Below are 57,671 nucleotides of genomic sequence, written 5' to 3' on the forward strand. Positions count from 1 at the left end.
AGCCGTCTGGGGCTGCCGGTACCGGCGGGCTTCACCATTACGACGGAGTGTTGCAACGCGTATTTTGCGCTGGGCGGGCAGTTCCCGGAGGGGCTGAAGAAGCAGGTCATGACCGCGTTGGCGGAGGTTGAACGGCTGATGGGCCGCAAGTACGGCGATGCTGAGAATCCGCTGCTGGTGAGTTGCCGTTCCGGCGCGCGGCAGTCCATGCCCGGCATGATGGACACTGTGCTGAACATCGGCTTGTCGACCACCACGATCCCCGGTCTGATCGCCAAGACCAACAACGAGCGTTTTGTCTGGGATTCCTACCGCCGGCTGATCATGATGTACGCCGACGTGGTCATGGAGAAGGCCGAGGGCATTGAGCCTTATGACGGCAAGGGCATTCGCCGCATTCTTGACGAAATGCTCGACCAGTACAAGTACATCAAGGACTGCAAGGCTGATACCGATCTGACTGCCGAGGACCTCAAGACCCTCGCCCACGCTTTCAAACGCCGCATCAAGGAAGTGCTCGGCACCGAGTTTCCGGACGACCCGATGCAGCAGTTGTGGGGTGGCATTGGCGCCGTCTTCAAGAGCTGGGTTGGCAAGAAGGCCGTGTCGTACCGCCGCATTGAGGGCATTCCGGAAAACTGGGGCACGGCCGTGAACGTGCAGACCATGGTTTTTGGCAATATGGGCGACAGCTCGGCGACGGGCGTGGCTTTCACGCGTAACCCGGCGACCGGTCAGAACCTGTTCTTTGGCGAGTGGCTGCTCAATGCCCAGGGCGAAGACGTCGTTGCCGGCATTCGCACGCCCAGCCCGTTGAACAACGCGACCAAGACCGACCAGAATCGCGATATGAAGTCGATGGAAGATATGATGCCCGCGACCTACAAGGAGCTGGACGCAATCCGCCTCCGGCTCGAAAAGCACTACCGGGACATGCAGGACATCGAATTCACGGTTGAAGAGGGCAAGTTGTACATGCTGCAGTGCCGTACCGGCAAGCGCGGCGGCAAAGCCGCCGTGACCATGGCGCTGGACATGCTGGACGACGGTCTGATCAATGAAACCGACGCCGTGTTGCGCGTCAACCCCAACCAGGTGATGGAATTTCTGTTGCCGATCATCGAGCCCAAGCTGGAAGCGAAGTCGCAGTGGCTGCTCAAGGGCCTGCCGGCTGGCCCTGGTTCGGCTTGCGGCGAGATTGTTTTCACTTCGGCTGACGTGGTTCGCGCGACGCGCATGGGCAAGAAGGTCATTCTGGTCCGTGAAGAGACGAATCCCGAGGACGTCGAGGGCATGCGCGACGCCGTTGGCGTGCTGACGGCCCGCGGCGGCATGACCAGCCACGCCGCGCTGGTTGCTCGCGGCTGGGGCAAGTCCTGCATCGTCGGTGCCTCCGAAATGCAGGTCGATGCGCCGAACAAGACCCTGAAAGTCGGCGACAAGACTTTGCGCGAAGGCGCGCTGATTACCATGAACGGCTCCGCTGGGACGGTCTACGAGGGCGCCCTGCGCCTCGTCGAGCCGACGGCTGGTGAAGACTACGCCGAATTCCTGCGCTTCATGAGCATTGTGGACAAGTTGCGGACGATGGGCGTCCGGGCCAACGCCGACACGGCGGTTGACGCGCGCAAAGCCCGCAGCTTTGGTGCCGAGGGCATCGGCCTGTTCCGCATGGAACACATGTTCTATGGTGAAGGTTCTGCGAAGCCGCTGTTCCTGCTGCGCAAGATGATTCTCTGCATTACCGTTGCTGACCGCGTTGCAGTGCTCAAAGAGCTCTTCCCCTACATGAAGAACGACATCAAGGGCACGATGGAAGCCATGGATGAATTCCCGGTAACCATCCGCCTGCTGGACCCGCCGCTGCACGAGTTCCTGCCCCATTCGCAGCTCGGCCGCCTGGAGCTCTCCAAGGCCCTGGGTATTGCCGAGGACGAAGTGCGCAAGCGCGTGGATGCCTTGCAGGAGAACAACCCGATGATGGGCCATCGCGGTGTGCGTCTGAGCGTGACCTATCCCGAGATGACCGAGTATCAGGCCCGGGCCATTTTCGAGTCCGCGGCGGAATTGATTCGTGACGGCAAGAAGGTCATTCCGGAGATCATGGTGCCGATTACCTGCGACGTGCGCGAACTGCGACACACCAAGGAAATCGTTGAGCGGGTTTACGCCGAAGTCGTGCGGCGCTTTGATCTGAAGAAGCTCAAATACAAGCTTGGCACGATGATTGAGATTCCGCGCGCCGCGCTGCTGGCCGATCAGATGGCCGCCGACGCCGAGTTCTTCTCCTTCGGCACCAACGACCTGACCCAGCTGACCTTTGGCTTCAGCCGCGATGACATCGGCAGCTTCATGTCGGCCTACTTGGATCAGCGCATTCTGGCGGCGGATCCCTTCCAGACCATCGACCAGAGCGGCGTTGGCGCGCTCATCGAGATGGCCACGCTGAAGGGCCGCGCGGTCCGTCCGGACCTGAAGGTGGGCATCTGCGGCGAGCAGGGCGGTGACCCGGCCTCCGTGGAATTCTGCTACAAGACCGGCCTGACCTACGTGAGCTGCTCGGCCTTCCGCGTGCCTGTGGCGCGCGTCGCCGCCGCGCAGGCTGCCATCAAGGCCGCCAAGCAATAGCCATCGCAACCGCGCGGTGTGCAGGCCTGCCTGCAAGCCGTGCGCAATGCGCATAAGCGGCGGCGCCATCCGCGTCGCGCCATGACGCTGCAAAAACACGGCCCCCGCATCGCCTCAATGGTGATGCGGGGGCCGTGTTCATTTTATGCCGGCAGGTGCAGTTCGGGTTACGCCAGGTCGTCGGCGATGCAGCTGGCGTCGTCGTCGGGATCGAGCAGGGCGAGGACATCATGGGCGCTAGTGCAGGCGAGGAGTTGCTGACGGATGGCTGGGTCAATGAGCTTGCGGGAGATTTTGGCGAGGACATCGAGGTACTCGTTGTAGCAGTCCTGCGGTGTGAGCAGCATGAAGACGAAGCGGGTGTGGTGGCCGTTTTCGCCGCCGAAATCAACGCCGTCGGGGAAGATGCCCATGCAACCGGTGAGGCCGCCGTGGATGGGCATGGTGATATGGGGGAAGGCGGTGTCGCTGCCGACGGCGGTGGAGACGATTTCTTCGCGTACCAGTGCCTGTTCGATGAGGCGGTCGCGCCAGAATGAGGGCACCTGGTTGTGGGACACCAGGATTTCGACCAGTTGGGCAATCACCTGATTGCGGTTGGCGCTGGGTTGCTGCAAGGCGATCATCTGCGGCCAGAAGACATCGCGGAGGCGGATGCGCGTCGGTTTGCGGCCGAGGAGCATCATCAGGGGGTTGCTGAAGGCCTTGGCCACCTGCGCGGGCAGAGTGCTGTCAAATTGTTCCGTTAGGCGCCAGGGATTGGGCGCGCCCAGGACGATGAGGTCGTCGGGCTGCACCGTGCTGGCCAGGCCCGAGAGGACGTCTGGCGCTTGCAGGACGACGATCGGGGTGGTGATGCCCAGGCCGCGGGCGAGTAGCGTCGTGGTGGCGCTGTCCGGCGCGTCCTGATCGTCGCTGCGGACGATATGGACGACCTGCGCGGGGCACTGGTGCTGCTTGGCGATGGCATGCGCGATCCATAGCTGGCGAATGACTTGGCTGCCGCCGCTGGTGGGGATGATTACCCGCTTGATGGCGCGGGCGTTTGGCCAGCGCAGAAACACGCCGCTGAGCTCGTGATCCAGGGCGAATTGCAGCCAGGGCTGGCCGGTTTTGTGGTCAGGCCAGTCGGTGAGAATCATGCCCGGGGCTCTTTCGGTGGCTTTCTGTCGCGCGCTTGCCAGCACGGCGTTTATGCCTTGGTTGTGGTCGCCGACGGTTTCGAGGGGGACGTTACGCGTCGCCGCGAGGGTATTGCCGCAGTTTTCTATGGCTTCTTTATTGGTGTTCGTGGTGGGGACAGCCCAGATGGACTGGCTTTCAAGGTTGCCCATGGCGGTGTATCTCCTGAGGGGGGAATAAGGATGGCTGAAATAGGGACGCCGGCGCAAGAAATGCCGGGATAAACATGCGCGGGGCGGACGGCCCTTGGGGCAGTCGTCAGCCTTGACTGTAAGGCCGAAGGCGCCGTTGTCAAACCGGTGGGGGGCTGGTGGTGGACCCGGTGGACCCGGTGGACCCGGTGGACCCGGTGGACCCGGTGGACCCGGTGGACCCGGTGGACCCGGTGGACCCGGTGGACCTGGTGGACCAGGTGGACCCGCCAGAGTAGCAGCGGCTTCCAGCCGCTGTGCGCACGGCTCGTGCGGCGGGGGAGACGGGCCGGGTACGGTCGGCGTGGATGACGAGGACGGTTTAATGAGCCGTCTTGTCGGAGTGGGCGAGACGCCCACTCCACGGCCGCGAGACGTCATCGGTCAGTAACCATCCCGGTGGGGAAAACACCGGGGATAATTTGCAGGAAACTCACGGCCAGTCGCCGCCCAGCCATTCGACCTTGATTGCCGCCGACCTTTGCGGCAGCGGAGTCATAGCGGGCCCAGAGTAGCAGCGGCTTCCAGCCGCTGTGCGCACGGCTCGTGCGGCGGGGGAGACGGGCCGGGTACGGTCGGCGTGGATGACGAGGACGGTTTAATGAGCCGTCTTGTCGGAGTGGGCGAGACGCCCACTCCACGGCCGCGAGACGTCATCGGTCAGTAACCATCCCGGTGGGGAAAACACCGGGGATAATTTGCAGGAAACTCACGGCCAGTCGCCGCCCAGCCATTCGACCTTGATTGCCGCCGACCTTTGCGGCAGCCAGAGTAGCAGCGGCTGGAGTCCGCTGTAACTCTGATGCTGCGGGCGTTGGCTTTACGGTTCGGGGGTGACAGCGAAGATGCAGCTGCTGTCCTGGGTGAAGGGCCAGGTGAAGCGGCTGACGGGTTTATCGCTGACGACGGTGTTGCTGTAGAGTTCGCGGACGCGGCCGGGGGTTGGCAGGGCGATGCTGCGTTCGCCGGCGTCGTGGACGGTGATAGCGACGAGGTTCTTGCTGGCCCAGACGACGTCCTCGCTGGCGATGTAGCTGTGAGCGCCGGCCAGATCGCCGAGTGTGCGCCAGAAGGCGGCTGGGAGCTGTGGCTGGGCGCAATAGACGGCGGTCCAGGTCGGGAAGCGTTTGCTGACTACGGCGGGGCGGCCGTCGGCGTAAGTGGCCAGGACGACGGCGTCGGGATCGTCGGGGAGCAGCGCGGGATTCTGGACGTAGGATTCGGCGCCGAAGGACTGGCCGGCGAGGCCGTCCGTGAGGCCTTGGGCGCTACGGAACGTGACGGCGCCCTTGGCGGGCTGTTCGTGTCTGCGGATGCGGATACCGGTGAAGTCCTGCATGCGTTCGGGGTTGAAGACGCCGTCGCTGTAGAGGCCAGCGCCGTTGAGGAAGACGATGACGCGGCCGTCGCTCTTGAGTTGATCCAGGTCGGCGCGTTGTTTGGCGGAGGGTGCGAAACTGCAGGCCATGATCAGCAGGCGCTGCCTTTGCAGGGCGGCGAGGTCGCTGGCCAGGAAATGCGCCACGGGGCGGCCGCCGCGATGGAGCGTCGGCAGGCGCCGGATGAGCTGTTCGGCGCCGAGGGGATCGGCCACTTTCAGGTAGCAGAGACTGTCGGGGTCGACGACCAGCGCGACTTGCTCGGCGGGGCTGCGGTCCAGGCGCTGGACATCGCGGGCAACGCCGCCCTGGCGGTGCAGGGCCGCGAGGAGGTCCGGGTGGTCATAGCGATTGGCGCCGACATCGAACCACCACTGGGCGACGCCGTTGCCGATGACGCAGGCGAGTTCCTTGTCCTGCTGGATGATGTCGCCGGGTACATCATTGGCGCGGCCCCAGGTGCCGGGTTTGCCGGGTGAGAGGGAGGTGCGCACATCGTTTTCATTGAACCAGAGTTTGCCGTGGAGTTTTACGCTGTCGACCAGTGACATGAAATGGCAGGTGCCCAGGCCGCCATGCTGGCGGAAGGCGTAGCTGGTCGGGCTGCAGACGAAATCGATATTGGGGTCGTTGAGGACTTTTTCCAGGCCGAGATGGCCGGCGTTCTGCTGGCGTTGCTCGCCGCAGAGCTGGAGGAGATAGCCGTAGAAGACGCCGACGGTCTTCTGGTTGCGGGTGATCTTCTTGACGGCGCTGGCGAAGTAGCTGAGGGTATCGGCCACGAGCCAGGAGTTATAGGTGTAGAAATCGACGACCTGCTGTTCCTGGCGCGGGTCGCGGAAGGAACCAATCGCGGTCGTGTTGCGTTGGGCGTAGGTGGGCAGATCGGCGTTGGTGAGGGTGACGGCCGGGTTGTCCCAGGCCTTTTGCAGGGCTTGGTCGCTGCCGTATTTGTTGGTCAGCCATTGGCGGAAATAGGCGAGATTGGCGGGTGAGTAATCGACCCACTGATTTTCGTTGGCGCCCCACATCATCCATTCCTCGGTGGTGCCGGAGGCGAGGTGGTAGCCGATGAAATTGTCGGCGTAAGGTGATGACTCGATGTACTCGATGAGCTTGGCGAGGCCTTTCACCGTGTCTTCCCGCCAGATGCGTGACGACCAGCTTGGCGTGGGCTTTTCGCCGCGGTGGATAAGCGGTTCGCGGGTGCCGTCGGGTTTCTCGTAGACCACCAGTTCGTCGGGGTGTTTCTCGCTCCACCAAGCGGGTGCGTGGAGGTAGAGGCGGGGGAAGATATGGGCGTCGGGATTGGCGTCGAGGACCATCTGCACGCGCTGATCAAGCTGGCTGAAGTCGTAGACGTCTTCGCCGAGCCAGGACAGTTTGGACAGATTGTAGCCGCTGTCGGTGGGGGTGCCGCAGATGGTAAAGAGGTCCACGCCGGCACTGGTGAAGGCGGCGAATTTTTCCGGTTCGGGCCGGTATGCGGCGCAGGCCATGCCGTTGTGGGGCTGGTCGTTGATGAAAAGGGTTGGCACGCCGTTGTGAGGGGCAACATGCGCGCGGCTGCGCTGGGCTTTGCCGGGGCGCTGCTGGATGGCGATGCGCTGCAGGTTGTGACTGGCGAAGGCGCGCTGATCGTCGCCGGCATCGCCTTCAATGAAGACAGTTAGATCGTAGGTGTTGCTGCGGATGTATTTGGGGATGACCATGGCTTCGGGCATGCTGACCAGGTAGGACAGCGGGTCGTCGGCATTTGGCTGCAGGGCCAGATTGACGCGGGCAAAGGTGGCGTTGCCGCTGCTGAGCCGGAGTGAGCCCAGGGGCTTGCGCAGGGGGGTGCTCAAGCGCACGGTGAAGGGGGCCGTGCTGATGCTGTCGTCCGCGCGGCCCTGCGCCGGCAGTTCGTGGGTGCCGACGCTGCTGACGGCCACGTTGAAATCTTCCAGGGCAATTTCGCCGATTTCGAGCTGGTAGTCCTTGCCGCCTTCAATGCTGTAGGCGATGACGCAGACAAATTGAGCCGGGAAGGTGATGGCTTCGGCCTTGGCGCTGGTCCAGGACGCGACTTGCCATTGGTGCCAGGGGAAGGCGATGTCTTGCCAAGCGCCGGCTTCGCGTTCGACGGCGCTGATGGTTGGCAGGTCCTGTGCGGGTACAGTCCATTCCACGCCCATGCCGTCGGAAAACTTAGCGGCGATGGCAAAGGGCTGGCCGTGATTGCGCAGGCGGAAACGCAAGACGCTGAAGGGGCCATTGATGGGCTGGTAGTAGAAGAGATCGTTGAATTTGGTCTGCTCGCGGGGTGTGAACTGCCAGGTGAGCGAGTTGTCGCCAAGACTGTGTTCGGCCTGGCTGAATTCGCGAGTGAGGCGCGGTGCGTCGCGGTTTGTGCGCCAGCGGCCGGCCGGGCCCGTGCCGTCAAACAACGCCGTGTGGCGGATGGATCCGGCGCCGCCGGCGCCGTTCTGGGCCCAGGACGGCGACACGCTGGCGGTTGCGCCGGCCAGCAGGCACAATGCGGCCAGGCCGCAACGGCAGGACAGGTGCAGGCTGAAATGGGCATTGGACATTGAAACGCGATGACTTGCGGTCATGACGACTTCTCCTCTGCACGGTGTGTTTACGGCGTGGCGGTGGTGGCGGCGGCCGGGATGAACAATTCGAGTTCGGCGATCTGGAAGCTCTTGTCGCCGGAATTGGCTTCGATCAGGAGGCGGAAGAAGGGTCCGGCGGCGGGCTTTTTGAGCACGAACAGGGCTTTTTCGTGGCGGCCGAACCAGGCGACGTCCTTTTGGCTGTCGATGGTGGTCCACTCCTCGCCGTCGCTTGAGGCGAGCAGCTGCCATTGGCGGGGATCGCGGCTGGGCGAGTCATTGGCGCTGGTGATGGCGTAGGCGGCGACGGGCGCCGGCGGGGCCTGGGTAAATTGCAGTTGCAGCCACGGCGTGGGGGAGGGCGTGCAGTACTTGGTTTTGGCGTCCTGATCGAAGGCCTTGGCGACGCTCTCGCGATCATTGAAGCCGGGTGATGACGCCATGGCGACGGCATTGTCGCCGGTGATGGCATTGCGGTACATGGACGTGTCGACGAGCTTGGGTTTGGGCCAGTGGCCGGGTGTTTGGGTGTCCAGCCGTGCCCAGGTGTCAGCGATGTTCGTGGTCATGATCGGCGCGCGCAGGGCGGCGATTTTGTCTGCGGGGGTTTTCAGGCAGAGATTGGCGAAGAGCACGGACTGGCGGATGGCGCTATAGTCCGGCTGGTCGTGGGTGATGCTGAGCAGGCCGGACCAGTTCTGCAGGCGCATGATCTGGAAGAGTCGTTGGACGCTGCTGTCGTCGGTGCTGGCCAATGGCAGGCCTTTGCCGCTGGCGAGGTCGGCGTCATTAAGGCGGATGACGACGACGCGGCGGCCCAGCGTGGCAAGTACGATAGCCGGGTCCAGTCCGGCCTGGCGGCAGGCGACGAGGTCCAGGCAAATGCCCACGCCGGTGGGCAGGGCGGCGACAGCGGCAGCTAGCGGGTCGAGGCCGGTTGCGGCGGCCGGCAGGGTCGTACAGGGCAGGACCAGAGTGATTTTACGGGCGGCGCAGGCCGCTGCGGCGGTAGCGATAGCGGTGGCAGTGGGCGTGCTGATGATGCGGAGTATGCCGAGATCGCCGGCGAATTGGGCGAGGTCCGCCCAGCCTTGCGCGTCGGCGGGCGCGGGGAATTGCCCGGCAGCAATGGTTACGCCGGCGGTCTTGAGGGCGGCTTTGACGGCCTGGCGTTGGGCGCTGTCCAGCGCCGGAGTGAGGAGCGCGGCTTGATCATCCGGACTGACGCGGAGCTGGTCGTGGGCGACCATGGCAGAGAGGCCGAGGTCGCGGGTGGTTTGCAGAACCTGCTGCAGGCTGTGCGTAGTGAAGGGCGCGGCGTCGAGGCTGACTGTTGGTTTGGCGGCATGGACGGCGAACATGGCGACGAGCAGGGCGGTGATAAGTGTCGTTTTCATGGTGGCTGATGTCATCTTTCGGTGCTGGCGGCGTGAAGGGCTTGGCGTGGCGGCTCAGAAGACGCGGTAGGGATGGCTGATGTAGGCGTCTGCGGCGGGGTTGTCTACGCAGCGCATTGACTTGGCGTCCCAGGTGATGCGTTTGCCGGCGCGGATGGCGAGATTGCCGAGCAGGACCGTTTCAGTGAGCGCGCCAGCGTAGTCCACCAGATTTGAGCCGGCGGCTGGGCCGCCCTTGCAGGCGCGGATCCACTCCTGGAAATTTCCGCCTTTGATGGTCGGCGGCATTTGTTTCGGGCGGCCAACTTCGCGCATGCGTGTTTCGGGGAAGATCCGTGGCGAGTTGCCGTAGCAGCCGGCCATGATGCAGCCGTTGCTGCCGTAGAAGATTTGACCGCCGTCTTTGGGTGGCATGGAGCGGCCCTCTTCGAGCTGTGGCGGCCGTGGCGGCATTTTGCCGCCGTCGTGCCAGACGAGTTTGAGTGGTGGCCGGTTGCCGCGAGCGCCGAACTGGTAGGTGACGATGGACCAGCTTGGGGTCATGTCGGGGCTGGCTGCGTCGGATACGGCTTCGACCCAGAGTGGGTTGCGCAGATCGAGGGCCCAGAAGGCCGCGTCCATGATGTGGCAGCCCATATCGCCCAGCGCGCCGCAGCCGTAGTCCCACCAGCCGCGCCAACGGAAATGCGGTCCGTCGGCGGGGTAGGGGCGGTAGGGCGCCGTGCCCAGCCAGAGATTCCAGTCCATGGAAGCCGGCGGTGTCGCCGCCTCGGGCATGGGGCCGTTCTGGGGCCAGATGGGCCGGTCGGTGTAGAGATGGACTTCGCGGACCTCGCCGATGGCGCCTTCGCGGATCCACGCGACGATGCGCCGGGTGTCGTCGGTCGCATGGCCTTGGTTGCCCATCTGGGTGACGACGCCATAGGCTTTGGCGGCACGCGCGAGTTTGCGGGCTTCGGCGATGGTGTGGGCGCAGGGCTTCTGCACGTAGACGTGCTTGCCCATGTGCATGGCCATCATGGCAATGGGAAAATGCATGTGGTCGGGCGTGGAGATGGTCACCGCGTCAATGTCGTCGCCGAGGTCCTGCAGCATACTGCGGTAATCGCGGTAGGTCCGCGCGTCGGGATACTTGCTGAAGGTGTCGCGGGCACGCCCAAAATCGACATCGCAGAGACCGACGATATTTTCCGAGGATACGCCGGCGATATCGGACGCGCCTTTGCCGCCGCAGCCGACGCAGGCGATGTTGAGTTTGCGGTCGGGATCGACCAGGCTGGGCTTGCGGCCGAACCAGCGGAAGGCCATGAGATCAGGGGTAAGACCGATGGCTGCGCCCGTGGCGACGGCGCCTTTGAGGAAATTCCGTCTGCTGCATGTCGTCATCAGCTGTACTCTCTTCTGCTGCGAGTGGTGATGCCTGTCTGGTGGTGCACGAAAGGGGCTAATGTACAACGGCGCGGGGCCGCTGCAATCACTGCAGCAGTTAACGCACCGGCGCCGACGCGGCTTGGTCGGCCGGGGATAATTTCCCAGCATGCGAATCGAAGGTTCCGTGGCCTCGCGGCTTGCCGTGATGCTTGTTTTCTCACGCGAAGGCGCGAAGGCGCGAAGAAGACAAATACAAGGGAAGAATGGCGGCATGTCTTGCCGCTGCGCGGCAATTCACGCCGCCGGGGTAAGATTGGGAAGATTTTTTCTCACGCGAAGGCGCGAAGGCGCGAAGAAGACAAATACAAGGGAAGTGGCGGCATGTCTTGCCGCTGCGCGGCAATTCACGCCGCCGGGGTAAGATTGGGAAGATTTTTTCTCACGCGAAGGCGCGAAGGCGCGAAGAAGACCAATACAAGGGAGGATGGCGGCATGTCTTGCCGCTGCGCGGCAATTCACGCCGCCGGGGAAAGATTGGGAAGATTGTTTCTCACGCGAAGGCGCGAAGGCGCGAAGAAGACAAATACAAGGGAAGTGGCGGCATGTCTTGCCGCTGCGCGTGTTTTTCGTGTGGCGGTGCGGCCTGATGGCTCTGCCGGCGTATATTAAGCCGGCAATCGCCCCGCTGTTCCAGGCCGGCCGGAGGCGTGTATTGGGCAGCTTGGCGAGCATTGTGAAAGAATGGATCATGGACATTGTCAACAGCTACCAGGAAGACTACCGCATTCGTTTGAATGAAGCCGGCCCGGGTGGGCGTTTGCGCCTGCACGCGCTTTTCGATTATCTGCAGGACATCGCGTCGCAGCACGCCACTGCGCTGGGCATTGGCCTGCCCGTGCTGATGGAGCGGCAGTTGACCTGGGTGCTCTCGCGTGTTGCCTTCCGTATGGACGAGTATCCACTCTATGGCGACACCGTGCGGGTCAGCACCTACACCAGGGGCTTTGAACGGCTTTTTGCCCTCCGTCAGTTTGAGCTGCATTCGTTGCAGACCGGGCGTCGCCTGGGCGTCGCTTCCAGCAACTGGCTGCTGCTGCGCAGTGACAAGCTTCGCCCCGTGGCGCCGGCCACGGCATTCCCGGCCCTGGCCGACATCGACGAGCAACGGCCGGTGTTTTTCCCCAAGCTGGACAAATTGCCCGACTGCGCGACCGCTGGCCACGAGCAGGAGCATCGCATCGGCCAATTCCAGATCGACTGGAATATGCATGTGAACAACTCGTACTACGCCGTCTATGCGCGCGATTGGCTGGCCGCGCGGTTGGGCCGGCCCGTTCGCCTGGTCGATATGCAGATCAATTTCAATGCGGCGTTGGTGTTTGGTGACACGATGCGCTGTCTGGGCGAGGCTGACGAGCAGCAGTTTCGAGTGGATGGCGTCGCCGCCGATGGCCGGAATGTTTTCCAGGCCGCAGGACATTTCGTAGTGGCTGAAGACGCGGCGGCGGGCTGAATAACCCGCGAGGGGCATGGTGCCGCCAGGCAGTAACCAAGGAAAGGAACGATCGCTATGACATTTCTTCTCAAGACCTGCATGTGCTGTGCAGTGCTGGCGACTGCGACGATGGCCCAGCCGTTGCCGATCTATGTGTCCCGGCAGGGCAATGACGCCTGGAATGGCCGCGCGGCGGTGCCGGGAGGCAACGGCGACGGACCACTGGTAACGCTCCCCGCGGCCCTTGCCGCGGCTCGCCGGCTGCGCGCAGCTGGCGAGGCGCCGGCAGGCGTCGCCATCCGCATCGCGCCCGGCGTGTACGTCCTCGATGACGCCTTACTGCTGAGCTACGAGGACAGCGGTTCGGCGGCCGCGCCGCTGATTATCGAGGGCACGGGCAGTGGCGAAGATCGCCCCGTGCTCAGCGCGGGCAAACGCATCAGTGACTGGGAGGTTGGGGCCGACGGCGTGTGGACGGCGCAGGTGCCGGAGATCGCCGCCGGCGAGTGGCTGCCGCGGCAGCTCTTTGCCAACGGCGTGCGTCGCCAACGTGCGCGCTTGCCGCGCGAGGGCTTTTTGCGCTCGGCGGGGCCGCTGTGGCTAGACAATGACAAAGGCGAGCGGGAAATGTCCAAATTTGGTTTTAGCTACGCGCCGGGTGATATCAAGCGATGGAGCCACTTGTGGCAGGCGGAGATATTGGTTCATCACGCGTGGGAGTCGTCCTGGCATTTTGTGAAAGAGCTTGACGAAGAACGGCACGAGGTCCATTTCACGGGTCCGAGCCGCTACCCGGTGGGCAAGTGGGACGGCGGCCGCATGCGCTATGTGATTGAGAACATCCCCGAGGGTTGCGACGAGCCCGGCGAGTGGTGGGTGAGCCGTGCCAGCGGGGTGGTCACCTACCGGTCCTTGCCGGGCGAAACGCCTGAGAATACCGAGATGATCGGTGCCTGCCGCAAGGAGCTGCTGCGTGTGCAGGGCGATGCCGATGCCGGCTTGCTGGTCGAGCACGTCCAGTTCCGCAATCTGTCCTTCCGGCATACAGATTGGTTCCTAGGGCCGACGGGCTACACCGGGCCGCAGGCGGCGCCGGGCATTGGCCAGGCGATCACGGTGGGCAACGGCACCCGCAATGTGACCTTCAGCGACTGCGAGATCACCCAGTGCGGCAGCTACGGCATCGCGTTCCGCGATGGCGCCGCGCAGTGCGTGGTCGAGCGCTGCCATTTTCACGATCTCGGCGGCGGTGGCGTCCTCATCGGCGAAGACCGTCGGCGAGTGGCGGGCACGGACGAAAATGCCACGCAGTACATCACTGTGCACAACAACCTTATGCACGCGCTGGGGCGGACCTATCCGGCGGCGATTGGCGTCTGGGTGGCGCAAGCCCATCACAACCGCATCACCCACAATGAGATCTGTGATTTGTACTACAGCGCGGTGTCGGTGGGCTGGACTTGGGGCTACGGACCCAATTTCACCCATGACAATCTGGTCGAGAACAACCACTTTCACGATATTGGCCAGGGCCTGCTCAGCGACATGGGCGCGGTCTACACACTTGGGGTGTCGCCGGGGACGGTGGTGCGCGGCAATCACATCCACCACGTCTGGGCCTACAGCTATGGCGGCTGGGGGCTCTATACCGACGAAGGCAGCACCGGCATTCTTTTCGAGAACAACCTGGTTCACCACACCAAAAGTGCGGGCTTTCACCAGCATTACGGCCGCGACAACATCCTGCGCAACAACATCCTGGCCTTCTCGCCCTATGGGCAGGTCCAGCGTTCACGGCAGGAAGAGCACAACTCGTTTACCATCGAACGTTGCGTCATCCTGCAGCAGCCCGGCTGGCCTTTCTTGATCGCTAACTGGTCCAATGGCAATTTTGTGCTGCAGAACAATCTTTACTGGGATGGCACGGAAGACCCGCAGACCTTTGACGACCTCAGTTTCGACGACTGGCAGGCGAAAGGGCACGATGACGGCTCGCTGTTGGCCGACCCGCTTTTCGTTGACGCCGCCAAGGGCGATTTCCGTCTGCGGCCGGATTCGCCGGCGCTGCGCCTAGGCTTTCAGCCCTTCGCTGTCAGCCAGGCCGGTCTGATCGGTGATGCCTGGCGCGCCAAGGCCGTCGTCGTCAGTGCGGCTATTCCGCAGCTTGATGAATGGAAGGACGCCCGTCCACCGGAAAGCGCGACCATCAAGGGCGATTTCCGCTGCGATTTCGAGGGGTTGGCGCCAGGGATGCTGCCACGGCAGATTCGGGTGGCGGGCGCCACACCGCCGGCGCAGGTCGTGGTCACTGACGAGGAGGCCGCCAGCGGTAGCCGCAGTCTGAAAATTAGCGACGCGGCAGGTCTGGCGAAGCCGTTTTACCCCTATGTACATATGGCGTTGAAGGTCCGTCCAGCAAAAATTCGTGTGGCTTTCAGTCTGCGTATTGACGTCAAGGCGAATCTGTGGATTGAGGGCCGCACGGCGGGCTCGCAATACCAGGCGGGGCCGTCGCTGCGTTTTCATGGCGATGGCCGCGTCATCGCGGGTCCGACGCCGCTGGCCGTGACAATGCCGGCTGATAGCTGGATTCGGGTGGAAATGCTCATGGACCTGCGGCCGGGCAGCCCCACGACCTACGATTTGTCACTGACTCCGGCCGGCGCGGCCACCAGCCAGTTTACGTCTCTGCCTTTCAGCGCCAAGGGCTTCAACAGCCTGAACTGGCTGGGCTTCATCAGCGATGCCAAGCACGAGACGACCTCGTACTTGGACGATATAGAACTGCAGTTGCTGCCTTGAAGGACACGCCGGTGGTGGTGGCGTATCGTGGGTGCCGGCGTTGCGTGAGTGCCACGGAGTTGCGGGTATGGCGCTGAAAATGAAGATGCTGTGGCTGGTGCTGTTCTGCGCGGTGATGGCTTTGGCGCTTTGGGTGTCGCTGGCGGCTCGCACTGGGCCGGAGTACGATTATCCGGCGCTGTCGGTTCCTCCCTTTGGGCAAGTGCTGGTCACCATCGTCGAAGCGCGGGGCTTGCGTCCGCCTGCTGACGACAGTCTGCGCATGCAAGAAACAGACATCGACTGGGCCTGGGGCGGTTCTTGGCGCTGCCGCGGCATTTGCTGGCGCGGGTTGTGCTGGCAACGCCGACTGCTGCTGTGGTCGGTGCGGCCGGATGACGCCGCCATGGCCAGTGCGGCACCGCAGTGGCGCAAGGCAGCGACGTCGACATCGGAAGTGCCTTCGTGGTCGGATGACGCCGCTGAACCGCGCTGCCTGACGCCGCTGCTGTTGGCGCTGGCCTCCATTTTGGCGTTGCTGCGCTGGCGCCGATCGGCCATGCAACCGGCGGTGCGGGCGCTGCGGCGGCTCCGGCGCGATAGTGCGGCGGATATTCCTGCTGATGAGCTCGCGCAGATTATCCGCGCGGGTCTCGGCGGCGCGTGGGATGTGCCAGTGCCCGCCGGCGCCAATGTGTCGCCGGCGTTGACGGCGGCGCTACCGGGATTGCTGGCCGAGCTGGTTACGCAGCTTGATCGCGAACGCTATGCCGGCGCGATGCCGACGTCGCGCCAGCGGCGCAGCCGCCTGGACCTCGCCCGGCATTGTTTGGAGCTCGCCCGTGCCCTGCCGGCAGCGGACGTTGCGGGTAAGACTCGCCGGAAGGGCAACGGACTGCGGCCTGGTCGCGATATCCGTGCGCGCGCATCGGGGGGTGGGCGGTCATGACGCTGTCTTTTTCAGAACCGCTGTGGCTGTTGTTGGTTTTGCCGGCGGCGCTGCTTGTGTTGTGGCGGCGGCATCAGCCGCCGGCGGCGTTTCCGGTGCCATCGCTGGAGCTGCTGCCGCCGCTGCCGGCGCGATTGCGGCGTTGGCGCGTGGTCGTCGCGCTGCTCTATGGTCTCAGCGTTCTGTTGCTGATTGGTGCTCTGGCGGGTCCGCAGCTGTCGCTGCTGCGCGTGGTGGCTGACGACGCGCCCTTGGATTTGGTGTTGTTGCTGGACCTCTCGGGGAGCATGGCTGCCGGCGACTGGCCGGCGGCAGGCCCGCCGCCGCAACCGGACGACGTCCGCCTCGAGACGGCGCCGCCCAGTCGCATTGCCGTGGCGCAGGAAGCCATCACGGCGTTGCTGGCGGCCTTGCCGACGGCGCGGGTTGGCCTGGTGGCGTTTGCGGGGCGGCCGTACGTGGTTTGTCCGCTGACGCGTCATCATGGCGTGTTGCTGGAGCGGCTGGCGCAGCTGAGTCCGACGCAGCTCGCAGACGGGACGGCCATTGGCGAGGCCATTCACTGCGGGCTGGACGCACTCGCTGGGGATGAGTACGCAGCACCCGCGCCCACCGCTGGTCGGGCGCGGGTGCTGCTGCTATTTTCGGATGGCGCGGATCATTCGCCGGCTGCGGGCAGCCCCGAGCGCGCGGCGGCGACAGCTGCCGCGCAGGGCGTCGTCGTGCACTGCGTTGGCATTGGTGGTGCGCGTGGACTGCATCCCGTCGTCACGGCGCAAGGTCGGCGTTGGGAGTCCGTCGGTGAAGAGCTTGATGCCGAGCAGCTGCGGCGCATTGCTGCGGCCACTGGCGGGCAGTTCTACCTCGCGGCCGACGCGGCGCAGCTCAAGGCCGTCCAGCGCGAACTCGTCGCCTTGATGGACCGACCGGCGTTGGCACGTCGCGAACGCCGTGCCGTGCCGGTTGCTGGGGAGTGTTTAGCGGCGGCATTGCTGGCGTTGACTGGTGCGCTCGTTGGCGCCGTGGTCCTGCGCATTGATCTGGCCTGAGCGTGTCCGGTGATGGGGCAAGCGTTACCGCCGCGGCCGCGGTTTTGCGGCGAAGTACAGGCAGAGCGCGGCCAGGGGATCGTCAGACGGCGAGAGTAGCAGATAGCCGGCGCCGGCGGCTTTTGCCGCTGCCGCGCTGTTAGCAAGCAAGGCAATGTGGGTGGCCGCAGCGGACTCGCGCCAAACGCGATCTCCAGTGGGCACGGACAGGGTCTGCCCGGTTTTGGCGTCACTGAGGTTCATGCTCGTGCCTTTTGCCGGGAGGGCGGGGGCCCGCTCCAGGATCTGGCAAAGCAGCACGTCGTGGCGTTGGGCTAGGGCGCGCAGGGGCGTGGCGTAGCTCGTATTGCCGATCAGATCGCCGATGACGACCACGCGCGTGCGCTGTTTGCGGCGAGCAAGCAGCTGTTCCATGGCCTCGCCAAGCGATAGCGCGCCGGCGTCTTTGTCGCCGTTTTCGGTATTCATCATCTCCTTGAGCAGTCGTGACAGCTGGCGGCGGCCACGCGCCGGCGGGATGTCCCGCCTGGCGTTTTGAGTAAGGACCATGGCGCCGACTGCGTCCTGGCAGCCGATCGCGCAGGCCGCAAGCAAGGCGGCGTTGCGCAGAGCGCATTGCCAGGTGGCGGCGAAAAGGCGCATGGACGGCGAAGCGTCAAACAGCAGCAGCAGGTCCGTCGAGCGCTCCTCCTGAAAGACTTTGCTGAGTAGCTTACCCTTGCGCAGGGACAGCGGCCAGTGCACCGCCCGTTCGTCATCGCCGGGCTGATATTCCCGCAGCTCGGCAAAATCCAAGCCGCTGCCGTGGTAATGGCTGTGATAGAGCCCGGCGAGCGCGTCCTGGGCGTCGCGCCAGGCATGCAACGCGTAGAGCCGCGCCAATTCGTGGCTGTCCTGGGTGAGAGGAGGCGAAGGTGATTCCGTTGTAGTGCTGTGCGTTGGCGACATGCTGTGACTTGCTGTGGGGGGAGAAAACGGCTGGCGACGGCGCGTTACTATAGGCACGCGACTAACAAAAGCCGAATATTCAGTGTAAGTACCTACCCAGGCGATGGCGCTGGTTGGGACAATGGACAGCGTGGACAGCGTGGACAGCGTGGACAGCGTGGACAGCGTGGACAGCGTGGACAGCGTGGACAGCGTGGACAGCGTGGACAGCGTGGACAGCGTGGACAGCGTGGACAGCGTGGACAGCGTGGACAGCGTGGACAGCGTGGACAGCGTGGACAGCGTGGACAGCGTGGACAGCGTGGACAGCGTGGACAGAGATTGGGGCGGTAGCAGGTGCGCCATGCTCGGGTGCTAGGCTTGGGTCCACCAAGTCCACCAAGTCCACCGAGTCCACCGAGTCCACTGAGTCCACCAAGTCCACCGAGTCCACCGAGTCCACCGAGTCCACCGAGAAGACGCGTCGGGCTTTGGGGTGGGTGTGGTGCTCCGCAAGGGCGTGGGGTGGCGTGGTGTTTTGGAAATAGGGGTTTTACTGCTTGAAAGGGCCTGTGTTGCCAGTATGTTTTCCATCTTCATTGCCGTGGTTGAATTGGCGTTCCCGCCGGTGTTTTTTTAGATCAGACAGAGAGGCTACCATGAAAAATCAGACATTGCAGCTGGCTGTGCTGACCACGTCCCTGGCGGTGTTCAGTGTTATGGCGGCGAGTTATTATGTCGGGCCTGGCGGTCGTGATGACCAGGTCGGCAGCATTGAAGCGCCATTTGCGACGCTTGAGCGGGCGCGAGATGCGGTGCGGGCGGCGAAGACAGATGGCGTGGCGGGGCCGCACGACGTGGTGTTGTTGCCGGGCAGGTACTCGCTGAGTGCGAGCTTCAAGCTGGGTGCGGCGGATGCGGGTACGGCGTCGGCGCCGGTAGTGTATCGCGCGGCGGAAGCTGGCACGGCGCGGCTGTTGGGATCGACGGCGATACCGGCGGCGGCATTTCAGCCGGTGACGGACGCGGCAGTGCTGGCCTTATTGGAGCCTGCGGCGGCGGCGAAGGTGCTGGTGGCCGACCTGGCGGCGCTGGGTTTCCCGGCGCAGAAAGAGATTATTGCGCGTGCCGGTGGCGGCACGACGGAGTTGCCGGAGCTGTTCTGCAATGAGGAACGCATGCAGTTGGCGCGCTGGCCTGACACGGATTGGGCCGAGGTCGAGACAATCATTGATGGTGGCGCTGTGCCGCGAACGGGCAAGGCCACGGCGAGCGAGCATCCCGGCGGCATCTTCCAATACAAAGAGGACCGGCCGGCGCGCTGGAGTGTGGAACGCGGCATCTGGCTGCGTGGTTACTGGTGTTTTGACTGGTCCGAGAGCGTCATTAAGGCGTCCATGCTCGACAGCGCGCAGAAGCGCATTGGCCTAAGTGCGCCGCATACCTACGGACTACGGCAGGGCAATCCATCGCCCCGGCGCTGGTACGCATTGAATCTGTTGGAAGAGTTGACGCGGCCGGGCGAATTTTATGTCGATGCGGCGGCGAACAAGCTTTATTTCTGGCCGCCGGCGGATTTAGCGACTGCGCGGGTGTCTTTGACGACGAACAAGGGTGCGCTGATTGAGCTTGACGGCGCGGACGACGTGTGGCTGCAGGGCCTGCTGCTGGAGGAAGCCGGCAGCGGCATCAGCGTGCAGAACAGTTCGCGGGTGCGCATTGAGGGTTGCACGGTGCGCAATATGCATCATCTGGGCATTGAGTTGCGGGGCGGCCGCGAGCACGAAGTGCGGTCTTGCGACGTGCATGACACGGGCACGGGCGGCATCTCTCTTTTTGCTGGCGACTACAAGACGCTGACGCGGGGCGACAGCCTGATCGAGAATTGCCACATCTGGCGTTTCGCCGTGCACAAACTGACCTATTCCAACGGCATCACGCTGGCGGGCGTGGGCAATACTGCGCGGCACAACCTGCTGCATGACGCGCCGCACATGGCCGTCGGCGGTGGCGGCAATGACAATATCTTCGAGTACAACATTGTGCGCCACGTCTGTCTGGCGGCGGACGATTCTGGCGCGTACTACAAGGGGCGCAATCCGGCGCGGCGGGGCAACATCGTCCGCTACAACTTCTGGCATAGCATCGGCAAGCCCATGGGCCACGGCGTGGCGGCAGTGTATTTTGACGATGGCGACGGCGGCGACGCGGTGATCGGCAATCTGTTCTTCCGCTGTGGCGATCCGGGCAAGGGCTCTTTCGGCACGGTATTTTCGCATGGCGGGCACGATCTTTTGGCCGATAACAACATCTTCATAGAGTGCAAACGGCCGTTGGGGTCGTCGCCGTGGAATGACAAGCGTTGGCGGGACGCCATGAACAGCAAGCTCTACCAGGACCGCCTGACCAAGGAGGTCGATATTCGGGTACCGCCTTACACCACGCATTATCCCGCGCTGGTCGGGTATTTTGACGAGAAGCTCAAGGAGCCGCGCGTGAGCCCCGCTCGCCGGAATTTGCTCGTGATGTGCGCGGAGCCCAAGAGCGGCAATTGGCAGCTCGATGACAGCAACTGGATTACCGAGGAAGACCCGGGCTTCGTCGATATCAATGGCGGCGATTTCAATTTCAAGGCCGACGCGGCGGTGTTCAAGCACATACCGGGCTTTGAGCCGCTGCCCCTGGCGAAGATGGGTTTGTACGTGGACAGATGGCGCAGGCAGGTGGAGCGCGAGGAATGGACCCTGCCGCCGCCGCGTCCGCTGCCGCCGCTGAAGCAGCTGCGGGCCGCTGCGCGTGGGCCGGTGGCACCGAAGGGCAACGCGCCGGTATTTGGTGCCACGCGCATTGCTGCCGCGCCGCGCATTGACGGCGTGGTCGATGAGGCCGAGTGGGGCGGGCTGCCGGCCGCTGGTGCGATGGTATTGGCCCATCATTACGACGGTACGGCGGTTCCGGCGAATCGCCAGAGTCGCGCGTGGTTGCGTTATGACGACCAGGCCTTGTACGTGCTGGTGCGTAGCAGCATCGATCCCGCGACGAGCCTGAGTGGCAATACCTGGGGCAGCGACGACGCGGTGGAGCTGGCTGTGCGGCCCCTGCCGGCGGCGGGCGCCGCGCTAGCGCCGGCGGCACAGCGGCCGCTGATCAGCGTTGTGCGTGCTTATGGCAATGGCTTCCTGTGGTTTGGGATGACACCGGATGCCGCGGACGACCCCTTGAATCAGGAGCCCGCTCCCTGCGCGTTTGCGGCGTCGCGGCCCGCGCCTGGCGAATGGGTGGCGGAGCTGGCCATCCCCTTCAGCAAAATAGATCTGGCGGCGGGACAACCCGGCCGCTGTGCCTTTAATATCACGGTGCGCAAAGCCAAGGACGACCTGTGGGTGATGTGGGAAAGCACGCGCGGGCATTCGTTCAACGCGGACGCGGCGGGCATCCTCGAGTGGAAATGACCATGGGCGCCGGCGGCGGCCGCGCGGCGCCCACAACAGCATTGGAAAGCGAAGGATCATGCGGGACAAACTGAAGATACTGACCATCGGCAATAGTTTTACGGACAGTCTGGCGCTGTATTTTCCGGCCGTGGTGGCGTCGGTGCCGGGTTGCGAGTTGCATTTTGAGCGTGCCAATCATGGCGGTTGCGAGTTGCATCGGCATTGGAGCTACATTGAGAACGAAGAGCGCGACCGGGTGTACAGCATGTACCAGGATCGCCGCTGGAAGATGCGCGAGATACTTGCCCGCGAGCCGTGGGACATGGTTAGCATCCAGCAGGCCAGCCATGCGAGTTGGCGGCCAGAGACCTTCCAGCCCTTCGCGACGAACATCCACAACTACGTCAAGACTCACGCGCCGCAGGCCGAAGTAGTCATCCAGCAGACGTGGTCGTATCGGCTGGACGATCCGCGCATCATGCCCGGTGGTGACTGGGCGATCGACCAGACCGAGATGTACGAACGCCTGACCAGCAACTACCGCGCGTTGGCCAAGGAGCTGTCGTTGCGGGTGATACCGACTGGCTATGCCGTGCAGTTGGCGCGCGCTGCGCAGAAAGCGCCCTTCGTCAATTACGACCCGGCGCTGATGACGACCCTGCGTTGGCCAGACCTGCCGGCGCAGGCCGGATCGCTGGTCGGTCGCATCTGGTGGACGAAGGACGCCGCCAGCGGCGAGATGAAACTGGGGCGGGACACCATTCACCTCAATCAGCGCGGAGAGTACCTCCAGGCCTGCGTGTGGTTCGCTTTTCTCTACGAGCGGCCTGCCACCGACATTACGTTCGTGCCGGATGTCATCGGCGCCGAAGACGCGGCGTTTTTGCGCAAGATCGCCCAGCAGGCCGTCGCCAAATTCCCGCAGGTCAAGCGGCCGGGCCGGCGCGTGCAAGCCAAGTGAGCTGAAGGCCCCATGTCTGAATTCAGCATCCCATACTGCTACGAAACGCATTATACCGAAGACGTTTTTGCGCCGGCGAATGACGTGCTCTGGCGCGCGTTACAGGGCGTTGGCGCGGCGCCGGTGCGGGTCTTCTTCGTAGTCGAAGAAGAGCTCCTGCAGTTTTATCCCGGACTGCCGGCGGCGATAGCCGGCTATTGTCGGGCGCATGCTGACGTCGTGCGCCTGGCGGCGGCGCCCTTGCTGCAAGCCGGCGGCGAGCACTGTAAGGACATCGCGGTGAGCCTGCGGCTGTGCGAGGCCTTCCTGGCGGCGCGGCTGTGCCGTCAGAGCTGCGTGGTGATTGTCGGCGGCGGCGCGTTGCTGGATGTGGCGGGCTTTGCGGCGGCGATCTTTCATCGCGGTCTGCGGCAGCTGCGCATACCGACTACGGCGCTGTCGCAATGCGACTCCGGCGTCGGCGTGAAGAACGGCGTGAATTTTCTCGGCAAGAAGAATTTGCTGGGTTGTTTTGCGCCGCCGTTGGCGGTGATTAACGACGCGGCGTTTTTGCGGACCTTGCCGGTGGCGATGGTTTCGGCGGCGGCGGCCGAGGCGGTGAAAGTAGCGATGATCAAGGACCGCGAGTTTTTTGCGTGGCTGACGGCGCAGGCGCCGGCGATCATGGCTGGCGACCTCGCGGCGTTGTCGGCGCTGGTGCGGCGTTCGGCGGAGATCCACGAGCGGCACATTGCGACCAATGGCGATCCCTTCGAGTACGGCAGTGCCCGGCCTCTGGATTTCGGGCATTGGTCGGCGCATAAGTTGGAGATGCTTTCGGAACAGCGCCTAAGTCACGGCGTTGCCGTGGGCATGGGCATGCTCATAGACTGTCGTTATGCGGTACTGAAGGGCATTTTGGCCATTGACGCGTACGCGTCGCTGCGGACGTTGTTGCGTTCCTTCGCGCTGCCCTTTGCCGGGGCGGTGCTGGAGCTGCGTGACGACGCTGGCCGGCGGCTGGTCATGGCGGGCTTGGAGGAATTCCGCGAGCATCTCGGCGGGCAGCTGCACATTACGCTGCCGACAGCCATCGGTGCCAAAGTTGAAGTGACGGCGATTGATGACGCGCGCATGAACGAGGCGATGGACCTGGTTCTTAGAGACGAATGAGGCGTGATGGACCGGGGCGTGGCAGAGCGCGTTTGACAAGCAAAGAGAGCGGGTAAGACAATGAAACGAATGGCGCTACTGGTGTTATGCGGATTACTGCTGCCCGTCTGGGGCGGCGAAGTCCGGATCAGCGAGGACGGCCGGACCATCATCAGCGTGACCTGCTGGACTTTGCCGGATCCGACCCGGACTGACACCAACAACCGCGCCAACGCGGCGGTGGTCAAGGAATTCATCCGCCGCTACCCGGAGATTTTTGCCGAGCGTTACCGCACGAAGTACGAAGCCGATCCGGCGACCTATGGGCAGAATGACTGGCGGCAGGTCGAGATTGAGCTCAAGCGTTTTTCGGGCATCCAGGTCGAGGGCATGGGCATGGACTCGGGGCCGCTGATGGCTATTGCCGGCGGCGTCGCGCCTGACGTCATGTACGTGAATTTTCGGCAGTCGGACACCTACATCCAGGAGGGTTTCCTGCGACCGCTGGACTTGCCGGAGGACAACTACGCGGCGTCGATGACGACGGACGAGCTGTCTTTCATGATCCACGACAAGGTGTGGCCGGTGCTCAAGCGCCGCGGCCCCGGCGGCGCGGAACACATCTGGGCGCTGCCCATGGGCGGCGTGCTGGGAAAGGTTTTTTTCTACCGCAAGGACCTGCTGGATGCCGCAGGTGTGCCATATCCGACCAACGACTGGACTTGGGAGGACCTTTTTGCCGCGTGCAAGAAGATCACCCAGCCGGACAAGGGCATTTACGGCATCCGTTTCGGCAGCGGGCCAGCCGAGAGCTGGTACTGGATCAACTTCCTCTGGTCGGCCGGCGGCGAAGCGATGGTGTACGACGCGGCGGCCGACCAGTGGCGGGCGGCCTTCAATGACCGCGCGGCGGCAGTCGCGCTGGATTTTTACCTGCGGCTGATCAGCGAACAGTGGGTCGAGGAAGTCGGCGGCGTCCAACGGCGGCGCTACGGCTATGCGACCAAAGAGACTGACGCCGGCCAAAAGTGGGATTTGGGCCAAATCGGCTTCTTTCCGACCAATATCGACGAGCGGCTGTTTACGACCATTGAGCCGGACATTGTCGGCATGGTCGCAGTGCCGTGGGGGCCGGCGGACGAAAATGGCGTGCGCCATCGCGGCTCGGAGCTCAATTCGCGCATGCAGGGCATTTTTGCGGGCTGCGACAATCCGGTGGTGCGCGATGCGGCGTGGGAGTATCTGCGTTTTTCCGAATCGCGCGATGCGGTGGAAATCCGTACGCGGGTGATGGTCGAGGGCGGTCTGGGGCGTTTCGTCAATCCGCGCTACCTGCGGATGTTCGGCTATGAGGACCTGATACGGCTGGCACCGCCCGGCTGGGAAGAGACCTTCAACATCTCCATTGAGGTCGGCAAGCCCGAGCCCTACGGCCGCAACTGCCAGCTGGTGTATCATCAGATGACCAAGCCGATGAATGCGGCCGAGACGCTGGCACTCGCCGGCGAACTGCCCTTGAGTACGGCGGTGGAGCGCGAGCAGGCGACGTCGGAACAGCTTGAAGCGCGTCTGCAGATTTTGCAGGGGCTGCTTGAGAAGGGCACGGCCGACGCCAACGAGAAGATGGTCGGCATCCTCACGCCCAAGCAGAAAGCGCAACGGCGGCTGGGCGCCGCTGCGGCACTGGTGGCCATCGTGGTCGCTTTCACGCTGGTGTTCCGGCGCGTCATCAAAGTCTTCACGCCGCCGCCGATTCTGGGCATGGAGCAGGGCGGCTGGCATTTTTACAAGTATCGTTGGGCGTATCTGATGTTGGTGCCGGCGTTGCTGTCCATCATGGTCTGGCGCTACATTCCCTTGGCGATGGGGTCGGCGATGGCCTTCCAGGACTTCCGCATCATGGGCAATTCCACGTGGGTGTGGCTGGACAACTTTGGCAACGTGCTGTGGGACGGCGAGTGGTGGCTGTCGGTCTGGAATTCGCTGCGCTACTGTTTTCTGGTGGTGATGCTGACCTTCTTGCCGCCGGTGATCCTGGCGGTGCTATTGCAGGAGATACCCTACGGCAAAGTGTTTTTCCGCACGGTGTATTATCTGCCGGCGGTGATCACGGGCCTGGTGGTGATCTATCTTTGGCGGTCCTTCTATGAAAAGACCGAGTTCGGCGTGCTTAATGCGGTGATTCTGAAGATCCCGGCGATCGGCTTCATCGGCTTGGGCGTGCTCTTCTTTTTCATCATGTTTTTCTTTGCGCAGCGGCTGTTTGTGCACGAGAAGTACCTGTCGGCGCTGGGTTGTCTTGGCGCTGGCGTGCTGATGTTCGTCTTCTTCTGCCGTTTTACGGCGCCGATCTTCGCTGACGCGTCGTCGGGCTTGTCCTTGCCGCTGCGGCTTTTTGCGACCATGCGCGATCCCTACCGCTGGCTGGAAGACCCCAAGACCGCGATGATTTGCTGCGTGCTGCCCATGGTCTGGGCCGGCATGGGCCCGGGCTGTCTCATCTACCTGGCGGCGCTCAAGGGCATCGCCGACGATTTCTACGAAGCCGCTGATATCGACGGCGCGACCTTCGCGGACAAAATCCTCTTCGTGGTCATACCGATATTGCGGCCGCTGCTGATCATCCAGTTCGTGGGTGTATTCATTCGTTCCTGGGAGAATTCGGCCTTCATCATGGCGATGACCGGCGGTGCCAGCCGTACGGAGGTGGCGGGCCTGCATATCTTCTACAAGGCCTATTTGTACCTGAAATTTGGTCCGGCGACGGCGATGGCGTGGATTTTGGGCTTCCTGCTGATCGGCTTCACGGTCTACCAGCTGCAGATCCTCTCCAGACTCGAATTCCGCGCTTCCGGGGCGAAGAAATAACCGCATTTTGACACGGGAATCGCACCTATGGCAATCATCTCAGCAATTGGCCGCAAGCAGTGGAAAGTGCGTTGGCTGTTTTTCGGCATCTACGCCTTTTTGCTCATTGGCGGCGCGACCATGGTCTATCCCTTTCTGCTCATGCTGTCAGGCAGCACCAAGAGCGCCATGGACATACAGTTTTTTGACGCCTGGCCGCGCTTTCTGCACGACGATGGCTGGATGTGCGCCAAGCACCTGGAGGGCCTCTTCAACGAACGGCTGATGGATCTGAACATCTGCTATGACCGTGATGAAATGGCCTTCAATAAGATGGCGCCGTCGCTGGAACACAACGACGCGCTCGCGGGCGCCTGGGAGGAGTTTTTGGACGCCACGCCGTTGCCGGCCTACGCTTACGCACCGGGCTACATCGCCACGCCCATTTCGCGGACGATTCCGTCGGCCCTACGCGAGTTCAAGCAGGAGTTGGCGGCGAGCTACGGGCCGGATATCCTCGCCGTCAACCGCGAACTCGGCACGGAATTCGCTGGTTGGTACGGCGTGTACGTCATCGTGCCGAGCTACTTGATGCGCCGCGAAAAGCCCCTGGATACGCCCTACGTCCGCGCGCTGAACAGCTTCACGGGCAGGCAGTCCTACGGTCTGCGCTACTACTTTTCGCCGCAGGGCTTCTACAAAAAGCAGTTTCTGAAGACGCAGTACTCGCAGGACATCGCGCAGTACAACCGCAGCCACGGCACGGCCTACGCATCCTGGGACGACGTGGTGCTGCCGCGGCGCTACCCGGTGGCGGGGACGCGGCAGGAGCAGGACGACTGGCTGCGCTTCGTCAAGAGTTCGCTGGCTCTGCACTGGCTGCGGGTCGATCCGGCCGCCGCGGCGGATTTCCAGAACGTGCTGCGGCTGCGGCATGGCGATATCGCTAGCCTCAACCGCCTCTATGGCAGCAGCTACGCGTCTTTTGCGGACGTGCCGATTTGGGACGACGTTCCCAGCAACGGCGTTGCGCAGACGGACTGGGAGGCGTTTATTGGCGGCTATCGCGATCCCGCCAGCGGGCAGGTTGTCAGTGTGGCCAAAGAGCACCTGCGGATTCACAGCGTGGAATTCATGTTCCAAGACTGGCTGTTGGCGAAACACGGCACCGTCGCAGCGGCGGCGCTGGCGCTGGGTGCGTCGTGGCAGCGGCTGGAGGATGTCGTTATGCCCCAATGGGACTGCCACCTGCGCTATTTCACGCAGAACGTCAGGGCTTTGCGCTGGGAATTCGTAACGCGCAATTATCGCGCGGTGGCGGACTACTTGCTGTTTCACGGGCGGGGCATTTTCAACACCATCGTCTATTGCGGCCTGGCGATATTGACGGCGCTTTTGGTGAACCCGCTGGCGGCCTACGCCATGAGTCGTTATCGCATGCCGACGTCCTACAAGATACTGCTGTTTTTGATGTGCACGATGGCTTTTCCGGCGATGGTTACGGCCATCCCGAGCTTCATCATGCTGCGGCAGCTGAATCTGCTCAATACCTTCGCGGCGCTGATTTTGCCCGGCATGGCCAATGGCTATTCGATCTTCCTGCTCAAGGGTTTTTTCGACTCGCTGCCCAACGAGCTCTACGAGAGCGCACAGCTTGACGGTGCCAATGAGTGGGTGCTGTTCTGGCAGATCACCATGAGCCTCTCCAAACCCATCCTGGCGGTGATCGCGCTTAACGCCTTCACGGCGGCGTACTCGAACTTCATGTTCGCATTCGTGGTCTGTCAGGACCGCAAGATGTGGACGATGATGGTGTGGCTCTACGAGTTGCAGCAGAGCAGCGGCCAGGCGGTCATGTACGCGTCGCTGGTCATCGCGGCCATACCGACCTTCCTTATCTTCCTCTTCTGCCAGAATGTGATTATGCGCGGCATCGTGGTGCCGTCGGAAAAATAGGCGCCGGCAGCACGCGGTGCCAGTGGATGGACGATATGAGTCTTGAGCTTTGTCATTGCATGAATGTGTTTCCCGGCACGACGCCGGAGGAGAAGATGCGCGCTTTTGCCGGCCCGCTGGCCGACCTGCGGCACATGCTGCCCGGCGCAATGTCGCGGCCCTTCCCGGTGGGCGTGTGGATTGACGCGGCGACGGCGTCGGCCCTGCAGGCGTCGGGTCGCGTCGGCGAGTGGACGGCACGTATTCGCGACCAGGGCTACTATGCCCGCACGGCCAACGCTTTCCCCTACGGCGTCTTTCATGGCCAGGAGGTGAAAACCGCTGTGTACCACCCCGACTGGACGACGCCTGAACGCCTGCACTTCACGACGGCCGTCGCCGACATCCTTTGCGAGCTCATGCCCGATGGCCAGGACGACGGCGCGATTTCGACTCTGCCCGGCGGCTACAAGGAACACGTCCCGGCGGCAAAACTGCCGGCGCTGGCCGCGAATATGCTGGCGGCGGCGGCGGCCTTGCGCGATCTGCGGGATCGCCGCGGCAAAACGATCCGCCTGGGCTTCGAGATGGAGCCGGATTGCCTGTGGGAGAGCGTAGAGGAATTTGCGGCTTTTTACAACCGCTACATCCGCGGGCACGAGCTGGCGGAATTCATCGGCGTGTGCTATGACACCTGCCACCAGGAAGTCATTGGTGCGCGGCCGGGCGCCGGTCTGGACTACCTCGCGGCACAGGGCATCCCGGTAGTGAAGATACAGCTTAGCGCGGCAGTGCGGGCGCCGGCCGGCCGCGCTGCCAAGGAGCTCCTGCGCGAGCATTTCCAGGACCGCGTGTACCTGCATCAGACCTGCGCGGTGGACGCGGCGGGGAAGGTCCGTGCACGCTGGCGGGACCTGCCGGACGCGCTGGCCGCCGAGCTGTGGGATCACGACTGGCTCTGCCATTTCCATGTGCCGGTGTATCTGCGTGAATTCATGGGCGGACTGCGGGCCGCCAACGCGGAATTGCTCGCGGTGCTCGAACGCCTGCAGCAACAGCCGGCGCCGCAGTGTGTCCTGGAGATCGAGACCTACTCGTATAATGTCCTGCCCGATGCCGTGAAAAGCGCGTCGCTGGCCGCGTGTATGCAGCAAGAAATGGCCTTCGTGCAGGAGGCGCTCGGAACGCGCTAAGCCGCAGAGGGCGTTTTGTTATCCGCAGATTCCGCAGATTTTTTTGCTCACGCGAAGGCGCGAAGGCGCGAAGAAGATGGCAAGGAAGATTTTTGCTCACGCGAAGGCGCGAAGGCGCGAAGAAGAGGCGGCATGTCTTGCCGCTAGGCGGCAAGTCACGCCGCCGGCAAGAAGGCAAGGAAGATTTTTGCTCACGCGAAGGCGCGAAGGCGCGAAGAAGATGGCAAGGAAGATTTTTGCTCACGCGAAGGCGCGAAGGCGCGAAGAAGAGGCGGCATGTCTTGCCGCTAGGCGGCAAGTCACGCCGCCGGCAAGAAGGCAAGGAAGATTTTCGCTCACGCGAAGGCGCGAAGGCGCGAAGAAGAGGCGGCATGTCTTGCCGCTAGGCGGCAAGTCACGCCGCGGGTTATGTAGCGGCACGGCATGCCGTGCCGCTGGAGTCGGTCACGCGAAGGCGTTTTATCATGGCGAATTTTTCATTATTGATCAAGCCGGCATCGGGCGACTGCAATTTGCGCTGTCGTTACTGTTTTTATCTGCCGAAGCGCGAGTTGTTCGGGCCGGGCGCGCACCGCATGAGCGCGGAGGTGCTGGAGACTCTGACGCGGAAATTTCTGTCGGTGCCGATGCCGGTGCATACATTCGGCTGGCAGGGCGGCGAGCCGACGCTGATGGGCGTGGAATTTTACCAGCAGGCGGTGTTTTTTCAGCGCCGCTACGGCGCCACGTGTGGCCCGATTGCGAATTCGTTGCAGACCAACGGCACGCTGTTGGACGCCGCCTGGGGGCGTTTTCTAGCGCAGGCGCAGTTTCTGGTGGGCATCAGCATTGACGGACCGGCTGAGCTGCATGACATCAGCCGTTTACATGGCGATGGCCGCGGCAGTCATGCCGACGTCATGCGCGGCTTGGGCGTGCTGCGGGAGCACCGCGTCGAGCACAATGTGCTGACGCTGGTGTCCCATGCCAACGAAGACCACGCCGAAACGGTCTACAATTATCTCGGCGAGCTGGGCGTGAACTATCAGCAGTATATCGAATGCGTGGAATTCGGGCCCGACGGCCAGCGCCAACCCTTTGCGCTTAGTCCGGGCAAGTGGGGTGAATTCCTCTGCCGGATCTTCGACCTGTGGTACCCGCGGGACACGCGGCGGGTGTCCATACGCCTATTCGACTCCATTTTGTCACGCTTGCTTACGGGTGCGCCGACCATCTGTGCCATGAGTGGCGATTGCCGGAACTATTTCGTCATTGAGCATAATGGCGGGGTCTATCCCTGCGACTTTCAGGTGCGGCCGGAGCTCCTCCTGGGCAATATCCTCACGACGGACTTTTCCGCGCTGCAGCAGCAGGAGAAATACCGTTGCTGGGGCCAGCAGAAGAATCCCCACCAGGCCAAATGCGCGGCCTGCCGCTTTCTGCCCTTGTGCATGGGCGACTGCCCGAAAAACCGCCACGGCGGCTTGAGCTATCTCTGCGAAGACTGGCAGGTCTTTTACCAGCATACCATCGGCCGCTTCGAAGAACTAGCGGCGGCGCTCAGCGCCGAACAGCAGGCAATGGCCGCAGCCGCCCAGAAGCCCGGCGCAGTGCCACGCACGGGACAGGCTGCGGCGCCTGGGGCAACGTCGGGGGCGGTCGCTGGCCCGCAGCCAGGTGCCTACAGTGGCCCGCCGGTTGGTCGCAACGACCCTTGTCCCTGCGGTAGCGGTAAGAAGTACAAGAAGTGCTGCGGGAAATGAGCCCTCGTTGGCGGTGATGCTACCGCGTAATCCAAACGGTAACAGCATTTTGTGCATCTTTATGCTTGTCTGGCTGCATGCGGCGGCTTATTTTCGGGGAGAGTCGTTTTTTGCGCACCGCTGTCGACTTGTCGAGATGAGTCTATCCACGTGATTTGGAACCGATGTTACACGTCCACTTGATTGACATTATTAACTTATAGGTTAATATATGAGCGTCGTATTACAGCTTGTGTGCCGCACTGGCAAGTACACGATCTGCGCTGTCGGCAGCGACGTGGAGGTGTTTTTTCAAGGGCAACGGCTGCGGGTTCCTGACGAAACGGCGAAGCTGCTCAGGCTGCTGGACTACACGTCGAACTGCGGACCACCTCGGAACAGCGAAAAGTGCCGGCCGCTTGCAGATGGCTTGTTTGAGTTCAAGGCTGATTCGCTGCGGCTGATCTGGTTTTGGGATTCTGGTTGCGTGATACTGTGCACGCATGGTTTTGTCAAGAAGCGCCAGAAGACGCCGCGGGCAGAGATTGTACGCGCGAAGAGTATCAGAGCGTTTTACGAGGCGGCAAAACGCTCAGGGTGCGTGACTGTAGAGGAGTGATTGGCTATGGCAACACCACAAAACGGCTTTTCCGGTCTCTTCGACTGGGCAGAACAGCAGGACGACTACTGGCTTGAGGGCGTCAAAATAGAGTTTGCTGAACAGATACTGGCTCAGATGGACGCTCGTGGCATGTCCCGCAAGGAACTCGCACGACGTCTTGGCACCAGCCCGGCCTATGTGACTAAAATTTTGCGCGGCACTACGAATTTCACTCTTGAATCGATGGTGAGCATAGCTCGGGCATTGGATTGTGAGTTGCGTGCGTACCTTCATAAGGAGGGCACCAGGTCCATCGGGAGCGAATGCCAGTGCGCCGCCTGTCATGAGGAGGCAATGGATTATACGCCCACCGCCAAGCAGCCGCCAGCAGCCCGTGCGAAAGACACAGCAGCAGGGGTGAAAAACACTGAGGCTGCGCGCGGGATAGGTCGTAAGGAAAGAAATGCTGAACCACGAATGGACACCAGTAGACACGAATGATTGCGGATGGGGGACGAGGGCAAACCACCAATCAGCAATTGCCGGATGAGAACAGGGCCGCTCGGTAATGGGTCAGTGTACACCCCGGCGCTTCGCTGGGACAATTTGCAGGAAACCCACGGCCTGTCGCCGCCCAGCTATTACACATGGGTGGCTAACCAGGCAGCGGATTTCATAGGAGCAATGCTCTTCACATAGCATGCGGCAATCGCCGGCGATGAGTTGATTGGTAACCATGCACAAGATCATTCGCCGAGGTTTTGAGCACCGAAGGTGCGCCCTAAGATAGCCCAGGGCAAGCGCCCGCAGGGCGCGTCGCCCTGGGTAAGGTGCCCCATCCCAAAAGAGCCCTGAAGGGGCGGCCTAAAAGACCTGCGACGAAGGGTCACAGCGCAAAATTGCCGCAGCAATCAATGAGTTCCATTGCCTCTTTGGCTCCAGTCAGCTTCGCCGACTGAAGCCAAAGAGGCTGAGGAACACGGACCAATATGGCGCGCTACCCAGGGCGGCGCGCGCCTTCGGCGCCGCTTGCCCTGGGCTGGTATGCTTCGCGCTTTCAGCGCTTCTGCCGCTTCGCGGCGGAAATGCACGACGAGAAAAGGCTGCTTGGTTGAACAAGTGCCATGGATACCGTTAAATGAAGAGCATCGGTTTCATAGGAGTGATTGAGAATAACCGGCTGCCAGTGCCGCCTCTTGACTGGCGGGATACTGGGCGTTTTTATGGACGCCATGGACGCTATGGACACCATGGACGCCGCCAATCAGTCCTCGGAGTCCAAGCAGTCCACAACCGGTCCCCGGTGTCCAAGGTGTCAATCCCCATGGTCCAGAAAGTCCCTACGGTCCAATCCATGGGACCATGCCTCATGAGTCCGTGAGTCCTCGCCCCAGCGCGCAGCAGCCAATAAATGCCGCCGGGACGGCGGCGCTCCCAGGGGAAAGACTGCCGCCGGGACGGCGGCGGGGCATGTTCGAGGTGGGAAGGGGTGTGATTAGGCGTCGGATTTGGCGGTGGCGTCGTCTTTGAAGAGTGCTTCGTCGATACCGAGGAGTTTGCGGGCCTGTTCGCGGAGTTTGTACTTTTGGATTTTGCCGCTGGCGGTTTGTGGGAAAGCGTCGACCAGGAAGAAATGCCTGGGGGTTTTGTAATAGGCGATTTTGTCTTTGCAGAAATCGCGGAAGTCCTCGGGTTCGGCGACGATGCCTTCTTTGAGGATGATGAACGCGCCGACGATTTCGCCGTATTTCTGGTCGGGTATGCCGACGACTTCGACGTCTTTGATGCGCGGGTCGGTGCGGAGGAATTCCTCGATTTCGCGCGGGTAGATATTTTCGCCGCCGCGGATGATCATGTCCTTGATGCGTCCGGTAATGCAGTAGTAGCCATCTTCGTCGACGGTGCCGATGTCGCCACTATGGAGCCAGCCGTCCTGGTCGATGGCGCGGGCGGTTTCGTCGGGGAGATTGTAGTATCCCTTCATGAGATTGTAACCGCGGCAGCAGAGTTCGCCGGGGGTATTTGGCGGGACGACGTCGCCGGTTTCGGGGTTGATGACTTTGATTTCGATATGTGGCATGCCGGTGCCGACGGTGGTGACTCGGCGTTCGAGGGAATCGTCGACGCTGCTCATGATATAGACTGGCGCGGCTTCGGTGAGGCCGTAGGGGATGGTGATTTGGGGCATGTGCATTTTACCGATGACTTCGCGCATGAGGGATATGGGGCAGAGTGATCCGGACATGATGCCGGTGCGCAGGCTGCTGAGATCGAACATGTCGAACATTGGGTGATGCAGTTCGGCGATGTACATGGTGGGCACGCCATAGAGGGCGGTGGCGCGGGCTTTCTGGACGGATGCGAGGACTACGAGCGGGTCGAACTGTTCGACCATGACGGCGGTGGCGCCGTGGCTGAGCACGGCCATGATGCCCAGCACCAGTCCGAAACAGTGGAAAAGCGGCACGGGTATGCACACCCGGTCGTCTTTGGTGAGCACTTGGCGTTCGCCGATGTAGTAGCCGTTGTTGAGGATATTGCGGTGGGTGAGCATCACGCCTTTGGGGAAGCCCGTGGTGCCGGAGGTGTACTGCATGTTGATGACGTCATGGCGGTCGAGGCCGGATTTGGCGGTCGCGAGGGCGTCGTCGTGCCAATTGTCGCCGAGCTGGAAGAGCTCGGTGCTGGTGTACATGCCGCGGTGTTTTTCCTGCCCGAGATAGATCACATTGCGGAGGCGTGGGAAGCGCTTGCTGCGCAGGTGACCGCGTGGTTGCTGTTTGAGTTCGGGCACGAGATCGTTGACCACGTCGATGTAGCTGACATCGCGGAGGCCGTCGACAATGGCCAGCGTGTGCATGTCGGACTGCCTGACCACGTATTCCAGCTCGTGTGACTTGTAGTTGGTGTTGATGGTCACGAGCACGGCGCCGATTTTGGCGGTGGCGAACATGAGGGTTAGCCATTCGGGGACATTGCGCGCCCAAACGCCGACGTGGTCGCCTTTTTTGACGCCGATGGCGAGGAGGCCCTTGGCCATATTGTCCGTGCGGACATCGAAATCGGCGTAGGTCCAGGTCAGGCCGCGATCGGGGTACATGATGAAGGGATGGTCGGGCTGGGACTTGACCAACCCGGCAAAGAATTCGCCGATAGTCTGTTCGGTAAAGAGGTCGCTCATGCGTAGTTCTCCACGGTGTCGCCAGGACGGTGGCCTAGTGCGACTGGCGGGCTTTCAACTCGGGACGGCATGCCGGCGCGGGGTAGGGCCGGCGCGTGGCGGTGAGGACGGCGCCTAGTGCGGGGCGTAGACCACCGCGAGAATGCGCGCGTCGTTGTCGCCGGTGGCGTGGACGTGGTGGGGCACAATCGAGTCGTAGTAGATGCTGTCGCCCGCGGCGAGATGGTAGCATTCTTTGCCGTAGGCGATTTCGAGTTCGCCCGCGAGGACGAAGATGAATTCCTCACCTTCGTGGCTGGACAGCTCGAAATTGCTGCAGCAGGGGCGATGTACGTCGATGATGAAAGGCTCCATATTGCGGTCGCGCTTGTTGGCGGCGAGGGCGTGGAAGTCCAGGCCGTTCTTGTCGCAGGAGCCGGCGAAGCGGACGACTTTGCTGCCGTCGCAGGCGCGGGTGATGACGGGGCTGCTCTGCTCAATGTCGTCCAGGAAAGTCCCCAGGCGCACGCCGAGGCCGCGGGCGATCTTGAGCAGCGGCGTGAGGGACGCCGTGCTGTCGCCGGCTTCAATTTTGTTGATTTGTTCGACGCTGATGGCGCAGCGTTCGCTGAGGTCCTCGATGCTCACGCCGCGCAGCTCGCGGATTTCCTTGATCTTCACGCCAATTTCGTTGTTTGCCGGCATCGGTGCTTCATTCCTATCTTGGTTGTGATGATTGACAATCGGAGCTCTGCAAGTGAAACTCGCAATATAATACCAGGCCGCGTGGATGGAAAGCCCGAGGGGAAATGGGTGGTGGGAGGGGTAATCGGTCAGTGGACAGAGTGGACAGAGTGGACAGAGTGGACAGAGTGGACAGAGTGGACAGAGTGGGCCGGTCGCTGCTATTGTGCTGGGGTAAAAAAGCCCGCCCCGGCTATCGCGCGGGGGCGGTAGCCGGGGCGGGTTAGAAATGGCGGCGCGGGGAGTTTTTGTTGGACTGCCGTTGCCGCCGGTTGGTGTTGGGGCCTGTTGTTAGCAGACGCCGAGTTGTGTCTAGCGCCGAAGAACAAGCATCGGCCATGAGTTGGTGTCTGTTGTTATCAGACGCCGAGGGTGTTGATGCGTTGGAGTTCGCCGAGGCTGCGGTTGCTGGTGGGCGTGTAGCCTTTGAGGGGCATGATGCGCTCGTGGATGGAGTCGAGAATCCAACTGGTCTGTGGGAAGTACTTGCTTTCGAGTTCGGCGGCGGGGCTGACCCAGTTGCGGGCACCGATGACGACTGGCGGCGCGTCGAGGTAGTCGAAGCAGAACTGACTGATATTGGCGGCGATATTGTGCATGACATTGCCGCGTTCGACGGCCTCGTTGACGAGGACGACCTTGCCGGTCTTCTTGACTGACTCGATGATCTTGTCGTACTTGAGGGGGTTGACGCTGCGCAGGTCGATGACTTCGGCGCTGATGCCGTGGTCGGCTTCGAGTTTCTTGGCGGCGTCGAGGGCCTTGAAGAGAGCGGGACCGAAGGTGATGATGGTCAGGTCCTTGCCGGCGCGTTTGACATCGGGGTCGCCGATTTCGATTTCGTAGTAGCCTTCCGGCACGCCTTCCTGATGGAACATTTCGCCATTGCCGTAGAGCTGCTGGCTTTCGAGGAAGATGACGGGGTCGGAGCCGGCCAGGGCGCTATTGAGCAGGCCTTTGGCGTCGTAGGGGGTGACGGGGTAGACCACTTTCAGGCCGGGGATGTGGTTGACCATCGCGGTCCAGTCCTGCGAATGCTGAGCGCCGTACTTGAAGCCGACGGAGATGCGCAGGACGACGGGCATCTTGAGGATGCCGCCGGACATGGCCTGCCACTTGGAGAGCTGGTTGAAGACCTCGTCGCCCGCGCGGCCGAGGAAGTCGCAGTACATCAGTTCGGCGACGGCGCGGCCGCCGCAGAGGGCGTAGCCGACGGCGGCGCCGACGATGGCGGCCTCGGAGATGGGCGAGTTGAAGAGGCGGTGGTAGGGCAGCAGCTCGGTGAGGCCGCGGTAGCAGGCGAAGGCGCCGCCCCAGTCGCGGTTCTCTTCACCGAAAGCGACCATGGTCGGGTCGATGCCGTAGCGGTGGACCATCGCTTCGAAGACGGCGTCGCTGTAATTATAGAGTTTCATCTTTGGCACGGGCTTGCCGTCTTTTTCGAAGAAGCGCTCTTTGGCTTGGATGCGCTTGTACTGCTCGTTGTCTTCGAGCTTCTGCAGGAACTCGGGCGCGCGGTCGTCGAATTTCTCAATTTTCTGATTGGAGAACGTGACGGTTTCGATGAATTTTGACTCCATGGTCTCGTAGGGCGAGATGTCCTTGTCGATAGCCAGTTTGAACATATCGAAGACGAGGTCTTGGACGGTGGCGCTGACCTTGTCGAGGTCGGCCTGGGAGGCGATTTTGCCGTCGACAATTTTTTTGGCGAAGGCGGGAATGGCGTCGGCGGCGATCCAGCGGTCGAGTTCTTCCTTGGAGCGGTAGCTGGAGGCGTCGGAGGGTGAGTGGCCGCTGATGCGGTAGGTGGCCACGTCGAGGAGGACGGGACCGCGGCCTTCGAGGAGGATTTGTTTTTTGCGTTGGACGGCGTCGATGACGGCGAGTGGGTTGTAGCCGTTGACGCGTTCGGCGTGCATTTGTTCGGGGTTGACGCCGGCGCCGATGCGTGCGAGCAGTTCGTAGCCCATGGTTTCGCCGTTGGTTTGGCCGCCCATGCCGTACTGGTTATTGAAGCAGTTGACGAGCAGCGGCAGGCCGCCGCCGAGTTCCTTGTCCCAGAGATTACGGTACTGGGCCATAGCGGCGAACATCATGCCTTCCCAGACGGGGCCGCAGCCGAAGGACGCGTCGCCGATATTGCAGACGACGATGCCGGGCTTGCGGTTGACGCGTTTGAAGAGGGCCGCGCCGGGAGAGACGGAGCCGGAGCCGCCGACGATGGCGTTATTGGGGTAGATGCCGAAGGGCGTGAAGAACGCGTGCATGGAGCCGCCCCAGCCTTTGTTGAAGCCGGTGGTGCGCGCGAAGATTTCGGCGTAAGCGCCGTAGATCAGGAAGTGGCGGGCGAGGTCTTTGACGCTGCCTTTGAAGTTCTTTTCGACGACCTTGAGGGTGGCGCCGCCGAAGAAATCGCGCATGATTTTATCGAGGACGGCGTCATCGAGTTTACGGATGGCGGAGAGGCCTTTGGCGAGGATTTCGCTATGGCTGCGGTGTGAGCCGAAGATATGGTCGTTGACATCGAGGGCGTAAGCCTGGCCGACGGCGCCGCATTCTTGGCCGAGGGACAGGTGGGCGGGGCCGGCGTGGTTGTATTTGACGCCCTGGTATTCGCCCTTGAGCTTGATTTCATTGATGATGGTTTCGAAGGTGCGCAGGACCATCATGTCGTGATAGATGGTGACGAAGTCGTCCTTCGAGAAGAGTTTCTTCTCTTCGGCGAGGGACTTGCTGTAGGCGTTGACCGGGATGGGCGTGAAGTCGATCTGGCCTTTGGCGAAGAGTATTTCGGGGTAGATTTCGAGGGCTTTGGTCATGGTCGTCGTTCCTTGTTTATGTGTTGGTCGTTGAAGACGAATTTCAGGCGTGGATGATGGTTTCCTTGAGCGCTTCAGAGCAGGTCGGGTGGGGGAAGACGATTTGGTGGACGTCTTCGACGCAGAGTTCGAGTTCGACCATAGCGGCGGCGCTAGCGATGAATTCGCCGCAGGAGCCGCCGATCATGTGGACGCCGAGGACCTGGCCGTATTTTTCGCTGACGAGGACTTTGACGGTGCCGGTTTTGCCGGCGTTTTCGACGATGAAGCGGCCGGCGATGGCCATGGGCATGACGGCCTTGCGGTAGGCGACGCCTTTTTCTTTGAGTTCGGCTTCGGTGGCGCCGACCTGGGCGACTTCCGGGTGGGTGTAGACCACGGAGGGTATGGCGCAGTAGCGCATGCGGTCGGGTTTGCCGAACATGTTATTGACGGCGACGACGCCTTCGCGGGTGGCAGCGTGGGCGAGGAGACAGCGGCCGGTGACGTCACCGCAGGCCCAGATGCCTGGGACGTTCGTCTTGCCGAATTCGTCGGTTTTGATGCCACGGCGGTCGAAGACCACGCCGCATTCTTCGAGGCCGACGCCTTTGAGGACGGGGCTGCGGCCGGTAGAATTGAGGATGTAGGTGCCGGTGACCTGCTGTTCCTTGCCATCCGGATCGGTGAAGACGAGGGTGCTGCCCTCGATACGGGTGACCTTGCAGGACAGATTGAAGGTGACGCCGAGCTTCTTCAGCGCGGTCATCAGGCCCTTGGCGATATCGTCGTCCACCACGGGGGCGATTTTGGGCAGCATTTCCACGACGGTGACTTTACTGCCGACGGTGGCGAAGAAGGAGGCGAATTCGAGGCCGATGACGCCGCCGCCGATGACCACGAGGCTGTCGGGCACGGCATTGAGGTCGAGGATGCCGGTGGAGTCCAGCACCAGCGGGTTGTCCCGCAGGCCGGGAATGGGCGGCGCGGCCGGCACGGAGCCGGTGGCGACGAGGATGTTCGCGGCCTCGTAGGTTTTGCCGTCGGCGCTGACCTTGCCGGGGGCGGTGATTTTGGCTTCGGCCTTGATGACATCGACGCCGGCGCGTTTGAGCATGCCGGCGACGCCTTTGATGAGGATGTCGACGACGCTCTTCTTGCGGGCCTGGACGGCGGCCATGTCGATGGTGGCTTCGGCGGTATGGACGCCGTAGAGCTTTGCTTCGTGGCAGTCTTCGAGGGCCTTGGCGGAGCGCAGGAGGGTCTTGGTGGGGATGCAGCCGACGTTCAGGCAGGTCCCGCCGAGTTCATTCTTTTCGAAGAGGGCGACTTTCTTGCCGAGTTTGGCGGCGTAGGCGGCTGCTTCGTAGCCGCCGGGGCCGGCGCCGATGACAATGAGATCGTACATATGAGTGCCTTTCTATGCGTATTCAGTCGACAGTGGCCGTTTTTAGCCCGCGATGCAGACCAGTTCGAAGTTTTCGATGATGCCCTTGAGGGTCTGGAGGAAGCGCGCGCCGGGGGCGCCGTCGATGACCATATGGTTCATGGTGAGGGAGAACTGCATGAAGTCGCGGTAGCTGATGTCGCCGTTGTTATCGCGCACGGGGCGTAGGATGGTCTTGCAGACGCCGAGGATGGCGACCTGCGGGGCGCTGATAACGGGCGTGAAGGTGGTGATGCCGAAAGCGCCGAGGTTACTGACGGTGAAGGTCCCTCCGGCCATCAAGTCGGGGTTGAGATTGCCGTCGTTGGCCTGTTTGGCCAGGCCCTTGACCGTCTTGGCCATTTCGCCGAGTGACATGGCCTGGGCGTTGTGCAGCACCGGCACCATCAGGCCGCGCGGCGTGTCGCAGGCAAAACCGACGTTGATCGCCGAATGCATGCGCAGGACGTTGTCCGCGAACTCCGCATTGAATTCGGGGTGTTTCTGCAGGGTCTTGATGACGGCGAACATGACCATGTCACCGATGTTGATATTGGCGAGCTTGAGGGCCTCGCCCTGATCCTTGATGCGCTGCCGCAGGGCCAGCAGGCCGGTGACGTCGGCTTCGGCATTGAGCGTGTACTGGGCCATGCTGCTCAGCGATTCGTGCAGGCGCTTGGCAATGATCTTGCGAATCTGCGGGAAGGGCTTCTCCGTAATCACGTCCGCTTTGGCAGTCGGGGCGGAGGAAGCAGCGGGGGCAGCGGGGGCAGCGGGGGTTTGCGCGGCTGGTGTGGCTTTGCCCATGTCTTCGGCGCGGATCATGCCGCTGACGCCAGTGCCGGCGGTGGGCGCGGCGACGCCGTCAGCGCGCAGGGCGGCGGCGGCGGGGCTCAGATGCGGGGCGCTGCGGAAGGCGTCGGCGACGTCCTTTTCCATGATGCGGCCATTGGCGCCGCTGCCAGCGATTTCCGGCAAGACAAAAGGATGCTCGGCGACGTATTTTTTTGCGCGGGGGCTCAGCGGTGCGTTGGCGACTGGCGTGGCAGGGGCGGCGGCGGCTGTGGCCGCTTCGGCGGGCGCGGGAGCGGCGGTGGCTGGCGCGGGGGCTGGCTCGGCGGCGGCAGGTGCTTTGCCGCCGGCGGGTGCGAGAGTGCTGGCGTCTTCGCCGGGGTTGCCGACGGCGAGAATATTCTGGAGCACGGGCACGAGATCGCCTTCCTGCCAGAAGAGTGCGAGGACGGTGCCTTCGGCGGTTGCTTCGATTTCGATGGCGGACTTGTCGGTTTCGACATCGCAGATGATGTCGCCGGTCTTGATGGCATCGCCGACTTTTACGCGCCATTTACTGAGCAGGCATTCTTCGACGGAGTTGCCGGCTTTGGGCATTACGATTGCATTTGCCATGGGTGTTGCTCCTGGTGGTTGCGTTGGTATGGGGGGAAGTAGTGTTGAGGTGTTTTATTGATCAGCGCGTGCTGTGCCGGCGTTGGCTTTGGCGGTGGCGTTTTTGCCGGCGACGATGACGCGGATGTCACGTTCTTCGAGTTCCTGGCGCGTTTTGGGGTCAATGGCGTCGGTGACCAGCACATCGAGGTGCCAGTCGGGGCCGCAGGTGACAAAGGAGCTGCAGCCAAGTTTGCTGCGGTCGGCAAGCAGGATGACCTGGCGGGCGCGTTCCATCACTCGGGTTTTGGTGTAGGCCTCGTTGGCGTCGGTCGTGCTCATGCCGTCGGTGGTGGTGAAGCCCATGGTGCCCATGAAGGCTTTGTCGACGACGATGTTCTTAAGGATGGGCGAGGACAGCGGCCCGACCAGCGTCCGGCTGATGGCGCGGAATTCGCCGCCAGTGAGAATGAGGCGGTGGGGGCTTTCCATCAGCTGTGCGGCGGCCATCAGGGAGTTGGTGACGATGGTGAGGGCCTTAAGGGAATCAAGCATGCGCGCGAGCATCAGCACCGTGCTGCCGCCGTCGAGAAAGATCGTGTCGTGGTCGTGGATGAGGGACAGCGCGGCGGCCGCGATGCGCTGCTTTTCAGTACTGAACTGCTCTTCCTTGTCGCTGAACAGTGGCTCGGGGCTGCTTTCCTGCTTGACGGCAGCGCCGCCGTGGACGCGCTCCAGGAGGCCGCGTTCGTGCATGGCCTGCAGGTCGCGGCGCACAGTCGCCTCGGACATGCCCAGGGCCTCGCTGATCGCCGACACCGTTACGACATCCGAGTCATGCAGGAGCTGCATGATGCGCTGTTCGCGCTCCGCTGTCAGCAGTTTGTGGCCATTGCCGCTCATGACGTCGCCCCTTTTTGCGTGGAGATGATTGAATTTGATTGAATATAAGGGCGGAATGCCAGAATTAAAGCCGTGTATGAAGTGCAGGTGATCATTTTTGATTGAAAACGGCGCGGGGAGGGAGGGAGAAGGGGAGTGGGTAGATGGGACGTATAGGACGTAGGGGACGTATAGGACGTAGGGGTGAGGACAAATAGGACAAATAGGACGATGAGGTGAATCATCCAGCAAAATCACGCGGCGCGGGGCAGCGAAATCATGGGGCAAGCGGCGTTAGTGGCTTGCAACACGGTGATTGTGGAGTACAGTAAGGGGCTTTTTCGTCTGGTTCAGTCGCCTCCGGGGCTCTTGCGCGCGAGTGCATAACAGGGTTTCGGACTCCGGCATGCCATAAGGTGCCTGCGGAGCGTATGGTAGCATGGGCGGCGTCAGTGAACAACCGGTGTGAAGAAGCGTGAAAGGATGACGATGAAAGGTCCCAAACACACACTCTGCCGTCGTATTGGTCAGTGCATCTGGGGTTTGCCGAATTGCCCGACCAACAGCCGCGTGATCAAGTCCCGCGAGGGCGGCGAATCGACGTCGACTCCCAAGGCCTATCCGGCCGGCCAGCACGGCCCGACCAAGCGCCGGAACAAGTTGTCGACCTATGGCGAATTGCTTTTGGAAAAACAGAAACTGCGCACGTTCTACAATCTGAGCGAGCATCAGCTGCAGTTTATCTATAAGAAGGCCAAGCAGGGCCAGGGCATCACTGGTGACAAGCTGCTGCGTCTTTTGGAAATGCGCCTGGTGACGGTTGTGTACCGTGGCGGCTTGACCAGCACGATTTTCGCGGCTCGTCAGGCTGTGTCGCATCGGCACATTCTGGTTGACGGCAAGATTGTCGATCGCGCCAGCTTTGTTGTCAAGCCCGGCCAGGTAGTGAGCATCAGCTCCGAGCGTTCGCCGATGCTGTCGACGATTGCCAAGGGCATCGACGCTCCGCTGCCGGCCTACCTGCAGAAGGACAAGGAAGAGTGCAAGGTAACGGTGACCCACGAGCCGCTGCCCGAGGAAATCAACAGCAACGTCACGATCTCCCGAGTCGTCGAGTACTACGCTCGCTAAGCTCCGGCAGAGAACGTTTGCGAATGATAAAGAGCTACGCGCCTGTGGTGCGTAGCTCTTTTTTGTGCGCGGGAGGGGGGGACAATGAAGGTGCTCAGCTGCTATTTCTGATCACTTCCATGGTGCCTGTGCAGGTTGGGTACGCTGAGCAGCCCCAAAACTCGCCCCGTCGTCCCTTTCGCATCCGCATGGGTTGACCACATTGTGGACAAGATGGCGTGTCATTGGCGCTGCCATGCTGCTGTTCTTGCTTGGCTTCGATACGTATTTTGGCCATGTGCTCATGAAAACCGCCTTCATCGCGGAAGTTTTCGCCGTGCCTCTGCAGAAGGCTGTCCAGCATATGTATTGCCCTGTTGATGATAATCAGCAGGGTATTGGCGGTGGCAATACTGTCGCCCGTATCGAGCCATGGCGCGAATTTGGCTTTTTGCGCGAGGATGTGCGCGCAGGAATCGTGGTTGAGGTCATCGCCAAAGGTTGCAGGATCGAAGCGCAGAGCGAAAACGGCGGACGCTGCAGGGGAAGAATGTGGCCATGGCACTTGGTTGTGATCCAAAAGCCAGGTGATGTAATCATCTCGCAGTTCGCAGAGACTCGCTCGGCCAACGTCAATGAGCTGAATTGCGGTCGAAATAGAAGTTTTCAGCCGTTCAGAGCCTTCAACGAGGTTTTTGACTCCAGAACGCGCAGCCTGAGTCATCTGGTCGTACTGTCTTCCACATGGATCGTTCGTGTGATTCAAGAACCGGCGACAAAAATTGAGCGTGGCAAGCTGGACGATGTTGGTCATGGTGTAGGCATCGAGCCGCCGGTATCCGCCGCATGAGTGGAAGATTGGTGTTGACATGATGCGGGCCTCGTCAAATGAAGCTGGTTTGTAGATAGCAGTCGAGGGCAGTCGATGGCGGTCGATAGCAGTCGATGGCAGTCGATAGCAGTCGATGGCGGTCGATAGCAGTCGATGGCGGTCGATAGCAGTCGATGGCGGTCGATAGCAGTCGATGGCAGTCGAGGGCAGTCGATGGCGGTCGATAGCAGTCGATGGCGGTCGATAGCGGTCGAGGGCAGTCGATGGCAGTCGATAGCGGTCGAGGGCAGTCGATAGCGGTCGATAGCAGTCGATAGCAGTCGATGGCAGTCGATGGCAGTCGATGGCAGTCGATGGCAGTCGATGGCAGTCGATGGCGGTCGATAGCAGTCGATGGCAGTCGATGGCGGTCGATAGCAGTCGATGGCGGTCGAGGGCGGTCGAGGGCGGTCGAGGGCGGTCGATAGCAGTCGAGGGCGGTCGATAGCAGTCGAGGGGGAGTATAACGCGGCAATAAAAGAATTCAATAAAAGAATTCAGTAAAAACTATTTATTGCTTTTAATGCAAGACTTGCGCCGTCATTGTTGCCTGGTCGAGCAGTTTTTGGATGACGGCGGTAATGGTATCGCTGGTGGCGTTGGGGTACAGGCAGGCGTGGTCGTGGGCATTTGCGGGGCTATGCCATTGGTAGTGGGCGTTGCTGGGGTTGAGGCGCAGACAGGCGTTGCCTTTTCGGGTGAAGAGCTCGGGATGTTGCCGTGCGGCCCAGAGGGTGGCGACGAGATCCCAACTGGGGCGGTGGAGGTTTTGCTTGCCGCGGTGCCAGATGCGGTAGGCGTCGTGAATGGGGTTGCCTGGCGGCTGGTCCGGCGGCGAGGTGAGGATGTCGCCGCCGTACCAGGAGACGGTGATGGGCGTGGGCCAGTCGGCAAGGGCGGCGGCGGCGTGGGCGGCATCCATGCGCCAGTTGAAGACTTCGGCGCCTTCGGGGAAGGGCGCGTTGGCCATGGTGACCAGCTCGCAGACTTTGCGTTTGACGAGTTCGCGGCCGGGCAGCGGGCTGTATTCGCAGGGGGCAGACGCCAGCAGAGCCGGCAGGAGCGACAGCAGGCCAACCGCGCAGACGATGACATTGTGGTCCTCGCTGGCGGCAAGAACGCGGCGGTAGAGGGCGATGGCATCAGACAGGCCAGGGATGTAGCCTGGCGTCAGGCCGTGCTGGCGGGCAATGAGCTCGTTATAGAAGGGGAAGGCCTTGGCGCGCAGCTGGTCGATGTACGCCGCGTAGGCGGCAGAGTTGGGGCAGTGGCAGTTGATGCCCACGGGGACGTCCTCCAGGCCGTAGGTGTTTAGCGCGGCGCGGGTGTAAGCGCCGGGCCATGGCGAGAGGACGTCGCAGATGACCGCGCCGAGGCGGATATGGCCCTGGCGGTGGCAGTGCATGGCGAGGGCGAGGGCGCCGGCGTCGTCGCAGTCGGTGTCCATGTCGGTGTCGAGGATGATAACGGGCGTCATGAGTGGCTTTCTTTATCCGCAGATTTCGCAGATTATCGCAGATTTTAGCGTCGTGTCTCGCACCGCCGCTGAGCGGCGTTGCCGAGCCACGCCGCCGGGGTGAGGAATGTTTTTTCTCACGCGAAGGCGCGAAGGCGCGAGGTGAATTCAGTAGCCGCACGGCATGCCGTGCGGCCGGTCTTGCCGCTGCGCGGCAATTCAGGCCGCCGGGAGGCAGGCTTTTTTACTCACGCGAAGGCGCGAGGTGAATTCTGTAGCCGCACGGCATGCCGTGCGGCCGGTGTCATTATTCGGCGGTGTAGGCTCGGATGCGGTATGAGAAGCTGTAGTGGCCGGGTTCGAGGCGGTACTGCTGGAGGGTATCGGGTCCGCAGGAGGCGCCGCCGAGGCCGCGTTGAGCGAAGTCGAGATTGAGGATGACTTCGTCGCGGGCTTCGAGTTCGTTGGTGTGGAATGCCTTGGTGAGGTCTTCGGCGCTGAAGTGGCTGGCGGAGGCTTCGAGGAGGCGGTTTTCGGCTTGGAAGAGCAGTGCGGCGTCGTTGGGGCCGGCTTCGAGGGCGAGCCAGCGGACGTCGGTTTTGTTGCCGTGTTCTTGTGGGAGGACGTATGGCAGGTACTGCTCGGTGACCGTGCCTTGATAGAGGCCGACCATGGTGCCGGCCTTGCGGTCGGCGTATGATTCGTGTGGGCCGCGTCCGAACCAGCTGAGTTGTTCAAGGGCGGGGGCGAGGGTCATGGTCACGCCGACGCGGGGGAGATCGGGGAAGGCCGGGCTGATGGTGATGAGGTTTTCGACCAGGATTTCGCCGTCGCCGAGGACCAGATAGCGGTGGACGTGGCTAGCCTGGTGTTCGGGGGTGGCGCCGACCCAGCGGTTGGTCAGCTCAATGACGACTGCGCAGTCGTCGAGGGCCTGGACATCGCAATGTGATTCTGCGCAGGTCAGGCGGTCGATGCCGGCTAAATGCCAGCGGCCGAGTGGCTTGTTGGCCTGTCCGGACCATGATTTGACGCCGTCGTTGTCGGTAGGGGCCCGCCAGAGATTCAGGCGCGGGCCGGCGAGAATCAGCGCTTTGTTCTGCCAGCTGAGTGAGGTGATTTTGGCGGCGGCGCGGTCGACGATGAGGGCGAAATGGCGGCCTTGGATCTGCACCTCGTTGCCGCTGCCCTTCTTGATGCTGAGCTTGGCGTAGGGTGCGGCGGGGCGGGCAGGCGGAGCGGAGAAGGGCATGGCGAATTGCTCCCAGGCGACGACGTGGCCGGCGGGGGCCCAGGGGCTGTCGGCGGCAGTGGTGAAACTGAGATTGAGGAAGCATTCTTCGCCGGGGAGGAGCTCGGGGATGGCCAAGTCGCTGAGGGTGATATCGGCGTTGGCTTGCGGGGCGATGGCGGGAATGGCCGCGTTGCCCTGTTGCAGACTGCGCTGGCCGGTGGTCAGTTCCCAGGACAGGATGAGATCGTCCAAGCCGGTGTACCAGCGTTTGTTGCGGATGCGCAAGCGCCCCTGATTGAGATTGACGGCGGTGACGGCGACGGGCTGGGCGAGCTTTTTGAATTCAAACATGGCGGGTTTGGGCGTGCGGTCGGGCAGGACCATGCCGTTGATGCAGAAGTTTTTGTCGTTGGGCGAATCGCCGAAGTCGCCGCCGTAGGCCCAGAATTCGCGGCCCTGGTCATCGCATTTGACGAGGCCTTGGTCGACCCAGTCCCAGATGAAGCCACCCTGGAGACCGTGGTATTTTTCGAAGGTGTCCCAGTATTCCTTGAGATTGCCGTTGCTATTGCCCATGGCGTGGGCGTATTCGCAGGAGATAAGTGGTCGGTGGTCCTTGGTGGTGGTGGCCCATTTGACGAGGTTGTCGATGGTGGGGTACATGGGGGAGATGACGTCGGTAGCGCGGGTGCCGATGCCGTCCGGCCAGCCGCAGTAGCCCTGGCGGCGCTGGGTGAGGACGCCTTCGCAGTGGATGAGGCGACTGGGGTCATAGCCGCGGATCCAGCCGGCCATGGCGTCCTGGTTGGCGCCGTAGCCGGTTTCATTGCCCAGCGACCAGAAGATGACGCAGGGGTGATTTTTGTCGCGCAGGACCATGCTCATGCCGCGGTCGAGGAAGGCGGCGGTCCAGCGGGGATCGTCGCAGAGATTGGCGTAGTAGTGATGGGCTTCGATATTGGCCTCGTCGATGACGTAGAGGCCGTACTCGTCACAGAGGTCGTAGAAATGCGGATCATTGGGGTAGTGGGAGGTGCGCACGGCGTTGAAATTGAATTGCTTGAGGAGTAGGACGTCCTGGAGCATGGTTTCGCGGGGGACGGTTTTGCCGAGGCGTTCGTGGAAGTCGTGGCGGTTGACGCCCTTGATCATGACGGGCTGGCCGTTGACCAGGAGTTGGCGGTCCTTGACTTCGATGCGGCGGAAGCCGAAGCGGGTGCTGGTGATATCAGTGCTGGTGCCATCGGGATCTTTGAGGGTGACGACGAGGGTATAGAGGGTGGGCGATTCGTCTGACCAGAGTTTGGGGTTGGCGACGCTGGTGGCCAGTTCGACGCGGTGGCCGCGGTTGCCGGCACCGATGCCGGTGGACATGGGCACTTCGCCCTGCAGGGGCTGTTCGAGGACGGGCTGCTGTTGTTCGTCATAGACCTGGGCGCTAACCGTCCAGCCTTTCACGGGCTGGTCGTTGAGGAAGCGGGCGCGGGTTTCGAGCTTGAGTTCGGCCTGCTGGCCGTTGGCGTCGGGGGTGCCGACGACGAAGACATCGGCGATTGACGCCGCCATGGGCGTGCAGTAGAGATACACCTCGCGGTGGATGCCGGCCATCCACCAGTGGTCCTGGTCTTCGATGAAGCTGGCGTCGGACCAACGGATGACTTTGACGGCGAGGGTATTGCTGCCGGCTTTCAGCCAGGGCGTGAGGTCGAATTCGGAGGGTGTGCGGCTGTCTTTGGCGAAGCCGGCCTCATGGCCATTGATGTAGACGTAGTAGGCGCTTTCGACGCCGCCGAAGTGGATTACGACGCGGCGCTGCTGCCAGGTTTTGGGCAGAGTGAAGCTGGTGCGGTAAAGCCCGGTGGGGTTTTCCGCCGGGACTTGCGGTGGGTAGTTGGTGAAGGGCATGACAATGTTGGTGTAGATGGGGCGGTCGTAGCCCTGGGTGGTCCAGTTGCCGGGGACGGCGATTTCGTCCCAGCTCGTGCAGCGGGTCGTGGGTTTCATGAAGGACTCGGTGTCCTTGCCTTCCGGGTCCGTGCAGTATCGGAAGCGCCACTGGCCATTGAGTGACAGGACCCACGGCGAGGCGGCGGGATCGCGGGCGAGTGCCTGGTCCTGGCTGGCGTAGGGAAACAGCGTTGCCCGTGCGGGCAGGCGGTTGATGGCGGTGATCTCGGGCGTTTCCCATGGTTTGGTGGCGGTGTGCAGCGTGTAGGTCATGCTTTCTCCTGGAATTCGCGGCTTCATCTATGGATACGGGTTGTATGCGACACTTACGATATAGCGAGGTGCTGCTGGAGCCAGCGGCGCAGGACGAAAATCATCCAGATGCGGCCCCATGGCACGTGTTTGCGTTCATAGCCCTGCCAGAGATCCTGGAGTGCCTGGCGGCGGAAGAGGCCGTCCTGCGCGGGGTGGAAGGCGTCGAGCAGCTCCGGCCGCAGGGCGTCTTGGAAATACTGGTCGAAGGGTAGGACGAAGCCCTGCTTGGGGCGCTTGACGCAGGCATCGGGCAGGCCGGTGCCGGCGGCGTGGACGAGGAGTGGCTTGGGTGGGGAACCGAGTTTATAACGGCTGGGGATGGCCAGCATGAGCTCGACCAAGTCCTGGTCGATGAGCGGGACGCGGACTTCGAGGCCGTGGGCCATGCTCATCTGGTCGCTGTCGCGCAGTAATGTCGAGAGCATGTAGCTGCGCAGTTCCCAGAAGGAGATGGCGTTGATGAGGTCATCGTCCGCGCGGCCGGCGAGCTGAGCGAAGCAGCGCTGCTCCCAGTCGCTGGTGCCGGCGCCGGCGGCGAGGAAGTCCGGGCAGAGCAGCGACTGTCGCAGTTCTGGGGAGAGAATCTGCCGGGTGAGGAAGGTGGCCGGGTAGGGATAGCTCGCGAGGCGGGCGAGTTTGCGCAGCTTTTCGGAATCACTGCGGGCCGCCAGCGCGGCGGTGGCGCGGGTGGGCATGGCCCGCAGGAAGTTTTGCCAGCGATGGAGCCGGCGGGGATTGCGAAAGGCCTGGTAGCCGACGAAGAGTTCGTCGCCGCCGACGCCGGAGAGGGCGACTTTGAGGCCGGCGCTGCGGGCGGCTTTGGCGACGAACCAGGTGTTCAGGCCGTCGATGCTGGGTTGGTCGAAGGCGTTGATGGCTGCGGGCAGATTGGCCTTGACCTCGTCGCCGCCGAGTTCGAGCTCGTGGTGGGTGAAGGCGTTGGCCTGGGCTGACAAGGCGGCGAAATGCCGTTCGTCGAAGCGTTTGTCGGCGAAGGCGAGGGTGAACGAGAAGAGATCATCGCTGGTGGCCTGGCGGAGGAGGGCGACGATGGCGGCGCTGTCGATGCCGCCGCTGAGGAAAGTGCCGAGTTTGACGTCGGCGACGCGCTGTGAGGCGACGGCGTGCTGGAGGGCCGCGTGGACTTTCTCGCGAATGTTGGAGAGGGCGTTGGCAGGCGGCGCGGTGGCGGTTGGTGGTGGCAGCCAGAACGCGTGCAAGTCGTGGCTATTGCCCTGGCAGCGCAGCGTGTGTCCCGGCGGGAGTGACTGCAGGCCACGAACGAGCGTAAAGGGCTCCTGGACGGCGCCGTAGGCGAGGAAGCTTTGCAGGCCATCGGGCGAGAGGGTGCCGGGCATGCCGGCGGCGAGGAGGGCGCGGACTTCGGAGGCGAAGAGCAGGGCGTCGTTGTGCCAACCGTAGTACAGCGGCTTGATGCCGAGGGGATCGCGGGCGATGACGAGCTCGCGGCGTTGGGCGTCCCACAGGGCGAAGGCGAACATGCCGCGGAGGCGGGAAATGGCGTCCATGCCCCATTGTGCGTAGGCTTTGAGGATCACTTCCGAGTCGGACTGGCTGCGGAACTGCTGGGAGCCTTGGAGGAGCTGGCGCAGTTCGCGAAAATTGTAGATTTCGCCGTTGAAGACGAGCCAGTTGCCGGTGTCGGGGTCGAGCATGGGCTGGCTGGCGGCGGCGCTAAGGTCGATAATGGCCAGGCGGCGGTGGCCGAGGACGACGGTGGGGCTGTCCGAGACGATCTCGCTGCCGGAGCCGTCGGGGCCACGGTGGGCCATGGCGCGGGTCATGGCCGCAACGGCGGCGCGGGCCTGGTCGGGCCCGGCCCCGGCGTGATTAGCCTGGAAGAAACCGGCGATGCCGCACATGATGCCGTCGTCCTGTCTGTTTGCGGTTTAGCGCCATTGCCAGCCGCAGCCGGCCACCCAGGCGGCGAGGCGGCTGTCGAGGATATCGCCGGCCTGTTGGCGTTCGCGGAGGAAGGCCGGTATGGCAGCGGGACTGCGGGGGATGACGGCAATGTCTTCGCCGTCGTCGAGCTGCTGTTGGTGCTGGGCGTTAGCGGGGTCGTTTTCGTCGACGTCCATGAAGACGGTAGTGACCAGCTCGCCGGTCATGCCGGCGGAGCTGCTGCCGGGGCCGGTGTCCCAGAGGACGCGGCCGTGGTAGCCGGTTTCCTCGTGGAGTTCGCGCCTGGCGGCCTCAGCGGGGCTTTCGCCGGCGTTGATGAGGCCGGCGGGGAATTCGATGACGAAGGCATTGACGGGCGGTCGGAACTGGCGGATGAAGAGGATGTCGCCGGCGGGGCGCAGGGTGGCGATAATGAGCACGGCCTGCTGCTGTTGCTGACGTTGTGCGGCTTCCCAGCAGCGCTCGCGGCCTTGCCGATCGGTGAAGCGGACATTCTCCAGGCGGAGAAAGCGTCCGGCGGCGACGACATCGGCGCTCAGGCAGCGGGGCTCCAGCTGGCGACGGTCCGATTTAGCCATATTAGTAGGTCACGACCAGGGCCATGATTTCGAGAGTTTCCTCGCCGATGCATTCGACGCCGTGGCTTTTGCCGAGGCCGGTGAGGACGGCGTCACCGACATGGATATCGCGGACGACGCCGTCGTCGGTGACTCTGCCGTTGCCTTTGAGGACGATGTAGACTTCGTCTTCGCCGGTGTGGTCATGGAGGCCGATGCTGGCGCCGGGCGGGATGATGAGTTTTGCGCAGACGCGGATGTGCTGGCCGCCGAATTCGGCTTTGCTGAAGTAGTGCTGGAGGGTGACGCTGCCTTTGCCGCCCTTCATATTTTCGCGGGTTTCGGAGACGAAGCTGTTGTTGTCTTTGATCATGGTGGTGGTGATTTCCTGCTGTTGGGTTGCTTGGTTGGGGCTATGGTCAGCGGCCGGCGTGATGATCGTCGTGTTGGTCGTTGTGACCGGCGACGAGCGGGCTGATCCTGAGTTTGACGACGCGGCGGGGATTGGCCTCGACGATATCGGCGGCGAGAACGCCGGTGTTGACGGCTTCGCCCTGTTTGGGAATGCGGCCGAGGAAGGTCGATAGATAGCCGCCGAGGGTGTCGTAGTCTTCTTCCTCGGAGATGTCGACATCAAGCAGCTCGTTGACTTCGCAGATGGGTATGCGGCCATCGACGACGAAACTGCCATCGGGCTGGGTCTGGACTTCGAGCAGCTCGTCCTCGTCGTCATATTCATCCTGGATGTCGCCGACGATTTCTTCGAGGATATCTTCGAAGGTGACGATGCCGGCGGTGCCGCCGTATTCGTCGAGGACGATGGCGAAGTGGTTGGTGCTCTGGCGGAATTCCTCCAGGAGGTCGCCGATATTTTTGGTTTCGGGAATGAACACGGGCGGGTGGGCGAGGTCCTGTAGGCTCTTGACCTGCTTGAGGCGTTCTTCATCGAGGAGGTCTTTGGCGTAGAGGATGCCGAGGACGTGATCAATGCTGTTGCGGTAGAGTGGCAGGCGGCTGTGCCCGGAGGAGACGATGGCCTTGCGGACATCGGCGATGCTGGAATTTTCCTCAACGCCGTCGACATCGACGCGTGGCGTCATGATTTCGTGGACGAACGTCTGGTCAAGGGCGAAGGCGCCGAGGATCATGCGGCGTTCGTCTTCCTGGATGGTTTCGCCGCCACCGTCGCCGCCGCGGGCGGCTTCGATGAGTGAGAGGATTTCGTCTTCGGCGGTGGGCACGGAGTCATTTTCCTTGTCGCCCTGTTGTTTTTCGCGGGCGAGTCTGGCGGCGGCGGCCATGGGTATGGTCAGTGGCGCCAGCAGCCAGGCGCAGAGGCGGAGGCACGGCAGGTACTGGCTGAGCAGTCGTGCGGACCATGCCAGGGAGAGCTGCTGGGAGGCCAATTCGCAGAGTCCGTAGCCAATGGCGAGGGCGCCCAGGGGCCTGACGAATGCCCAGAGGTCGTGGAGCTGACCGTCGCCGCTGTTGCTGCTATGGTCCAGGAAGAAATGGAAGGCGACAACGCCAAGGATGACCAGCAGCCGTCCCGCATAGCGCCACTCATCGCGCACGGGCAATTGCTGCCCGAGCGATTCGGCGAGGTCCTCGTTGATATCTTCGAGCTTGCGCAGTCTGCCGCCGCTCATTTTTGCCAGTTCGAGGCCGGAGACAAAGAGCCATGCTGTCAGCAGGAAGGTCGCGCCTGCGAGGGCGAGCCATAAATTCGGGTCCATACACACTTTCTTGGTTAGTGATGCGGTTCAACCGCCACCAGGGCGGAAAGGGACAATCTACATTGGTCAGAAAAAACGTTCAAGATCAAAGCGTTGAGAGAGAGCATCCATCACGCGTTTCTCTGCGGCGCGCATGGCACGGCGGGCGGCGGGCGTTTGGTCGTCTTCACCAGAAAGATGGAGCATGCCGTGGACGATGTACAGCACGAGTTCCCGGGACGGATTGCCACCGTGGGCGCCGACGTACTCGACGGCGACGGCTGGGCAGACGTCGATTTCGGCGATGACGAGCTCGTCGTCATCCGTGATGGCGGGGGCGCTGGGGCGGGCGTCCTGGCGAAGGTCGAAGGTAAGAACGTCGGTGGGGCCGTGGTGATTGAGGAAGGCTTCGTTGAGTTCGGCCATGTGTTTCTTGCCGAGAAGACACACCGCGATAACGCCGCACTCGTGTTCAAGACCGGCCAGCGTAGCCGCGGCTTTGAGCACCGTCAACAGCTGCCGGCGACGGCGCAGGGCGGGCCGTCCCGCTTCTTTGGCTAGGCTGATGCTCATCACGGCGTCTCCGTGGACGGGCCGCTGTCACCTGTCGCCGTCGCCGTGGCTGGCGTGGCTGGCGTGGCTGTGGGTGCTGGCCGTTTTTGGGTTTCGTTAGGTGCTGGCGTCGTTTCCTTTGGGGGGTATTCGGGGCGTTCGTGGTAGATATTGCAGAGGGTCTGGACGATCTGGTCGCGGATTTTCATGAAATCGGCGAGGGTGAGAGGCGCGGCATCGAACTGATGTGCCTGGAGTTTGGCGAAGAGGAGTTCATTGACGCGTTCGCCGATGCGGGCGCCGCCGACTTTGGCGCTACCCTGGTTACTGAACAGTGAGCGCATGGCGGCTTCACAGGTGTCGGCGATTTCGACGATGACGACTTCGGGGCGCTGGGGGCGTGGCCCGTCGTAACGGAAGTCGTTGATATCCGGTGCTTTGCTGCTGTTTTTCTTGGCGATTTGTTCGGCACGCTGGAAGAAGTAGGCGATGACGCTATCGCCGTGGTGTTGGGCGATTGCTTCGCGGATAGGCCGGTTGAGGCGATATTTGCGAGCGAGTTCGACGCCGTAGCGGACGTGTTCACGGAGGATGCGGCTGCTTTCCTCGGGGGGGAGTTGGTCATGGGGGTTGGGGATGTCGCCGTGCTGGTTTTCGGCGAAGTAATCTGGCGCGTAGAGTTTGCCGATGTCGTGGAAGTAGGCGCAGACCTCGGCGAGTGCTGGGTTGGCGCCGATGGCCTTGGCGGCGTCGGTGGCTAGCCTGGCGACATTGAGGCTGTGTTCGTAGGTTCCGGGCGCTTCGTTGCGGAGGCGTTCAAGGAGTGGGTGATCGCGGTCGTTGAGTTCGCCCAGGGATGACGGCGTGGTCACATCGAAGAGCCGTTCCAGGATGCTGGGCAGGAGGAAAAGGGCGACGACCACGATAAGGCCATTGAGCAGAGCCAGCGCCAGCAGTTTCGGGCCGTAGTCGCCAATGCCGCTCCAGATCCAGGGCATGTCCTGATACCAGGCGAAGAACAGGCAGAGGGCGAGCACAGCGGCGTCAACGCCGAGGCCGCCCCACATGAAGCGGTAGCGTTTGTTGACGTTGTGGAACAGCAGCAGGCCGACCATGGCGACGAGGAAACAGTTGATGCTGAGCAGGTAGGGCTGATTGCTCGGCAGCAGCAGTGCGGTGAGGGCAGAGAGCAGGACGGTCAGGCAAAGGCCGATGCGCATGCCCATGAGATAGGCCGCCAGGGCCGGGGCCAGCGCCAAGGGAATGAGTGCCAGCAAGTGCAGGCTGTTGCCGTAAATGAGATTGCCGTGGAGCCACTGGCCGCCCACCAGCAATGCGAGGTGCAGGCCGGCACAGAGACTGCAGAGGACAATGCGCTCCGAGCGATGGAAAAAATCAGGCTTGAGACTGTGGATGCTCAGGCCAAAGCAGAACAGCAAGAGGCCGCAGAGAAGCGCTGTCTGGTAGATGGGCAAGAGCCTGCGACTGAGGCGATTCTGTTGTTGGAGGGAGAGATTGTGTGCCTGCAGCTTGGTGGCGATCTCGGCGCTGATGACAGTGCCTTTGCGGACGAGCAGCTCGTCAGGAAAGACCTGGATGAGGTCGCCGGGGAGCTCGCGGGTGACGGCGATGGCGTTGGTGCCGGCGTCGAGTTGGGCGGCGCCACCTTTGCCGTTGAGTTTTTTGTTGCTCGCAATGACCGCTGGCGAGTAGTAGAAGCCGCGTTCGGCGTAGACATCGCGGTTGGCAACGGTGCCGACCAGTGTTTCGGCGCTGTCGAGTTCGTCGCCGGGCGCATAGAGCGTACGCGGGATGCGTCCGTAAAGCAGGCTTAGGTAGCACAGCGCCCAAAGGAGCAGAAAGCAGGTCAGGGTTTCGGTGGTTTTGAACCGGCTTTTGCTCTGGGTGGCCTGGGTGCGTGGCAGGGGCCTCGGCAGCGGATCAGGAGGCTCCTGTTCTGCAGGTGATGCTATCTGCTGTTCACTCATGGCGGCTGTTCATTTGGCTATGCGGCGCAGGCCGCGATGGGGCGTTGTCATGCCGGACGGGGGTGGCGGGCGTTGTTATCCGTTGCCGGCCGGCATGGCGAGGTGGTGGCTTACATGGCCTTGAAAAGGACGGCGGCGTTGTGGCCGCCAAAGCCCAGGCTGACATTCAGGGCCACCTTCAAGGGTAGTTCCCGGCACTGGTTGGGCGTGTAATTGAGATCGCAGTCCGGGTCGGGCGTCTGGTAGTTCATGGTACCGGGAATGACGCCATTTTTCAGTGCCAAGGCACAGACGACGGATTCAAAGCCGCCGGCGGCGCCGAGCATGTGTCCGGTCATGGACTTGGTGCTGCTGATGGCGACGCGGTAGGCGTGCTCGCCCAAGGCCCGTTTGAGAGCGAGGGTCTCGACCTTGTCGTTCAGGGGCGTCGAGGTGCCGTGGGCGTTGACGTAGTCCAGGGCGCTGATGGGCAACTCAGCGCAGGTGAAGGCGTTGCAGATTGCTCGGGCGGCGCCGAGGCCCTCGCTGTGTGGCGCCGTGATGTGGAAAGCGTCACCGCTGAGGCCATAGCCGATCACCTCGGCTAGGGCGGTCGCGCCGCGCCTGGCGGCGTGTTCGGCATCTTCGAGGACGAGGATGCCGGCGCCTTCGGCGGGTACGAAGCCGTCGCGGTCGCGGTCAAACGGCCTGCTGGCGTGGGTGGGGTCGTCATTGCGCTCGGAAAGGGCGTGCATGGACGAGAAGCTTGCCTGCCCAATTGGGGTGATGCCGGCTTCGGTGCCGCCGGCGAGAATGACATCGGCGTCCCCGCGGCGGATCATCCAGAAGGCCTCGCCGATGGAGTGTAGGCCGGAGGCGCAGGCGCTGACCAAGCCGAAGTTGGGCCCCTGGAACTGGTAGCGGATGGCCAGATAGCCGGCGGCCATATCGGAGATCATCATGGGTACGGTCAGGGGTGAAACGCGGCCCGGCCCTTTGTCTAGGAGATTTTGAATTTGTTGGGACAGCGTGCCCAGCCCGCCAATGCCCGAGGACACCATCACGCCGATACGCTCGGGGTTGACGCCGTGTTCAGAGCCGCTGATGCCGGCCTGATTGACTGCCTGGTCGGCGGCGGCAACTGCGAAATGGCAGAACATGTCGAGGCGTTTGGCTTCCTTCGGATCGAGCAGGGCATCGGTAGAGAAGTTCTTGACTTCGCCGCCAATGCGGCAGCGGAAGCCCGTTGTGTCGAAGCGGGTCAAGGCGCCAATGCCGGAGTTGCCGGCAAGCAGTTTTTCCCAGTTTTCCTGGACGGTATTGCCCAGGGGGGACACTGCACCGGTACCGGTGATGACGACGCGTTTATATGGGGTCATGACTGGCCTCACTACTAAAGGGTTGCTTGCGGCGCAGGTTGGGCTCGATCGTCTGCACCGGCGCTACTGCCGGCAACATGGATTGCGGCCGGGTGCGCCATAACATAACTCGCGAATCGCATTTTGGTACTGCGCCGGCCAGGCTGGCGACCTGACTGCGGCAGGCCGGCTGCCAGCAGCGCGCGGCGCCTTGATACAAGTAAGGCCACATTCACTGGTGAACGTGGCCCTTCAGCGCTTCCCGGCTATTTCAGCAGCTAGTAATACGAAGCAGTCCCCCCTACTGAAAGAGCGCAGTGAAAAGCTGTCAGCAAGTGCAATACTCAGGCGCCGGTGCCGAGTTTGCCCTCGACGTATTTGATGGCGTCGCCAACGGTGGTCAGCATTTCGGCCTCTTCGTCCGGAATTTCCATGCCGAATTCTTCTTCGAGCGCCATCACCAGTTCGACCGTGTCGAGGGAGTCGGCGGCGAGGTCT

At 62.5% G+C, this 57,671-nt stretch carries 43 protein-coding genes (2 of these 43 only partly in view); 20 read left to right on the top strand and 23 right to left on the bottom strand.

Features of this window, described 5'->3' with window-relative positions; translation table 11 throughout:
- Positions 1–2,628, top strand: the 3' portion of a protein-coding gene (gene ppdK, locus J3R75_RS11130) for a pyruvate, phosphate dikinase (RefSeq protein WP_307261598.1). It extends 189 nt beyond the left edge of the window; 2,628 of the gene's 2,817 nt are visible here — the last part of the coding sequence; the start codon falls outside the window, past its left edge; its stop codon occupies positions 2,626–2,628.
- A gap of 167 nt (positions 2,629–2,795) precedes the next feature.
- On the opposite strand, the gene J3R75_RS11135 is transcribed toward ppdK, so the two are convergent.
- A complete protein-coding gene (locus J3R75_RS11135) occupies positions 2,796–3,962 on the bottom strand; it encodes a PTS sugar transporter subunit IIA (RefSeq protein ID WP_307261599.1) in 1,167 nt (388 codons plus the stop codon).
- A 374-nt stretch (positions 3,963–4,336) separates the two neighbouring features.
- Between J3R75_RS11135 and J3R75_RS11140 the strand changes: the two genes are divergently transcribed.
- Positions 4,337–4,516, top strand: coding sequence for a hypothetical protein (locus tag J3R75_RS11140; RefSeq protein WP_307261600.1), 180 nt, complete (start codon positions 4,337–4,339; stop codon positions 4,514–4,516).
- 96 nt (positions 4,517–4,612) lie between these two features.
- Positions 4,613–4,798, top strand: coding sequence for a hypothetical protein (locus tag J3R75_RS11145; RefSeq protein WP_307261601.1), 186 nt, complete (start codon positions 4,613–4,615; stop codon positions 4,796–4,798).
- A 23-nt stretch (positions 4,799–4,821) separates the two neighbouring features.
- Here J3R75_RS11145 and J3R75_RS11150 read toward each other — a convergent pair whose 3' ends face one another.
- From J3R75_RS11150 to J3R75_RS11160, 3 genes are read right to left on the bottom strand one after another with little or no spacing between them, the layout of a single operon-like run.
- Positions 4,822–7,977 (bottom strand): beta-galactosidase, encoded by a 3,156-nt coding sequence (locus tag J3R75_RS11150; RefSeq protein WP_307261602.1) that lies wholly within the window; start codon positions 7,975–7,977, stop codon positions 4,822–4,824.
- Positions 7,978–8,003: 26 nt separating this feature from the next.
- Positions 8,004–9,374, bottom strand: a complete 1,371-nt coding sequence (locus J3R75_RS11155) for a discoidin domain-containing protein (RefSeq protein WP_307261603.1) — start codon at positions 9,372–9,374, stop codon at positions 8,004–8,006.
- Positions 9,375–9,428: 54 nt separating this feature from the next.
- Positions 9,429–10,760 carry a Gfo/Idh/MocA family oxidoreductase gene (locus J3R75_RS11160; protein ID WP_307261604.1) on the bottom strand — a complete coding sequence of 444 codons (1,332 nt, stop codon included), beginning with the start codon at positions 10,758–10,760 and terminating at the stop codon, positions 9,429–9,431.
- A 733-nt stretch (positions 10,761–11,493) separates the two neighbouring features.
- Here J3R75_RS11160 and J3R75_RS11165 point away from each other — a divergent pair.
- The 4 genes from J3R75_RS11165 (at position 11,494) to J3R75_RS11180 (ending at position 17,019) form a co-directional block, all read left to right on the top strand.
- Positions 11,494–12,258, top strand: coding sequence for an acyl-[acyl-carrier-protein] thioesterase (locus J3R75_RS11165; RefSeq protein ID WP_307261605.1), 765 nt, complete (start codon positions 11,494–11,496; stop codon positions 12,256–12,258).
- Between the two features lie 57 nt (positions 12,259–12,315).
- Entirely contained in the window at positions 12,316–15,042 is a 2,727-nt protein-coding gene (locus J3R75_RS11170; RefSeq protein WP_307261606.1) for a right-handed parallel beta-helix repeat-containing protein, read from the top strand.
- 67 nt (positions 15,043–15,109) lie between these two features.
- Positions 15,110–15,970: a hypothetical protein gene (locus J3R75_RS11175; RefSeq protein WP_307261607.1), complete on the top strand. Its 861-nt coding sequence runs from the start codon at positions 15,110–15,112 to the stop codon at positions 15,968–15,970.
- Entirely contained in the window at positions 15,967–17,019 is a 1,053-nt protein-coding gene (locus J3R75_RS11180; protein WP_307261608.1) for a VWA domain-containing protein, read from the top strand. The genes J3R75_RS11175 and J3R75_RS11180 overlap by 4 nt, the downstream gene beginning before the upstream one ends.
- Before the next feature lie 24 nt (positions 17,020–17,043).
- On the opposite strand, the gene J3R75_RS11185 is transcribed toward J3R75_RS11180, so the two are convergent.
- Complete coding sequence (locus tag J3R75_RS11185; protein WP_307261609.1) at positions 17,044–17,967, bottom strand: DUF58 domain-containing protein; 924 nt, start codon at positions 17,965–17,967, stop codon at positions 17,044–17,046.
- Positions 17,968–18,088: 121 nt separating this feature from the next.
- Here J3R75_RS11185 and J3R75_RS11190 point away from each other — a divergent pair, with 121 nt between their 5' ends.
- From J3R75_RS11190 to J3R75_RS11235, 10 genes are all read left to right on the top strand, one after another.
- Positions 18,089–18,325 carry a hypothetical protein gene (locus J3R75_RS11190; RefSeq protein ID WP_307261610.1) on the top strand — a complete coding sequence of 79 codons (237 nt, stop codon included), beginning with the start codon at positions 18,089–18,091 and terminating at the stop codon, positions 18,323–18,325.
- A 280-nt stretch (positions 18,326–18,605) separates the two neighbouring features.
- Positions 18,606–21,398 carry a right-handed parallel beta-helix repeat-containing protein gene (locus J3R75_RS11195; protein ID WP_307261611.1) on the top strand — a complete coding sequence of 931 codons (2,793 nt, stop codon included), beginning with the start codon at positions 18,606–18,608 and terminating at the stop codon, positions 21,396–21,398.
- 58 nt (positions 21,399–21,456) lie between these two features.
- Positions 21,457–22,341, top strand: coding sequence for a DUF4886 domain-containing protein (locus J3R75_RS11200; protein ID WP_307261612.1), 885 nt, complete (start codon positions 21,457–21,459; stop codon positions 22,339–22,341).
- Positions 22,342–22,353: 12 nt separating this feature from the next.
- Positions 22,354–23,493: a 3-dehydroquinate synthase gene (locus tag J3R75_RS11205; RefSeq protein ID WP_307261613.1), complete on the top strand. Its 1,140-nt coding sequence runs from the start codon at positions 22,354–22,356 to the stop codon at positions 23,491–23,493.
- A 60-nt stretch (positions 23,494–23,553) separates the two neighbouring features.
- A complete protein-coding gene (locus tag J3R75_RS11210) occupies positions 23,554–26,340 on the top strand; it encodes an extracellular solute-binding protein (RefSeq protein WP_307261614.1) in 2,787 nt (928 codons plus the stop codon).
- Positions 26,341–26,367: 27 nt separating this feature from the next.
- The gene (locus J3R75_RS11215) at positions 26,368–28,275 is read left to right on the top strand and encodes a carbohydrate ABC transporter permease (RefSeq protein ID WP_307261615.1); all 1,908 of its coding nucleotides are present in this window, start codon (positions 26,368–26,370) and stop codon (positions 28,273–28,275) included.
- 35 nt (positions 28,276–28,310) lie between these two features.
- The gene (eboE, locus tag J3R75_RS11220; RefSeq protein ID WP_307261616.1) at positions 28,311–29,447 is read left to right on the top strand and encodes a metabolite traffic protein EboE; all 1,137 of its coding nucleotides are present in this window, start codon (positions 28,311–28,313) and stop codon (positions 29,445–29,447) included.
- Positions 29,448–29,911: 464 nt separating this feature from the next.
- The gene (locus tag J3R75_RS11225; RefSeq protein ID WP_307261617.1) at positions 29,912–31,189 is read left to right on the top strand and encodes an anaerobic sulfatase maturase; all 1,278 of its coding nucleotides are present in this window, start codon (positions 29,912–29,914) and stop codon (positions 31,187–31,189) included.
- A gap of 211 nt (positions 31,190–31,400) precedes the next feature.
- The gene (locus J3R75_RS11230; RefSeq protein ID WP_307261618.1) at positions 31,401–31,787 is read left to right on the top strand and encodes a type II toxin-antitoxin system RelE/ParE family toxin; all 387 of its coding nucleotides are present in this window, start codon (positions 31,401–31,403) and stop codon (positions 31,785–31,787) included.
- Between the two features lie 6 nt (positions 31,788–31,793).
- Positions 31,794–32,270, top strand: a complete 477-nt coding sequence (locus tag J3R75_RS11235; RefSeq protein WP_307261619.1) for a helix-turn-helix domain-containing protein — start codon at positions 31,794–31,796, stop codon at positions 32,268–32,270.
- A gap of 72 nt (positions 32,271–32,342) precedes the next feature.
- On the opposite strand, the gene J3R75_RS11240 is transcribed toward J3R75_RS11235, so the two are convergent.
- Positions 32,343–32,507: a hypothetical protein gene (locus J3R75_RS11240; protein WP_307261620.1), complete on the bottom strand. Its 165-nt coding sequence runs from the start codon at positions 32,505–32,507 to the stop codon at positions 32,343–32,345.
- 251 nt (positions 32,508–32,758) lie between these two features.
- Here J3R75_RS11240 and J3R75_RS11245 point away from each other — a divergent pair, with 251 nt between their 5' ends.
- The gene (locus tag J3R75_RS11245) at positions 32,759–32,884 is read left to right on the top strand and encodes a hypothetical protein (RefSeq protein WP_307260077.1); all 126 of its coding nucleotides are present in this window, start codon (positions 32,759–32,761) and stop codon (positions 32,882–32,884) included.
- A 380-nt stretch (positions 32,885–33,264) separates the two neighbouring features.
- Here the strand turns inward: J3R75_RS11245 and J3R75_RS11250 are convergent, their stop codons facing one another.
- The 6 genes from J3R75_RS11250 to J3R75_RS11275 all read right to left on the bottom strand — a co-directional run bounded on the left by J3R75_RS11250 (position 33,265) and on the right by J3R75_RS11275 (position 42,186).
- Positions 33,265–34,950 carry an AMP-binding protein gene (locus J3R75_RS11250; RefSeq protein WP_307261621.1) on the bottom strand — a complete coding sequence of 562 codons (1,686 nt, stop codon included), beginning with the start codon at positions 34,948–34,950 and terminating at the stop codon, positions 33,265–33,267.
- Between the two features lie 114 nt (positions 34,951–35,064).
- Positions 35,065–35,634, bottom strand: a complete 570-nt coding sequence (locus tag J3R75_RS11255; protein ID WP_307261622.1) for a helix-turn-helix domain-containing protein — start codon at positions 35,632–35,634, stop codon at positions 35,065–35,067.
- A 398-nt stretch (positions 35,635–36,032) separates the two neighbouring features.
- Positions 36,033–38,492 (bottom strand): alpha-ketoacid dehydrogenase subunit alpha/beta, encoded by a 2,460-nt coding sequence (locus J3R75_RS11260; protein WP_307261623.1) that lies wholly within the window; start codon positions 38,490–38,492, stop codon positions 36,033–36,035.
- A gap of 43 nt (positions 38,493–38,535) precedes the next feature.
- Positions 38,536–39,879 (bottom strand): dihydrolipoyl dehydrogenase, encoded by a 1,344-nt coding sequence (gene lpdA, locus J3R75_RS11265; protein ID WP_307261624.1) that lies wholly within the window; start codon positions 39,877–39,879, stop codon positions 38,536–38,538.
- A 42-nt stretch (positions 39,880–39,921) separates the two neighbouring features.
- Positions 39,922–41,304, bottom strand: coding sequence for a dihydrolipoamide acetyltransferase family protein (locus J3R75_RS11270; protein ID WP_307261625.1), 1,383 nt, complete (start codon positions 41,302–41,304; stop codon positions 39,922–39,924).
- A gap of 54 nt (positions 41,305–41,358) precedes the next feature.
- Complete coding sequence (locus tag J3R75_RS11275; RefSeq protein WP_307261626.1) at positions 41,359–42,186, bottom strand: DeoR/GlpR family DNA-binding transcription regulator; 828 nt, start codon at positions 42,184–42,186, stop codon at positions 41,359–41,361.
- Positions 42,187–42,648: 462 nt separating this feature from the next.
- Between J3R75_RS11275 and rpsD the strand changes: the two genes are divergently transcribed.
- Entirely contained in the window at positions 42,649–43,296 is a 648-nt protein-coding gene (gene rpsD, locus J3R75_RS11280) for a 30S ribosomal protein S4 (RefSeq protein WP_307261627.1), read from the top strand.
- A gap of 94 nt (positions 43,297–43,390) precedes the next feature.
- Here rpsD and J3R75_RS19870 read toward each other — a convergent pair whose 3' ends face one another.
- A complete protein-coding gene (locus J3R75_RS19870; protein ID WP_370882396.1) occupies positions 43,391–43,639 on the bottom strand; it encodes a topoisomerase DNA-binding C4 zinc finger domain-containing protein in 249 nt (82 codons plus the stop codon).
- On the opposite strand from J3R75_RS19870, the gene J3R75_RS11285 reads away from it, so the two are divergent.
- Positions 43,532–44,125: a hypothetical protein gene (locus J3R75_RS11285; protein WP_307261628.1), complete on the top strand. Its 594-nt coding sequence runs from the start codon at positions 43,532–43,534 to the stop codon at positions 44,123–44,125. The genes J3R75_RS19870 and J3R75_RS11285 overlap by 108 nt on opposite strands.
- Positions 44,126–44,666: 541 nt before the next feature.
- On the opposite strand, the gene J3R75_RS11290 is transcribed toward J3R75_RS11285, so the two are convergent.
- The 10 genes from J3R75_RS11290 to acpP all read right to left on the bottom strand — a co-directional run.
- A complete protein-coding gene (locus tag J3R75_RS11290) occupies positions 44,667–45,623 on the bottom strand; it encodes a nucleoside hydrolase (protein ID WP_307261629.1) in 957 nt (318 codons plus the stop codon).
- Between the two features lie 286 nt (positions 45,624–45,909).
- Positions 45,910–49,056: a glycoside hydrolase family 2 TIM barrel-domain containing protein gene (locus tag J3R75_RS11295; RefSeq protein ID WP_307261630.1), complete on the bottom strand. Its 3,147-nt coding sequence runs from the start codon at positions 49,054–49,056 to the stop codon at positions 45,910–45,912.
- 53 nt (positions 49,057–49,109) lie between these two features.
- Entirely contained in the window at positions 49,110–50,981 is a 1,872-nt protein-coding gene (gene asnB, locus J3R75_RS11300; protein WP_307261631.1) for an asparagine synthase (glutamine-hydrolyzing), read from the bottom strand.
- A gap of 27 nt (positions 50,982–51,008) precedes the next feature.
- Positions 51,009–51,602 carry an NUDIX domain-containing protein gene (locus J3R75_RS11305; protein WP_307261632.1) on the bottom strand — a complete coding sequence of 198 codons (594 nt, stop codon included), beginning with the start codon at positions 51,600–51,602 and terminating at the stop codon, positions 51,009–51,011.
- Position 51,603: 1 nt separating this feature from the next.
- Complete coding sequence (locus tag J3R75_RS11310) at positions 51,604–51,954, bottom strand: cupin domain-containing protein (RefSeq protein ID WP_307261633.1); 351 nt, start codon at positions 51,952–51,954, stop codon at positions 51,604–51,606.
- 46 nt (positions 51,955–52,000) lie between these two features.
- Positions 52,001–53,317: a hemolysin family protein gene (locus tag J3R75_RS11315; RefSeq protein ID WP_307261634.1), complete on the bottom strand. Its 1,317-nt coding sequence runs from the start codon at positions 53,315–53,317 to the stop codon at positions 52,001–52,003.
- A 66-nt stretch (positions 53,318–53,383) separates the two neighbouring features.
- A complete protein-coding gene (gene ybeY, locus J3R75_RS11320; protein WP_307261635.1) occupies positions 53,384–53,869 on the bottom strand; it encodes an rRNA maturation RNase YbeY in 486 nt (161 codons plus the stop codon).
- The gene (locus tag J3R75_RS11325; protein WP_307261636.1) at positions 53,869–55,836 is read right to left on the bottom strand and encodes an HDIG domain-containing metalloprotein; all 1,968 of its coding nucleotides are present in this window, start codon (positions 55,834–55,836) and stop codon (positions 53,869–53,871) included. Before J3R75_RS11325 ends, ybeY begins: the two co-directional genes overlap by 1 nt.
- Positions 55,837–55,946: 110 nt before the next feature.
- The gene (fabF, locus tag J3R75_RS11330; protein WP_307261637.1) at positions 55,947–57,194 is read right to left on the bottom strand and encodes a beta-ketoacyl-ACP synthase II; all 1,248 of its coding nucleotides are present in this window, start codon (positions 57,192–57,194) and stop codon (positions 55,947–55,949) included.
- A gap of 323 nt (positions 57,195–57,517) precedes the next feature.
- On the bottom strand, positions 57,518–57,671 hold the 3' portion of the coding sequence (acpP, locus tag J3R75_RS11335) for an acyl carrier protein (RefSeq protein WP_307261638.1). 92 nt of this gene lie beyond the right edge of the window; only the last 154 of its 246 coding nucleotides appear in the window; its start codon lies off the right edge, out of view; its stop codon occupies positions 57,518–57,520.

This window comes from Oligosphaera ethanolica (assembly GCF_030814695.1).
Classification (GTDB): Bacteria; Verrucomicrobiota; Lentisphaeria; order Oligosphaerales; family Oligosphaeraceae; genus Oligosphaera; species Oligosphaera ethanolica.

What these genes read in the sequence shown, in the direction of transcription:
- J3R75_RS11325 (WP_307261636.1), bottom strand. Translation starts at nt 55,836, where the DNA reads ATGAGTGAACAGCAGATAGCATCACCTGCAGAACAGGAGCCTCCTGAT.
- J3R75_RS11190 (WP_307261610.1), top strand. Translation starts at nt 18,089, where the DNA reads ATGGACAGCGTGGACAGCGTGGACAGCGTGGACAGCGTGGACAGCGTG.
- J3R75_RS11205 (WP_307261613.1), top strand. Translation starts at nt 22,354, where the DNA reads ATGTCTGAATTCAGCATCCCATACTGCTACGAAACGCATTATACCGAA.
- J3R75_RS11155 (WP_307261603.1), bottom strand. Translation starts at nt 9,374, where the DNA reads ATGAAAACGACACTTATCACCGCCCTGCTCGTCGCCATGTTCGCCGTC.
- J3R75_RS11180 (WP_307261608.1), top strand. Translation starts at nt 15,967, where the DNA reads ATGACGCTGTCTTTTTCAGAACCGCTGTGGCTGTTGTTGGTTTTGCCG.
- J3R75_RS11225 (WP_307261617.1), top strand. Translation starts at nt 29,912, where the DNA reads ATGGCGAATTTTTCATTATTGATCAAGCCGGCATCGGGCGACTGCAAT.
- J3R75_RS11195 (WP_307261611.1), top strand. Translation starts at nt 18,606, where the DNA reads ATGAAAAATCAGACATTGCAGCTGGCTGTGCTGACCACGTCCCTGGCG.
- J3R75_RS11305 (WP_307261632.1), bottom strand. Translation starts at nt 51,602, where the DNA reads ATGGCTAAATCGGACCGTCGCCAGCTGGAGCCCCGCTGCCTGAGCGCC.
- J3R75_RS11230 (WP_307261618.1), top strand. Translation starts at nt 31,401, where the DNA reads ATGAGCGTCGTATTACAGCTTGTGTGCCGCACTGGCAAGTACACGATC.
- eboE (WP_307261616.1), top strand. Translation starts at nt 28,311, where the DNA reads ATGAGTCTTGAGCTTTGTCATTGCATGAATGTGTTTCCCGGCACGACG.
- J3R75_RS11170 (WP_307261606.1), top strand. Translation starts at nt 12,316, where the DNA reads ATGACATTTCTTCTCAAGACCTGCATGTGCTGTGCAGTGCTGGCGACT.
- J3R75_RS11260 (WP_307261623.1), bottom strand. Translation starts at nt 38,492, where the DNA reads ATGACCAAAGCCCTCGAAATCTACCCCGAAATACTCTTCGCCAAAGGC.
- fabF (WP_307261637.1), bottom strand. Translation starts at nt 57,194, where the DNA reads ATGACCCCATATAAACGCGTCGTCATCACCGGTACCGGTGCAGTGTCC.
- lpdA (WP_307261624.1), bottom strand. Translation starts at nt 39,879, where the DNA reads ATGTACGATCTCATTGTCATCGGCGCCGGCCCCGGCGGCTACGAAGCA.
- J3R75_RS11240 (WP_307261620.1), bottom strand. Translation starts at nt 32,507, where the DNA reads ATGGTTACCAATCAACTCATCGCCGGCGATTGCCGCATGCTATGTGAA.
- J3R75_RS19870 (WP_370882396.1), bottom strand. Translation starts at nt 43,639, where the DNA reads ATGCTGGACAGCCTTCTGCAGAGGCACGGCGAAAACTTCCGCGATGAA.
- J3R75_RS11150 (WP_307261602.1), bottom strand. Translation starts at nt 7,977, where the DNA reads ATGACCGCAAGTCATCGCGTTTCAATGTCCAATGCCCATTTCAGCCTG.
- J3R75_RS11135 (WP_307261599.1), bottom strand. Translation starts at nt 3,962, where the DNA reads ATGGGCAACCTTGAAAGCCAGTCCATCTGGGCTGTCCCCACCACGAAC.
- J3R75_RS11295 (WP_307261630.1), bottom strand. Translation starts at nt 49,056, where the DNA reads ATGACCTACACGCTGCACACCGCCACCAAACCATGGGAAACGCCCGAG.
- J3R75_RS11310 (WP_307261633.1), bottom strand. Translation starts at nt 51,954, where the DNA reads ATGATCAAAGACAACAACAGCTTCGTCTCCGAAACCCGCGAAAATATG.
- rpsD (WP_307261627.1), top strand. Translation starts at nt 42,649, where the DNA reads ATGACGATGAAAGGTCCCAAACACACACTCTGCCGTCGTATTGGTCAG.
- J3R75_RS11285 (WP_307261628.1), top strand. Translation starts at nt 43,532, where the DNA reads ATGCTGCTGTTCTTGCTTGGCTTCGATACGTATTTTGGCCATGTGCTC.
- J3R75_RS11270 (WP_307261625.1), bottom strand. Translation starts at nt 41,304, where the DNA reads ATGGCAAATGCAATCGTAATGCCCAAAGCCGGCAACTCCGTCGAAGAA.
- J3R75_RS11175 (WP_307261607.1), top strand. Translation starts at nt 15,110, where the DNA reads ATGGCGCTGAAAATGAAGATGCTGTGGCTGGTGCTGTTCTGCGCGGTG.
- ybeY (WP_307261635.1), bottom strand. Translation starts at nt 53,869, where the DNA reads ATGAGCATCAGCCTAGCCAAAGAAGCGGGACGGCCCGCCCTGCGCCGT.
- J3R75_RS11275 (WP_307261626.1), bottom strand. Translation starts at nt 42,186, where the DNA reads ATGAGCGGCAATGGCCACAAACTGCTGACAGCGGAGCGCGAACAGCGC.
- asnB (WP_307261631.1), bottom strand. Translation starts at nt 50,981, where the DNA reads ATGTGCGGCATCGCCGGTTTCTTCCAGGCTAATCACGCCGGGGCCGGG.
- J3R75_RS11255 (WP_307261622.1), bottom strand. Translation starts at nt 35,634, where the DNA reads ATGCCGGCAAACAACGAAATTGGCGTGAAGATCAAGGAAATCCGCGAG.
- J3R75_RS11165 (WP_307261605.1), top strand. Translation starts at nt 11,494, where the DNA reads ATGGACATTGTCAACAGCTACCAGGAAGACTACCGCATTCGTTTGAAT.
- J3R75_RS11160 (WP_307261604.1), bottom strand. Translation starts at nt 10,760, where the DNA reads ATGACGACATGCAGCAGACGGAATTTCCTCAAAGGCGCCGTCGCCACG.
- J3R75_RS11210 (WP_307261614.1), top strand. Translation starts at nt 23,554, where the DNA reads ATGAAACGAATGGCGCTACTGGTGTTATGCGGATTACTGCTGCCCGTC.
- J3R75_RS11200 (WP_307261612.1), top strand. Translation starts at nt 21,457, where the DNA reads ATGCGGGACAAACTGAAGATACTGACCATCGGCAATAGTTTTACGGAC.
- J3R75_RS11315 (WP_307261634.1), bottom strand. Translation starts at nt 53,317, where the DNA reads ATGGACCCGAATTTATGGCTCGCCCTCGCAGGCGCGACCTTCCTGCTG.
- J3R75_RS11290 (WP_307261629.1), bottom strand. Translation starts at nt 45,623, where the DNA reads ATGACGCCCGTTATCATCCTCGACACCGACATGGACACCGACTGCGAC.
- J3R75_RS11250 (WP_307261621.1), bottom strand. Translation starts at nt 34,950, where the DNA reads ATGAGCGACCTCTTTACCGAACAGACTATCGGCGAATTCTTTGCCGGG.
- J3R75_RS11215 (WP_307261615.1), top strand. Translation starts at nt 26,368, where the DNA reads ATGGCAATCATCTCAGCAATTGGCCGCAAGCAGTGGAAAGTGCGTTGG.
- J3R75_RS11235 (WP_307261619.1), top strand. Translation starts at nt 31,794, where the DNA reads ATGGCAACACCACAAAACGGCTTTTCCGGTCTCTTCGACTGGGCAGAA.
- J3R75_RS11185 (WP_307261609.1), bottom strand. Translation starts at nt 17,967, where the DNA reads ATGTCGCCAACGCACAGCACTACAACGGAATCACCTTCGCCTCCTCTC.
- J3R75_RS11245 (WP_307260077.1), top strand. Translation starts at nt 32,759, where the DNA reads ATGGCGCGCTACCCAGGGCGGCGCGCGCCTTCGGCGCCGCTTGCCCTG.